The sequence below is a fragment of the Brucella sp. NBRC 12950 genome (assembly GCF_030268145.1).
Lineage (GTDB): Bacteria > Pseudomonadota > Alphaproteobacteria > Rhizobiales > Rhizobiaceae > Brucella.
In genome coordinates, this window is sequence record NZ_BSQC01000006.1 from 1 (window position 1) to 57,671 (window position 57,671).

A 57,671-nucleotide genomic window follows, 5' to 3' on the forward strand; every position below is an offset into this window, starting at 1 on the left:
ACCACCTATCAGGACGGCTCTGCTCATCGCTTTGGCGACGCATCGCCTTCAAGCTATCAGAACTAATATCGGCGCAAGCCGGTAGAATACAAAAAGGCGAAGCCCTCAGGCTCCGCCTTTTGTTGTTTTTGACACATGCTATTGGGCGTCAGATCATCCGGGTAACAATTGCCTTGATCTCGCGCTCAAAGAAATCTGAGAAAGCCGCAATACGCGGCGGCAACTTCTGGAATGGCGGATAATAAAGCGTAAGCCAAAGTTGCGGCGGCGACCATTCCGGCAGGATATGCACGAGACGCCCCGTGCGCAAATGTTCAGCCACGATGAACACAGGCAGCATGGCGACCCCTGCCCCATCCGCTGCCATATTGGCCAGAACTTCACCATTATTGGCACTGATCATACGCCCGGCAGAAACATTGACCGTCGAACTTCCATCCGACAAAGCCCAGTTTTCACGCCGACTTTCCGAGCTGTAGCCCAGACATCCATCTGATGTCAGCTCGCCCGGATGCGCGACATCTATAAATGGCGTACCGGGTGCAGCCACCAAAATGCGTTTGATTTCAATGATCTTGCGCCAGATCGTGAATTTATCCGACGGCGCACCGGAAATGCGGATCGCAAGATCGAAATCCTGCTCGACGATATCGAGCATCTGGTCGGTCAGCGATAATTCAATCTCGATCTTTGGATAAACATCCCGAAAAGCAGAGAGTATTTGCGGAAGGACCTGCTGGCCGAGCGACATCGGCGCATTGATCCGCAAACGCCCTTGATCAGCCTTATGAACATTCATGAGTTCAAGTCGCGCCGTCTCCAGCGCGTTGACTGCTGGTTCGATACGCGCTGCAAAAACAGCCCCATCAGTCGTGAGCGAAACCTGTCGGGTCGTTCGCACGAAGAGCTGAACGCCAAGCTCTTCTTCTAACGCTGCGATGGTTCGCGTTACAGAAGCGGGCGTCATGTCCAGCTCTCGCGCAACCTGCGCGAAATTGCGCTTCTCCGCTGCCAGCAGAAACGTCTTGAGGGCTTTGAGCTCGTTCATTCGTTCATTACCGTTGATGCAATATAATTACGACAATTGCATTAACAGAGATCAACAATCAACCCGCAGAAATTACTTGCTCACCGGCAAGCCATTTCCTGTCCATGCTTCCAGTCCGCCACGATACCAGAACGTCGTCCAGCCGAGTGTGGCAGAGCGCAATGCGGCATTATAGGACGAACGGTCGTTCATACCTTTGCCGAAAAATACCACGCCAACACTTCTGTCTCCGCCAGCTTTTTCGTTCAGCCATTCGTCGAGCGCTTCCTGCAGACTATCTGTAACGCTTCCATCGCGCCCGGCATCCGGCAAAGAAAAGGCATTCTGCATGGTTTCCTGCAGACCGCTGGTATCAACGAACAGGGTTTTACGGCCGTTTGCGATGATCTTGGCAACCTCAACAGTTGTGATTATCGTAGCCCTGGCATGTTTATTGGGTGTTGGCCCGGTATAAGGCGACTGAAAGAGAACCATGCTCGCCGCAACGCCGTCATCGCGCAATTCATCAACGACTGCACCTGCCGCGGCACCAGAAGCCGGCGCAGAAGCATTAGTTGGTTGCTGGCCTGCAGAATCTGCTGGAGCACTTCCCATTTCAACATCGGAAATCATGACCGCCAGATGTTCGAACAGGTCATAGCACATGGTGATCGATCCTTCTTTCGGATCATACCATGCGTTGAGCTGGTCACAGTCGCGGAACGTGACTGTTAAAGGTCGCGGCAGCACATAAGTCTGGGACAAGTTATCGAAATAGCCTGTCAAAGCGCTTGAAAGTTTACTGGCATAGAAATCACCAACTCTACGTGAGGATGGCTGAAAGACCGTTTTGATCGCTGCACCGGCCGCATTGGCAGGTTGTTCGCCTTCCGGGTGCCATTCGCCAGAACGTGTGTGAGGGGCAAGAATCTTACGCCATGCACGATTTTGCTTGTTGAATTCGTCAGAGCAGCGAAAACGAGTGCGCTCATCCAGTTTTACGCCGTCGGCAATCGAGCTGAAAACCTTCGGATTGCCGCCATACATGATGCAAAGCATATTACGAAAGCGCTTGAGATCGGCTGTATGCTCGTCCTGCCACGGAGAAGGTGAGCTGCCCTTCATCTCATTGATTTTGCCACTATAATACCACTGCAGCGCTGCATAGCTCGCGCTTCCGATAGCCATATCGTCGATTTCTTTGTCACCGGACGGATACATTGTCGGCTCGACAATCTGCAAAGCAGAATAAATATCGACAGCATCTTCTTCGGGGCCGGTCGATGGCAGCTGCAATTCTCCAATCAGCGCATGTCCGAATTCATGCGCAAAAATGCTGCGCACCAATCCGTAATAAACTGCAGCAATGCGGCCACTGTCGCCGCCAAACTCCGGCAGCGGACCTGAGGGGGCACCAGAGCCTGCTACGGGCTGAGGAGCGTTGCCGCCATTTTGGGGCGCCGTTTGCGCGCCCGTATCAGCAGTCTGCGGCGCTCCGCCGGTTTGTTGGCTTGGGGTGACCGGCTGGGTAGGCACATTCTGGCCATCGGATGTGATATTGAAATCGGTAATCGCAAATACGCCGGTGTCATAGGCCATGATGCCGATCTGCGCGCCAAGCGCTGCCGAACCCTGAACGTCGCCAATCATTCTTCCATTGAGAAGAAACCGCGTTACACCGGGCACATCGACCATTTCGATGACATCCGTGCCGTCAAGTTTGGCTGCATTCGGGATGGTAGCAATATCCTGGCGCTTGCCGTTCTCCATGCAGAAGAGCTTGGCACTCTTATCGGCAATCACTTCCATCAGGCAAATGGCGCTATTCGCAGGATTTGTCGCAATTAGCCCCAGCGAAGCACCGGGCTTGGAAGAATTGATTGCAATCCTAACGCTGGTAGCACGACCTTCGGCAGGTGCTGGCCCGGCTTGAACCACCAATGTCTGCTCGGTTCCGCCTGCCTGCTGATTGTTGAGGACAAACCAACCGTCTTGTTTGGTTCCGGTCCATCCCTGCATGATTTGTGAAGACCCTGCCGAGGCGAGTGGGCCGAGTTCCCTCTCAAATTCGGCATGGGCTGGAAGATTGGACGCGATGAAACTCGCGATAAGAACCGCACCCAACAGACGCATTCGAAAGTCCCCATTCCGCTAGAGCATAATTCCTTAAACCTGGATCAGTTTAAGGTAAAATCATGCTCTGATTTTAAAGTGTTAGAGCGACCTTTGGGCACCCATCAAGACGCCCGGTGCTCTAATATCATCATTATGGAGCGGTTCTCATTTCGGATAATAAAGCATCCGACCGTCCAAAAACTCTGATCTGCCATTCAACTTATTTATTGCAATACGATTCAACAGATTGATGTCAATCAATAATCGCTCAATAGTCAAAGCAGATAGTGGATTATTTCCCAACAAATTGGCGTTTGGTCTACAGATATGCAGATCGTGACTTGCCTAAACTACCCGCGCTGCAACTCTTTTCGTCCGCGTTGGATCATAATCCAGCCAATAACGGCCAACAGTCCCCCGCCGATCGACATTGGCAGCACCAGGATCAATAGCCAGAAGAAAAATGCCGTGGCTTCACCATTATCCTCAAGCGACCCAAAATCCGATCCCGGTACGAAGAGAGTTGCAAGCAGGCCAAGCAGGATAACAGCGCCAAGAACAAGACAACCCCATCCAATCTGCAGCTTGCGACTTGCAAGCCGCGACAACAGGATTGTGGAGATCACCACTACAACAAACTGAACGACCAGCTGGATGATAATTACACTATCGAGACCATCTGGATTGGCCGTCCGTTCCGGGGAAAGCATCATCACCAGAGGGGCCATGAGGCCAAATCCGAAACGCGCTATCAGAACACCAAATACGAAACTAATAAGCCATTTGGTCCATGTTGGATTCATCAGATATCTTTCTTAACAGCCCGTCCCGGCAACAGGTGCCTCATCTGCGCCGACACTAGACGGAAGATCGAAGCGCGGTCAATTGAGTATTGTCCACAGCGTAACACATTGACTCATCTGTGGAGGTTTGCGATGCGGTAGAGATTGACCGCATTCGGGGATCTCTCATGAAGATATGCTTTGCAATGACTTTGGCCGCACTAATACCGCTGCCAGCTGCAGCAACTGTATTCCTCCGTGGCAAACCCAATTTGCGTGCAATATTCCCGAGCGAAATGCGCGTGCAGAGTTTTGCCACCTTGCCGATCCGAAGGCCAATCCGGACAAGAAAGAGGCCTACTACACTGACGCGGCAGGCACAGAAAAAGCCGAGCTCTATTTTGAAACCGACAGTACCTGGTTTTCGACCAAAGACACCAATATCAATCATCCGACCGATCTGACCATGGCACTAGGCTATGCTCGCGGCGACTAAGACGATTCAAGCGTCATCAAGAGCGGTGAAATACGCGTCTATGCTTCGACTGATGCCTTCACCAACGAGACCAAAGACACCGAAATTGCCAAGCTTTATTGCGAGTCGTCGTCGATCCTCGCCGATAGCGACAGCATCAGACCCTAAGCATGAAAGTTCGCAAAATGAATAAAGTCCTGCGCTCACTGATCCTGACGTCATCATTTACTGCAGCCATTCTATGCAGCTCAATCGCCAGCGGAATTGCTGGTCCGGCCGCGGGTGCAGTCGAAGCCGCTCCGCAAGTGCATTCGCAGGAACAGCCGGCGCCAGAAACCGATACGTTCGGCCGCTCGCAATTTGTCCTTTCAGCTAATCCAATCATCCCGCCCCGTGATTACGGAAAAGGGCTAGCGCTGCCCAACGCTGGCGACTACAGCCCGGACGAGAGTGGGACGATCTACGATATTGCTTTCCTCGGCATTGAAAATGGCGAGATGCAGTTTGAAGTCCGCGGCTATTCAATCGCAGATTTGAACTACCCAGCCTCAGGGCAGACTTTCTCTTTTCCGAAAGATCAGACGACCGCCGAAATACGCGATATTATCATTGAAATTGAAGAAGTTACTGAAGGTAGCCTGACTTACAGGATCAACTATCGGAAGTGATCCACGATCAGGCGGTAAGCTGTGCCCATTCAGGCGCAGTTCCGTCATCTTCAAGACCGCCGTTGCGAGCAAACTGCTCAAGCGTCATGGCATCGAGAACGCCGACAATTGCTTCGCGAACAAGCAGCATTGATCGGCGAACCTGACAAGCCTTGTGATCTTCACAGTCTTCGCAAGGCTCATAGGCTGTTCGGCTGGCGCAACGAATAGGTGCGAGCGGACCATCCAGAACGCGGATCGCCTGCCCTATATTAATTTCACTGGCAGGTTTTGCGAGACTATAGCCGCCACCCGGCCCTTTCTTCGACCGCAAAATGCCGTCGTTACGCAACTCCAGCAGGATCGCGTCGAGAAACTTCTTGGAAATATTGTTTTTGGCGGCAATCTCGGCAACGAATGCGCTCTCGCCGGGAGCAAGCAAGGCAAGGTGAGCCAATGCTTTGAGGCCGTATTTCCCCTTTTTTGTGAGCATGGAACCTCCGCCGATCCGATGAATGCTGCTTTTGCACTAAATCGAGCGGATTAATAGTCTATCGTTACAGACCAATTGTCACATTGGGATGCGATGTGTTTTTCAGCTCTCATTCCCTGCCGGTCAAACCGCTGCCGCAGATGCCTTTGCATTGACCTCGTAGAGTGTCGCAATCTCAGCTGCCACAAGCTCCTGAAGCTTCCACAGATTACGATCGCGAATGCCTTTTTCTTCGAGATGTTTGACGGTCAGATAAAGATATTCCGCGCAGGAGCCAATATGCCCACACGCTCGCGCCAAAGTGCTTGCTACACATTCCAACGGCAGACCATTCAAAACGCGGTCGCCGCGTGGTCCAGCCCAGAACGTCAAAGCACGCACAGGCCCATCCGGCGTATCAACAGATACCCAGCGAATACTGGATGAATCACTTATTGAACTGATTTCACGCCGGATCATGCGCTGAATCTGGCCGAGTCGATCCTCTTCAGACAGCCGAAACGCGATGCCGTTACAACTGCCGCCGCGTCGTAGCGCAAGCATCAGGCCGGGCTGACTTTGGGTGCCCCGCCAACGGGTAAGTCGCAGGCAGAACGAACGGTGCCATCCCTTCAGGCCAGCATAACTCCAATCAACAGAATTAAAATCCGGCTTCCAGATCAGCGAACCGTAAGCAAACACCCATAGAGGCTTGTCGCCGCTTTCATGATAAAGCTTTTCAGAAAGTGCCTGCACGTCCAGGTCAGTTATCGGAATCCTGTTTGGGTCCGGCCCCCGATCCACTTCAGCCCGAATGCTCAGCGAGACTAACTCCTCGGTCAGCGTCATTCTGGATGCAAATTCAGTCACTGCGCTTCTTCCTGCTTACCAAATATCGTGCTCATCGATGGAATGTGGCAATTATGGGATGAATTGATTGTTCTGCTCAAGCCCCGAAAGATGCCTTTGCATCGTCGAGCTGGCGGATTCTCGAAAACAGGACTTCACGATCCGACAGATGACGCTCAAACAATGCGATGAAGATCGTATTATCGGCAATATGAGGCAAAGGTGCAGACTGAGCGCGGCGCAGACTTTCATTTGCAGTCTGCTTTGCTTTTTCAACGGCAGCCAACAATGACGCAATTGTTCCTCGTGCCTGCACGCATTCGCTATAGCCTGATGAAGTGTGTTGATAATCTGACTGAGTTTGCATCGTAATCACATCTCCTATCAAAGGCGTTCATGAATGATGATCTGGTTGACATTCTAGTCTCTCTCAAGCGGCAAAACCGAGGCACTGTAGGCTAATTGCTTTCAGCTATTTAAAAATTCAGCCCTTTGAAAAACTTGATCGCTGGAAAAACCACCCTCGCCTGTGTTCAAAAACAGCAGTGGCGGCTCTGGCCGCCACTACATTACTTAAAAAAATCCTGATTGAATTTTATAATGAACGCTGAAAGCGAACGACACCCTGCCAGGCATCCTGGCCTTTCAGGATCGAGTTCTTGTCGTCCCACTTGGTGTAAGAGATTTGTGGGGTGATGGTGAAACCAGGAACCAACTGATAAGCAACGTTTGCACTTGCTGCGAAAGTTTCGGCATCTTCATAGGCAAGCTGAACGTTGAAGACCGCTTTGTTGGTAGCCTTGAATTTTGCACCACCCCAAACTGCCCAATCACCGCCCCATGTGCCGTAGAAGCTGTCAATAACACGAACCCCACGATACGTGCTGCTGCCACTATCGTGAACAATGGCACCGCTTGCATCGTAATGAACGTAGTGATCGTCGTTCGACTTGTACGCACCAAGCACCCAGACCGAGAACCGGTCGGTTACGTTTACATCAAGGCGAACCTTTCCGGCCCACTCTTCGTTGACGGCATCATAAGCTGCAACACCTGCAATCGACCCCCAGCTCTGCGTATATTTCAAACCAGCAACTACGTGTGGTGTGTAGTCATCAATGACGCCATTCCAATCGACATCGACGTTGTTACCCTGTTCAAGAGAGATGATAGCTGAAAAGCCATTGCCGCCCTTGAAAGTGTAGCTGATCTGATTGGTACGATAACCACCAGCACTGATAACGTCGTCATTCAACACATCGCCGAAATATCCGGTGAATGTGTAAAATGCGGTGTCATCAAGGCCCACACGCAGACCGCCGAGCTGGATGAATGCGCGGTTGAGGGTCGTTCCTGCATCCACACCATTCCCGAAATTGAAGCGGGTTTCAGTAAAGGTCGAAAGCGTACCAAGCTCCGTTTCGGAAGCCGTCGATGTGCGTAATGTGAAACGCGTATTATTCGTCCAGGTATCATAGGACTTACCACGCGGACTCAGATTATAAGCACTTCCATCCGGAGCACGGCTAATGCCTGCACCACGATAATAGACGTTATCGCCTCCCCTCAGGTCGTAACGAACATAACCATGGATACGCAGGCAGGTTTCCGTTCCCGGAATGTAGAAATAGCCCGCTCCGTAAGCATCACAGACACGCACATATTCTACAGCCTCTGGCTCCGGCGCTACAATTGCATCGGCCGCATTTGCGTGTGTCACCCCAAGAACAGCAAATGCCGAACCAATTACAGTGTTTTTCAGAATCATAATTATCCCCACTAACAATAAACAAAATCGTTCTATTTCAGAGGGATAATTCGATTAAGGCAATTATATCTAATTATTGTAAAATATATGACAAATAATATTTTATATAAATATATTCAGAATTGATATAATTACAAAATTCAACAAAATTATATTCTATAGTTTTAACAAAAGGAAGCGATATAAATTATATAATATTGAAGACTCGCTCAATATTTTCTTTTTATTTCAATTATATCGAACCACCCCCTAATCCGCTGTGACTGGTTCTTGAAACAGTGACAAATAGCGCTCTCCGCTATCAGGCAGAACGGCAACGATGGTCTTCCCTGCATTTTCCGGGCGCTTTGCAATTTGAAGGGCAGCAGCAATCGCTGCCCCGGAAGACGTACCAACCAGAAAACCCTCTTCCCGTGCAACCGATAATGCGGCACGTCGAGCCTGCTCCGTCGTCACAGCGACAATTTCATCGGCAATAGCCTTGTCGTAGTTTTCAGGCAGAATGGTCTCATCGATATCGGTGACTTTGTGAACACCTTCAATGGTTGCGGCTTTTGGATTATCGGCAGAAGGCACAGAATCTGCCGTCGGCTCCACCAGAATGATGCGAAGGGATGGCTTCTTTTCTTTCAGATATTTTCCCGCCCCAGAAATGGTCCCGCCAGTGCCTACGGTACTGACCAGAATGTCCAGCTCGCCATCCGTGTCGCGCCAGATTTCCGGGCCGGTCGTTTCAAAATGGATTGCCGGATTGGCAGGATTGGACCGCTGACCCGTATAATAAGCGCCCGGATTTTCGCTACGAATGCGATCGAGCACCTTTTGCAGCGCTCCCGGTTCCAGCAGCTCGTCATTGTCGATCAACACGATTTCAGACCCGAACTGACGCAGGATATTGATTTTGTCTTCGCTGATCGTATCACGCAGATAAAACTTCGTCCGATAGCCCTTTGCGGCAGCAACAGCCGCAATACCGATGCCGGTATTTCCGCTCGTCAGATCCACCAGAAGATCCCCCGGCTTAATTTTATCCGCACGCTCGGCATCCTGAATAATCCCCCATGCTGTACGGTCTTTGATGCTGCCAGCGGGATTGAGATATTCGATTTTTGCGAGAAGCCGCGCAGAAACGTCATTGCTCTTCTGAATGCGTGAGAAAGCAACCAGAGGCGTATTGCCGACAAGCTCCGAAAAGCCATTGCGTATGTTACCCATGATCCACTCCCTCTTGCCAACAGGCATCAAAATTCAACGTCTAATTTTCACCAGTCGCCGAATTATATTAAGAAAATTATTCACTTAGTTCGCCAGGCACATAGATTTGCAATTCATTGCAGGAGGCCTCTTTGCATTTATATTCGCGTAGCAACGCTGCTCGGACCATCATGAATGATGCCCTCTATTCGATAGGCTGACCGGATTCGCACGAGCCTTGCTGATTGCTGTCTCAAGGATTGACGATTCTAACTTCTCATGCCCTGACCATCGAAAACGTGTCCAGCCATTCTGATCTACGAGAAAGCTCGCACCATCGGCAGTTGGTGTCAGAAGCTGCATAGCCACAGCCGCAGTCTGGTCGGAAACATCGCATTGCGCCGTGATGCCATTGCTATCGACAGCAAAGGCTTCAAGCTGTTCACCCTGAGAATGAAGCAGCCAGAAACTGTCGGATTGACGACCGACCTCATACCGTCTAGCCCCGCAATAGACCGTAATCCTCGGGCTTGCCGCCGGATAAACCGCACCATCAGGTGCAGGCATGCTGATCGTTCGGGCGGACGCAATCGCGCGAATATAATCCACAAGCGACCACGCGGTTTTCGCATCCAAAACCGTTTCAAAACCGGGCATGGATTGCCGACCGTCTTGCAACTCCTTGCCATGCATGATTGTCCAGAAGATTTCGCCGTCACTGCGATCCGCAAACAAGGGCGCTGTCAGATCGGGTGGCCATACCGGATCGCCCGTTGCCTGCTCACCGCGTCCGCGCCCGTCATTGCCATGACAGGAGGCACAATTGGCTCCGAAAGCCGCAGCACCCCGCGCAATTGCGATGGACGTATAGGATGTGGACGAGCGCAGAAAGCTTGCTTCATTAGCATCCTGAACAAACAATCCGATGCGCGGTGGCTGAAACGACGCGAACCCGATAATTGCCACGATAACAATAGCTTGCCATCGCCATTTAGGCAGAAAAAGGCACCCAATACCGATCAGAAATGCCAGCAGAAGTGCCTTGAAGCTCCGCCATGCGGCATCGACGAGAAACGCGTCACCCAGAATATTGTCGCGAAAACGATAGGCGAAAGGCCAGATGATGTCTTCATGCACGGCGGGCGGCTGTGTCGCGAGAAGTGACGCCGCGAGAAATACTGCTAGACCAATTGTTCCCTCAAGGATCAACGCATAGCCAAGTCCACGCCCGCTACTGCCATCACGGCTCAGCCAGAAACGATTGAGTGCTGCAAGTGTCAGCATGGCTGCCAGAAGCGCGATCTTCACGATCATGATCCTGCCGTAAGTGGTACCAACCAGCCCCGGCAAACCACGTGTCAAAAGCCATCCTGCAATTGCGGCACCAATAACAAGAACTACAACAAAAACAATGCCATATAGCGAAAATCTCTGTGCTGCTTGCAAACCTTCATCTCGCGAAACACGTAAGAGAAGATAGAGCGGAAGCAGCGAGCCAAACCATAGAGCGCCTGCAATCACATGCGCAGAAACGGCCAGCGGCAGCCAGATAGTATCAGCTGCTGCGGCGTGCCCCATGCGTATCTGAAGACCAAGCGCCAAAACAGCGATCAAAAACAAAAGGATACGGATGACTTGAGACTTTATCGCATACGGCAGAAGCAAGACAGCAAGCAAGATTGCCAATGCGCGTAGGAACGATGCGATGCCGAAGGCCGTACCTAACAGTCCGCTTAGGAAGAAGGCGAATGCATCAGTAAAACTATTCGCACCAGACAGCAGTGAGAACTGAAGTGGCACCCACAGAACCAGTCCAAAGGCGCTGATTGCCACGGAATAGCCACAAAGTTGACACCAGAATCTTAATCTTGCCGTCGGTTTGCCTTCGCTTTTTTCGGCTTTGATGAGAAAAATGCGAAAAAATAGTGCGCCCGCGAGCATTGCGAGACCGGCAAGATTGAGGCATCGCACAAGCGCAATGACAATATCAATTCCAGTCATTGCGCCCGACAACCTTAATTAGCAATCTTGAATTTGAACGCGCCTTCGGTGCGGTGCGTATCGACCGATGCAGCGCCCCACTCGACCGTATAAGTACCCGGCTTCAAGGCTGGCGGTGTGACCGAAAGCGTCTTGGTATTGCCGTCAATATGTTCAGGCTTACTGGTCTCGATAGTTGCCCCACTCTCATCCTTGAGGACGAGTTTGCTTAGGCCGAGTTCCAGCGCTTCGGTATATTCGATGGAAACAGTGGCAGGCGTTTTATTGAGCACTGCGTCTTCGGCTGGCTCGGATTGTGCGAGATGCGCATGCGCATAAAGTTGCGTCATCGACCCCAATAAAAGGGCCGCTGTAAGAATAGCTTTTTTGAACATTTTTCTTTCCTGATTTTACCAGTCGGCATCCAGCCCAAGATGCGCAAGCGCCTGCCTGCGCAGTTCCGCCAGTCGCGGATCGCCGCGATGGCGCGGATAGCTGAGATCCACTTTAAGTTCGGCTTCGATGCTTGCCGGACGGTTGCCAAAGATGATGACCCGTTGTGCAAGGAAAATCGCTTCCTCGACATCATGCGTGACGAGCAGTGTGGTAAAGCCGTTGCGCTGCCAGAGATCGAGAAGCTCAGCCTGCATGGCAAGCCGCGTTAGGGAATCGAGTTTCCCTAGTGGCTCATCTAGAATGAGCAATTTCGGGTCATTGACGAGCGCACGCGCTAAGGCCGCACGCTGCGCCATGCCGCCCGAAAGCTGACGCGGATAGGCATTGGCAAAAGCCGACAATCCCACCAGCTCAATTGCTTCATCGATGCGGTGTCCCTGAGTTTTCAGCACGCCACGCGCCTGAAGCCCCAAAGTAACATTGTCCCGCACCGTGCGCCACGGATAAAGTGTGGGGTCTTGGAAGACCACCACGCGCGACGGATTAGGACCGAGGATTTCCTCGCCATCGGCAAGAATCCGCCCTTCACTTGGCGGCTCCAGACCGGCAGCGAGCCGCAAAAGCGTACTCTTGCCGCAACCCGATGGACCCAGAATGGCAACAAATTCGCCCGGTTGCACATCAAGCTCAATGTGGTTGAGAACCGGCAATGACTTGCCTTCAAGACCAAAGCGATGGCTTACATTCTCAACCTGAATATGGAAGCCACGGCTTTCATCAGCGGAGGCGGCAGGCGTTTGTTTGAGGGCAGCATTCACCATTTCACATCCCCCTTCTGCCATGTCAGAACGCGATCACGCACCGTAAAGAGCAGCGTAATCAGACCGGAAAACACAATCGCCATGATGATGAGCGCGCCATAAAGATTGTTATAGGCCGCCCAGCCTTGCGCCCATTGCAGATACCAGCCGAGACCGGACTTGACGCCCATCATTTCAGCGGCGACCAGCACCGAGAAAGATGCGCCCAACCCCATGAAAAGACCGACAAAAACATGCGGCAATGCTGCGGGAATAGCGACGCGCAGGATCAGGAACAACTGACTGGCGCCCAAAGTGCGGGCAACATCGTAATAGGCTTTATCGACACTCGCCACGCCCGACCATGTCAGAACCGTAAGCGGAAACCATGTTGCTAATGCTATTAGGAAGACTGCGGCTGAAAAGCCCGATGGAAAGAAATAGAACGCCATCGGCAGCAGTGCAGTCGAAGGAATTGGCCCCAGAAACCGCAACACCGGATGAACCCAATAGCCGATTGCCTGTACCCAGCCGATGGAAACACCGGTCAGAAAGCCAGCAATCGCACCAAGCACAAAACCGGAGGCCAGAAGCTTGAACGAGTTATAGAGGCTGTCGAGCAGACGCGGCCAATCATCGAGATAGACTTCGAGCAGAGACGAAGGTGGCTGGAAAAACGGCACAGGGAGCCAGGCAAACTTGGCCGTAAGCAATTCCCAAACACCAAAAAACACCGCCAGAGCCGTCAGCCATGGCGACCAGTAAACCAGCCGTTTGCCAAATGCCGGATAGGCCGCAACCAATGCCGCACCGACTGCCAGAAGGATTGTCCAGCCGATGAACAGGCCATTGGTTTCACGAACATAAAGCGGCTCTGCAAAACCAACCACCACATTGGGAAGGAAGACGGAAATCGCACTGACGATAGCCCAGGCGATCACCGCCACAAACGGCCATAGCGAGCGACGAAGCGCGGAGGGCAGAGCCTCCCGCGCGTCGTCCTTGGACGAGATATAGACTGTGTCAGGTGATGACATTGGCGACGATCTTTTCGGCAAATGCATCCGTATTGGTATTTGGCCGGATGACATTGATGATCTTGAGCTCATCCACGAACAGAGCAACATCCTTGCGCAAGGCATCACCCGTCGAATGATGGTCATGCGTGTGACTGCGCAGGATGCGCGCCACGTCCGTTGCAGAGACATTGCCCGGAACGAAAGGCGCAAAGATTTCAGCGCTTTCATCTGGATGCGCTGCAGTCCAAGCCTGTGCTTCTACGATTGCACGCGACAAGGCGCTCGCAACTTCTGGCTCATCACGAACCAGACTTCCGCGCAGACCCAGCACACAGCAGGCAGAATTGACATACTGCCCATCAAGATTGGTCGCGACTTCCTTGAGACCATCACGCTCGCGCTGGAGGAAGGCGTGCGGATCATCGCCAGCCACAGCCTGCACTTCACCCTTCTTCAGGGCTTCCGCAAAAAGATCAGCCGGATATTGCAGCCATTCGATTTCGGTATCGGGATTGATACCCTGCTTGGCCGCCTGAATAGCGAAGAAGTTGCGGATCGGGCTTGCCTGATCGCTGACGGCAACCTTTTTGCCTTTTAGATCAGCAATCGAATTGATACCTGAATCGGGTGCTGCCAGAAGGCGCATACAGCCGCCATGCGTTCCGACCGTCAGCGATACGTCAAACCCCTGCTCCAATGGCTTAAGCCAGCGCAGCGCCATGCCGATGCCGCCATCCGCCTTGCCGGTGGCAATTGCCTGAAGCAACTGATCGGTTGGTCCAGAGAAATTGACCGGTTCGACAGTCAGGCCATATTTCTCAAACAAGCCTTTCTTGAGCGCGACCGAAATTGGCGACTGACACACAGCCGTCTGCCCCCAGGCCAGCTTGATCACTCTCGGAGAAGACGACGTGCTCTGTGCGAATGCCTTGCGCACAAAGCCATCGGAGCCACCAATGGCTGCCGCACCAAGACCAACTGCGGATGCCCCCAGAAAAGCACGCCGAGATAGATAAGATTTCTTATTTTCGGAAGTCATGCAATCACCCTGCTTATAAAGAAAGATGATTGAACTTATTTATATAATTAAAATAATGTCAGGAATTGATATTTAAAATTATATAGACAGTTGAAAATTATTTCTTTTAAATTTTGCCATAATTTCAAAAAAAGCAAATGCCGAAGAATATATTCTTCGGCTTTTTATATTATCTATTTAAACTAAATTACAGCCCAAGCAATCGATAACCGCCGCCGTGATAAAGAAGCGGCTCGCCGCCGCCGGTCACAATCTTCAGTGCCCGTCCGATAATGATAGCGTGGGTATGGCGCTCAATAACGTCCTCAACCGCACAATCGACCGAAGCCAATGCGCCATGCAACGCCAGCGCGCCGCTTTCGAGAGCGTACCAAGCAGCGCCCTCATATCGGGCAGCGCCCTTCACGCCATCTTTTCCTGCAAAACGGTCCGCAATAGCCTGCTGACCAGCAGACAGAATGTTTACGCAGAAATGGTTGTGGCGGCTGATCACCGGCCAGACCGACGAACCACGGTTGATGTTCACGATGATTGTTGGAGGATCGACAGACAGTGCCGTCGCTGACGTCACCGTTGCGCCCGTGCGTCCTTCGTCAAACCCCGCTGTAACAACGCTTACCCCACCCGCTAGCTGTCGCATAGCGGCCTTGAGTTCACCTGGAGAAACCTCGATATCTAAAGGCTCTTCAACATACTGCGGAATACTCTCGCGGAGATATGTTACCGTTGATCCCATGTCTGTTTATTACTCCAGATTTATCAATCCGCCACACGGTAGCAGCGCTCGACAGATTGGCCGAGAATGCGCTTTCTATATTCGACGGATTTTATAGAAAATTAGAACCAGCAACGGCGCAATTGCGCGCCACTGCTTATTGTTCTTGGCGGTTAAGCTGATACGCCGAGATTATCTTTCAATGTTTCTCCGGCATAATCGCTGCGGAACACGCCTTTGTCCTGAAGGATCGGTACAACCTTTTCAACGAATTCGTCGAAGCCTCCTGGCGTAAGGTGCGGCGCAAACACGAACCCATCGGCTGCATCAGCCTGAACATAGGCGTTGATTTCGTCCGCTATAGTCTGCGGCGTGCCAACAAACTGCTGACGCGCTGTAACCTTAATAATCAGGTCACGGATGCTGAGTTTGTCACGTTCAGCGAGCTCGCGCCACGCACGCGCCGTATCGATGCGGTCATCATAACGATTGGCGCGCCCGAGAGCCAATTGCTCATGGGCAACATCCGGCTCCAATTCCGGAAGCGGTCCATCCGGATCATAGTTTGAAAGATCGCGGTTCCACACCTGCTCCAAAAACGTAATGGCAGATTTCGGGCTGACCTGCTGCAGACGGATTTCGCGCAGCTTTTCTTCCGCATCTTCTTGCGTATCACCCAACACGAAATTGGCGCCCGGCAGGATTTTCAGCGAATGCGGACTGCGCCCATAATGAGCCAAACGCTGCTTCACATCGCGATAAAACTCCTGCCCCGCTTCCAGTGTGCCATGGCGGGAATAGATAACATCGGCGTGGCTTGCGGCAAGCTCGCGCCCATCCTGCGAGTCGCCAGCCTGTGCAATAACGGGCGCGCCTTGCGGTAGCGGTGCCAGATCTGAGTGACCAGCAACGTCAAAATGCTTGCCCTTGAAAGCAAAATCACCTCCAGCCCAGATTTTTTGCGCGGCATCAAGAAATTCGCGCGCACGCTCATAGCGTTCCTTGAAGGGCAGATGATCGCCTCGCCGAAAATTCGCGCCAGTAAATGCACCCGGTGATGTCACCACATTCCAGCCTGCACGCCCACCGGAGAGAATGTCAAAAGTTGCAAGCTGCCTTGCAAGCGCATAGGGTTCGTTGAATGTGGTTGTTAGCGTACCGATAAGGCCCACATTTTCGGTGATTGCAGAGAGTGCGGTGAGAATAGCCAGCGTATTGGGCCGACCAGCAACATCAAGCTCGTGAAGCTTTCCCTTTTGCTCGCGCACGCGCAAGCCTTCCGCGAGAAAGATGAAATCAAACTTGCCGCGCTCGACCGTTTCAGCAAAATGCTTGAACGAAGAAAACTCTATCTGGCTACCCGCCGCCGGATCGCTCCATACGGTGAAATTGTTGACGCCCGGAAACTGCGCTCCGAGAATAACCTGCTTCAGCTTTGTCATTTTCCCGGTTCCTTCGCTCAGGCGGCTGTTGAATAACGATTGATTGCTTCAGGCAAACCAAACCGCGCCCGCAGCGTGGTGCCCTCGCCGTTGTGAACAAGCTTGCGAGCCTGCAATGCGGGCAGCAGTTCTTTGAGAACGAAATCGCTTTGCGATTGCGGATCAGGCAAGAGCAACCTTACGCCCGAAGCACCCCATGCTTGGTTCTCGATAACTGCATCAATCGTTTCCTGAACACTTGGCTTTTCAGAAAGCGCGAGATCGGCGACGACAACCGGCGCTGCACGATCATGCACGGATGCGCCAGCAGCCCTGATAAGCTGCTCATCTGCTGTAACAAAAACCACATCCGCATTACGGGCGACATTAAGCTCATCGAGGTTTGAAAGTTTGGTGGCTACAATCGGCTGGCCTTGCGGTGGACGCGGGGTGATTGAAGGCCCAAGAATTCGGAAATTTTCGCTTTCAAAGTTGATGTAATGCAGTTTGGATGCATCAAGAAAACGTTGCGTTTTCTTATCGCGAATAACTGCATCGTCTTCCCAGCTATCCCAAAGCCTGCGGATAACTTCGATTGCGTCTTGAGTGTCCGTTTTAAGCGCCTGCTGATCAAGCGAAGGATAACCATTCAACGCACCCAGCGCTTTGCTGGCGTCCAGATTGCGCTGTTTTGTGAGATGCTGCACAAGCAGTCCAGCACGCCCTTCGCTGACATAATCAAGCGTCGCAATGGCGGTCGAAACGTGAAAAGGTTCCAGAAAATTGACTGGCGCACCAGCGATGATACCAATATTGGTGAGACGCGGTGCAAGCCAGTTTGCCAGCAAGATGGCATCCGGCCCATCGCCGCCCTTGTCTGCGAACTCGTCTTCCAGTGTCAGAAATGCAAATGCACCATCGAACGGTTTTATCAGCTCCGTCCAGAACTGCCGCGATTGCTTGAGGCTGGTTTGAGGTGCGGTTGCGGCGCTGATACCCACGCCTAAGAGCAGGGTTTTAGACTGCGTCATGATTTTATTCCGATCGTCATTGAATGGATTGGATAACTAGCCAGCGCGAACGACGCTCAGCTCTGGCTTGCTTGCGCCCGAGGCAGGAAGAAGCCGCGCAAAGTCTGTGAGAATTTGCGCATAATCCTCGGCGTGAAATTCGTAAGGCAGCTCCAGCCGAAATTCGGAGACAAGCGGGAGAACAGGATCGGCTGCTAAAGTTTCCAGAATTTGCTCTGTCGTGCCCACAATATCGGGCAGAAACAAAGTGCGGCGCGGGCCATGGGCGAAACCCGTTCGCTTGTCGCGTTCGGCGGCGAATTCCGTATAGCGACGGCGCGCATCGGGGCTTGCGCTGTCCGTGGGCAGGATCACCCGGCCAAGTGCGACACGCGGCGCACGCTCATGCACCCATTCCTGACGGAACCGTTCTATGAGTGCTTTTTGGGCTGTCAGAAAATCGTCCGTGTTCTCACCGCTGACAATGTTTCCCGTCAGAAGATTAAACCCAGCCTGCCCCGCCCAACGTGCTGAATTCTGTGATCCACCGCCATACCACAGGCGGTCGGTCAGCCCTTTGGCAAAGGGTCTTAAACGCGGGATTTGCGCGCCAGCGGCATTGCCTGCTTCGGTCTCGCCCGAAAGTGGCTCTGACCGCAGGACCTGTGCCAGTTTTTCTGCACGCGCATGACTGTAATCAGCGATGGGAGCGGCATCGATGAAATCTGCGATAAGATGCCCAAAAGGCGGCGCACCAACTGAAACGCCAACATTCAGCCTGCCGTTCGACAGCAGGTCCACAGTTGCAAGATCTTCAGCCAGCCGGAACGGGTTTTCATAGCCAAGCTGGATGACCGCAGTGCCAAGACCGATGCGCTTTGTTCGCTGCGAAGCGGCTGCGAGGAAGGTAGCGGCAGATGAAATGCCGCGCTCCAGATGGCGCTGGCGCACCCATGCGCTGTCATATCCCAGTTGCTCTCCATGTTGGAAAAGCTGAAGCGTGTCCTCTAAACCTCGTGCGGGATCATTCTCGTGATGACTGCCGGGAATGAGAAAGGCGAAATGTTCGATATGTGAAAGGGGCATGGCTTGTTTCCCTTCTCACGCAGCGGTTTCGCGATAGCTTTGAAGTCGCGCAAGAATCTTCGCTTCCTGCACCGCCTTTCGTTCCTGCACGCGCTGCGTTGCCTCTTCAAATGAGGCCGATGAGGGATAGAGCGGCGAAGAGATCTGCTGGCCTAGCTTGGAGCCAATGTGCTTTTCAAAAGGCAGCGACCGATATTGCTGAACATCTAAAGAAGTGTCGAAGAGCGGGCGATAGCCGAGCGAAATGTAAAGCGCTGTGGCCTCGGGTTGGCGAAAGCCCGTCGAGAGATAGGCCCGCGTGTAACCTAGTTCACCGGCACTTTCTTCAAGCGCCAAAACGATACGGCGCGCCAGTCCCTGCCTACGCAAATGCGATGCCGTCCAGATACGCTTGAGTTCGACGGTTTCATCGTCGTGGCTCATATAGGCACCCCCGGCAATGGTTTCCCCATCGCGCTGAAGCAGCAGGAAACCGCCGAGCGGCGCCGCAAATGCCTCTGTGGGATAGCGCAGAATTTCTGTGCGTGCGCCGCCTGGTCGGTCCAGATTCGCATAACGGCTGTCATATTCATGAACCAGACCGTCAATAAGCGGCTGTGCCGCCGGGTCCAAAAGAGAAGACTGGACAATAATATCAACCATAGAAAGCCTCCGCTGAAACAAATCCTGTCCGACTTGTGTTGAGTGGAAGCATAAAGCTGCCATCGAACAGTATCTCTCCTTAACGGTGCCTCTTTGCTCGCACGTTTGCACGGCATGAACGTTTAATGAGCGTGCAAATATTGGAAGATCGTTGCTCGATTAATATTCTACAAAAAACATAGATTGTCTCCTCATTGAAGTTGTTGGTGAGGATCAAATGCCCTACGCGCTCAGTTTTCTCGATAAAAGTCCCATTCATGACGGCGAAGCAGCCCAGGCGGCGCTGACCCGCACGATAAAGCTTGCGCAGAAAGCAGAAGCAGCAGGCTTTCATCGTTTCTGGGTGGCAGAGCACCACAACTCACCGGGGCTTGCCAGTTCGTCACCGGAGGTACTGATCGGCTTTTTGTTGGCTCATACCCATCATATCCGGATTGGTTCGGGCGGTGTGATGCTGCAGCATTACAGCGCGTATAAAGTCGCTGAGAACTTCAATCTGCTTGCATCACTTGCCCCGGGACGGGTCGATTTGGGCGTCGGAAAAGCGCCGGGTGGCTTGCCGCTGTCAACCCGCGCACTGCAAGGGGCTTATGACCCGGACCGAAAACCATCCTTTAAACAGCAACTTGCAGAGCTTGATGGCTTTCTCGATCATGGTTCAGAGAAATCAGATGATGAAAACGGCATTGCCGCCTATCCGGTTCCGCCGCAAAAACCTGAACGTTTCCTGCTGGGTGCGAGCGTCGAAAGCGCTGAACTTGCGGCGCGGCTCGATTGGAACTTCGTCTATGCCGGGCATATTCAAGGCGACCCGGCAGCCATCAAAGAAGCAGTTGAAGCCTATCGGACAATTGCGAACCGCCCTGCCATTTTAGCGGTCAGCGTTATTGTTGCTGAGAGCGAAACCGAGGCGGAAAAACTGGCTGGTGATATTCGCCGCTTCCGTGTTGCGGTCGAAGGCCTGCAGCCAGTCAATGTCGGCAGTCACGAACAGGCGCTTGAATATGTGCGACAGGCGGGTGCCACACAATACAGCATTGAAGAGCGCACGCCTCGCGTGATCCGTGGCACAGCCTTGCATGTTCACAGTGAACTTCAACGCCTGCATCGGGAGTTGGGCATCGCCGAGTTCGTTGTCGACTGTCCTGTTTCAGAAGGCAGCCATCGCCTAAAAACCATTGAGCTGCTCGCCAATAATCGCCCGGCAATCGCGGCATAAACTCTCCCAATTTCCCGACACTGGATATTTAACGTGGTAACAAGACGAGCTTTCCTGGCTGGCGCCAGCGCCCTTACTCTGATCATTGCTGCTGGAGCCGAAATCACTTCAGCCAAAGCGAATGCTGAACCCGTCAGCGGTGGTTCTCTCACATGGGGCGTGGAGACAGAACCAAGCACACTTAACCCCCATTTGAACGGTCAGGCCAAAGCCAAGCTCATTTTGCGCAACACCTATGAATCCCTTTTGGCCCGCACACCGGAAGGTGGTTATGTGCCGTGGCTCGCCAAGAGCTATGAAGTTTCTGAAGACGGCAAAACCTACACGTTTAAACTACGCGACGGCGTGAAGTTTTCGGATGGTGAAAAATTCGATGCGGCGGCTGTTGCTCTCAACTTTAGCAAACTCAAAGAACCCACTTATTCTGGAAGCATCAGTGCGGGCCATGTCGCGCGTGTCAGCGAAGTCACGGCCGTTGATCCACTGACTGTCGTTATAAAACTCGACCGCGTTTACGCACCATTTCTGGATGGTGCGGCTGGCATTGAACTGATCTCGCCCAAAGCATTCGAGTCTACACAGCTGAAGGCTGGTGGAACAGAAGTCGCAGGAACCGGCCCCTTTGTTATCGACCGTTATATCAAGGGTCAGGAAATCCGTTTCGTTAAAAACCCGGATTATAATTGGGCGCCCCAAAATGCCGCGCATCAAGGGCCGGCTTACCTCGATGATGTGACCTATCGTTTCCTGCCTGAATCCTCAGTGCGTATCGGCGCACTTACTTCCGGGCAGATTGATGCCGCAGAAGGCATCTCCGGCAACGATGCGCAACTTTTCAAAGATAACCCGGAATTTAGCTACCAAACTTCAATCAACACAGGAACGCCTTATACGCTCTATCTCAATATCACCCGCGAACCCACTTCCGAGGTCAATGTCCGTAAAGCAGTGTTGGCTGCCGTCGATGTCGAACGCATTATTCAGTCGGTTTATCGCGGTGAACGCGAACGTGCTTGGGGCATTCTTACGCCCGCTGACACTGACTTTTATGACAAGTCGATTGAAGGCACTTACGGGTTTAATCCAGAACTTGCCAATAAGCTTCTCGATGACGCGGGTTGGACGGAACGCGATGCCGACGGCTTCCGCACCAAAGACGGCAAACGTCTGACAATCGAGGTTGTGCAGTCACAATCCACCGTGCGCGACCAGCGAGATATTCTGTTACAGGCGGTACAGGCCCAGGCCCGACAGAATGCGGGCATCGATATTGCGCTGCAATATGTCGATGCGGGCACCTATTCCAGCCGTCAGAAAGACGGTGAATACGGCATCATTCCAAACTCGACTACGACGCAAGAAAATGGCGTCACCATCTATTTCCATTATCTGCCACGCGATAAGGGCGGCTCGATCAACTATAGCCGAACAGAAGACCCCAAAGTCTCCCAATGGCTGGACCAAGGCGCTTCCACGCTCGATCCCAAAAAGCGCTTTGAGACTTACGCAGAATTGCAACGTTTTGCGCTGCTCGAACAGGCCTATGGCCTGCCGCTCTACGTGCCAGCCGATCAAATCGTCGCATCAACCCGCGTTCAAGGCATTGGTTTCCGCCCTTTCAAGCGACTTCCGGAAAGCGCCTACGACATCTGGCTTCAAGATTAATTTCATCCTTCTTACGAGAGACCGATACATGCTTAATCGCCGATATTTCCTGACACTCGGAACCGCAGTTTTCGCAGCGGTCGCACTGCCAAAAATGGCCTTCGCGGAAGACGCCAAACCCGTTGAAGGTGGCAAGCTGGTCTGGGGCGTTGAAACCCAGCCTGCAACGCTCAATCCGCAACTCAATGGTCAGGACAAAACCAAACTTCTGCTGCGCAATGCTTATGAATCGCTGCTCGCACGCACCGCTGACGGCGGTTATGTATCTTGGCTTGCGAAAGATCATAAGATTTCGGACGACGGTAAAACCTACACATTCACGCTACGCGATGATGTGAAGTTTACGGACGGCGAAGAATTCAATGCGGAAGCGGTCGTTGCCAACATTACAGCGCTCAAAGACCCGGCCTATTCCGGCAGCACAAGCACCGGGCCAGTGTCGCGCATTGCAGAAGCGAAAGCGCTTGACGAAAACACCGTCAGTTTCACGCTCAAAGGCATTTACGCGCCATTTCTCGATTATATTGCCAGCCTGGAAATTCTCTCGCCTGCTGCATTCAAATCTGAAGAAATCAAATCCGGCGGACCTCAGATTGCAGGAACCGGTCCTTTCATTTTGAAGCGCTATGCCAAAGGACAGGAACTAAACTTCGCAAAAAACCCGGATTACAACTGGGCACCGGCAAATGCTGCTCATCAGGGTCCAGCCTATCTGGATGAAGTGACCTACCGTTTCCTGGGCGAGTCCTCGGTCAGAACCGGCGCTCTTACGTCTGGTCAGGTTGATGTCATTGAAGGTGTTTCCGGCAATGATGCGGCCTTGTTCAAGGACAATCCTGATTTCACCTATCAGACGGCCTTGAATACCGGCACACCTTATTCGCTTTTTCTCAATGTCGAATGGGGGCCGACGCAGGAGCTTAATGTTCGCAAAGCGCTGGTTGCAGCCATTGATGTCGATGCCGTTCTCAAGTCTGTCTATCGCGGGGAACGCACCCGCGCATGGGGCATCACCTCGCCTATTGATCCGCAGTTCTACGATAAAAGTATCGAAGGAAAATACGGTGCAAATCCAGAGCTTGCCAACAAGCTTCTTGATGAAGCGGGCTGGACGGAACGCAATGCGGAAGGCTTCCGCACCAAGGATGGCAAGCCGCTGACCATCGAAGTTATTCAGGCACAGGCAACAGTGCGTGACCAGCGCGACGTTCTCTTGCAGGCTTTGCAGGCGCAGGCGCGCCAGAGTGCGGGCATTGATCTCAAGATCGTTTATGTGGATGCCGGAACCTACACAGATCGCCGAAAGACTGGCGAATTTGGCTCGATTGCCAATTCCAACACGCCAACCGACGCTATCGATATCGAGCTGCATTACCTGCCACTCGATAAGGGCGGTTACATCAATTACAGCCGCGCTTCAGCACCTGAATTAGCGCAATGGCTGAATGAAGCCGCCTCAACGCTCGATCAGACCAAACGGTTTGAGCTTTACAGCAAGCTGCAAAACTTCGCCATTTTGGATCAGGCCTATGCCTTGCCGCTGTACGAGCCTGAAGATCAGGTTGCGGCTGCAAGCTATGTCAAAGGCATCAGCTTCCGCCCATTCAAGCAACTTCCTGAAAGCGCTTACGACATCTGGCGCAGCGAATAAACACGCCGTCCTGCGGACTTCGGCACAGAGGAGCTACAGATCATGGATGCTGAAAATACCACGACCATCGGTCGCGCACCCGCAAGCTGGTTGCCCCGGCGTTTCGGAGTTCCGCGGAACAGCCTTACGGGACAAATCACCCTGCGCATAAGCTCAGGCCTGCTGGTTCTTTGGGCGGCAATCACCCTGAGCTTCATCAGCGTCCATTTGGCACCCGGCGACATCGTCAGCATACTGATTGGCGAGCAGTTACGCACGCCTGAAGTCGAAGCTGCCATTCGCGCTGAATGGGGGCTGGATGATCCAATCTTCATGCAATACCTGTCCTATCTCGGACGTATTCTGCATGGCGATTTTGGCCGTTCCTATTATCTGCAGACAGACGTTTCACAGCTGTTGTTTTCGCAGATGTGGCCGACGCTAAAGCTCGCGGGTGCCGCGCTCTTTGTGGCAATCGTCTTTGCTGTGGGCAGCGCTGTTTTGACAGCCGGTAAAAAGCTGCCGCGCTCAATCGCGGCCGGCACAGAACTTGTGCTGATTTCAACGCCATCCTTCTGGCTTGGCATCGTTTTGCTCTTCGTCTTCTCCTTCACTCTCAAGCTGTTTCCGGTGTCGGGGGACAGGAATTTCGCAGCACTCGTTCTTCCAGCTCTATCGCTTGGTTTGTCTTTAGGCGCGGTCATTGGACAGGTTTTGCGCGAAGGTCTGGAACGCGCGCTGGAAGAACCCTTTGCGCTCACAGTGCGCAGTTGGGGGACCAGCAATCTTGTGCTGCGTTTGAGACATGGTTTGCGCCACGCATCGCTGCCCGCAGTGACACTGACCGGCTGGCTGATTGGTGGACTCCTTTCAGGCGCTGTTATTACCGAAGCCGTCTTCGGGCGTCCCGGTCTTGGCCGCATCACGGTTGATGCAGTGCTTTATCACGACCTGCCGGTGGTGCTGGCTGTCGCTATTTTCTCGGCGTTTATATATGTGGTGATGAGCACCATCGTTGATGTGCTCTATCTGCTGATTGATCCGCGCCTGAGAACCGAAGGCCGGAGATAGATCATGAGTGTCACCCCCGCACTTGAAACACACTCGACGGCAAAACCGGCTGGCACAAGCTTACGTGATCTGACCCGATTGGTTGCTTCACGCCCCGCACTTGCATTGCCATCACTCTTTCTAACACTAATTGCCGTTGCAACGCTCTGGCCGGGTTTACTCACAACAGCTGATCCATTGCTGGCAGATCCGCTACAGGCACAATTGCCGCCTTCTGCAGAACATTGGTTTGGCACCGATCATTTGGGCCGCGACGTGTTTTCACGCGTGGTTCACGGTGCGCGCTATTCCGTTCTGATCGGCTTTAGCGCTGTGGCTATCGGTGCTATCGCTGGCTCGATTTTGGGGCTGTTGGCTGGACTATCGCGCGGCCTGATTGATGAAGCAATTTCCCGCTTTCTCGATGTGGTGTCTTCGTTTCCCGATCTTCTGCTGGCTCTTGTTTTCATCTCGTTCACAGGACCGGGCACCGTCAATCTGATCTTTGCGCTTGGGGTTGCCATCATTCCGCGTTTCGCCCGCGTCGTGCGCGCGCAGACCTTCGTTATTGCGCAAAGCGGTTATGTCGAACAGGCGAAAACATTTGGGCTGAAACGTCACATCCTCGTGCTGCGACACATATTGCCCCACGCCATTGCACAGGTTCCGATTTTGGCAACCATCGGGCTTGGCACAGCGATCATCAGTGCTGCGGGCTTGAGCTTTCTTGGCATGGGACCGCAACCACCAGCACCCGAATGGGGCGCGATGCTGTCAGAAGCGCGCAATTATCTGCGTGTTGCTTGGTGGATTGGTGTCTGGCCCGGCCTTGCGATCACGCTCACCGTTATATCGATCAGCATTCTCGGACGCCGCTGGCAGCTTGCCTTTGAAGGCCGGAGGCAGTCATGACAACGCCGCTTGTTGAAATCCGCAATCTGTCCATCAGCTTTCAGCGCGATGATCAATTGGTGAAAGTTGTCGAAGGCATTGATCTGACCATTCATCCCGGCGAGACAGTGGCGCTGGTCGGGGAATCCGGTTCCGGCAAGTCAGTGACCGCACGAGCACTGATCGGACTTTCAGGCCCGAGCGCTATCGTCAAGGCTGACCTTTTCGAGATCGATGGTCTGAGTGTCCTTGATTACCGCGATAAGGAATGGCGGGGTTTGCGCGGCAACAAAATCGGTTTTGTCCTGCAGGACGCGCTGGTATCGCTCGATCCGCTACGTCGTATCTCGCAACAGCTTTCCGATGCCTTCGGCGTCAAGGGCTTCTTCCGAAGGCCGGATGTCACGGATCGCAGCAAGGCATTGCTGCGCTCGGTCGGCATTCCCGACCCTGATCGCAGATTGCTGCAATATCCACATCAGCTTTCCGGCGGTTTGCGGCAACGCGCACTGATCGCAACAGCGGTTGCACGCTCGCCGTCACTGCTCATTGCCGACGAACCGACCACAGCGCTTGACGCGACGGTTCAGAAGCAGATCCTCGATCTTTTTGCGGAGCGACGCCAAGCGGGACACACACTTCTGCTGATTAGCCATGACCTTGCTGTTGTCTCAAGGCTGGCCGATCGCGTTCTTGTCATGCACAATGGCCGCATCGTTGAGGAAGGCCCGACTAACCAGATCCTCAATGCGCCGAAGGAAGCCTATACGCGACATTTGCTCGAAGCCGTGCCATCGGCAGGTTCGCGCGGCTACCGGCTATCGCCAGCACAGCCGCACCAACCGCAAGTCAGGGTGGCCCTACCAGCAAAGCGCATCGATGAGAGCACTAATGTTCTGGAAGCCAAAGGGTTGTTCAAACATTATGGCAAAGCAAACACGCCTTTGGCCGTCAATGATGTCTCATTCTCGTTGAAAGCTGGCGAAGCGCTCGGCATTGTTGGGGAATCCGGCTCTGGCAAAACCACCGTCGCGAAGATCGTTCTGGGGTTAACTGAACCCGACCAGGGTACGGTACATATTGATGGCAGACTCTGGAGCAATCTGCGCGAGGAGCAACGCCGCGCACAGCGTGCGCATATGCAACTGATTGCGCAGGATGCGCTCAGTTCGTTCGATCCGCGTTACACGGTTGAAAAGATCGTCGGTGAAAGCCTTGATTCCGTTCATATCTATGGTGATGAACGCCGCAAGCGCGTGGTGGAAGTGCTGGATGCGGTGCGTCTGGGGGCGCAGTTTCTCAAGCGCTATCCCCGTGAATTGTCGGGCGGTCAGCGCCAGCGCGTCGCCATCGCGCGTGCCTTTGCACCGCGCCCGAAATTGCTAGTCGCCGATGAGCCTGTAAGCGCGCTTGATGTATCGGTGCAGGCACAGGTCCTCGACCTTCTGGCTGAGCTACAAGCAGCTTCAGGCACATCGCTTCTGTTCATTTCGCACGACCTTGGCGTCGTCCATCATCTGACAGACCGCGTTCTGGTGATGAAGGACGGTCGCATCGTTGAAAGCGGCGCTGTTGAACGCGTCTTTTCCCAACCACAGCACAATTACACACGCGCCCTGCTGGATGCCGTTCCAACGATAAGCGCGGCCTGAATTACTATTTAACGCGCATCTTGTCCGAAAACCGTTTCACACGTTTCGGCATGCGCTTCTTGAGGAGATCACTATGACAAGAACACGCACCCGCCGCTTGAAAACCCTGTTTGGTGCCAGCAACGTTGTTTCCGCGGACAATGACCAGGACAAGACCTTTGGGTTCAAACGCGCAATAGAGTTGGCAAAGAAGGCTGAAGCCGAGAAAATCACCGGTCTTTTTACTGCCGACCTTCTGCAACTTGATCCGGCGGGTCTAGCGGGCACGACCGGCACGCAAGACCCGGTTATCGCGCTCGCAGCGCTGGCACATGCCACATCGCATATCGGGCTTATTGCGACCGTCTCAACGACATTTCTGCATCCTTACAATCTCGCACGCCAGATCGGCACGCTAGATCATTTGAGCGGTGGCAGAACGGGCTGGAATGCCGTGACCTCTTCGGTCGGCGAAGAGAATTTCGGCGGCGATCTGCCAAGTCCGGAAGAGCGCTATGAACGGGCTGCGGAATTCATCGAGATCGTGAACGCGCTCTATGATGCAAATGAACGTGATGCGATCACCCGCAAAGCGTCGGGTAATATCTCTGTCCACCCGGAAAAATTTCACCCCATCAACTATCGTGGCAAGCATTTCAGCGTAGAAGGGCCACTGAATGTGCCACCTCTGCCGCAGGGTCGTCCGGTTCAGTTTCAGGCCGGCCAATCCGACGCCGGTGTCACCGTTGGCGCCCGCTATGCTGAAGTCGTCTATACATCGCAGCCGAAGCTCGAAGATGCTGTGGCCTTTGCCACCGAGCTGCGCCGCAGAGCGGCACAGTTTGGCCGTGGCAACAATCTGCCATTCATCATGAACTCGCTTCATTCGCTGATTGGCTCATCGGAAGCCGATGTTGCTCGCCGTCTGAAAGACAAGCATGAGGCAATCGATTATGATCAGGGACGTGTCAAACTTGCAGATATGCTCGGCGGCCATATTGATCTGAGCGATCTGCCGCTCGACAAGTCTCTACCGGAAAACCTGCTGCCGGAAATCACCAGCATTAACCGCCGCCGGGGCCGTGTCGAAGTCTTCCGCCGCTATGCGCGTGAAGGTCTGACCCTGCGTCAGTTGATTATTGAGGCACAGGAAACCGGCCATTGGTCGATTGCAGGTACGCCGAAGCAACTTGTTGATGCGATTGAAGAACGCTTCAATAAGGGTGCTGTTGACGTTCTCACACTGCACGGCATTGGTAATCCCGATCAGGAAGATTTACTTTTAAATGGTCTGATCCCGGAGCTTCGACGCCGGTCGTTGATTGATACGGATTATATCGGTTCTGACTTCCGCGCCAATCTGGAACTGCCAGCCTTATCCGTTGCAACACCATCTCAGGCCCGGAGCGCCTGAAATGGCAAAGCGTGAGGGTTTTCTGCGTTTTGGCTTGTTCGTCTATCCGGTCGGCCACCATATTGCGGCATGGCGGCACCCGGATGCTGTTGCAAATGCTGGCATCAATTTCGACTATTACCGCAACGTTGCCTCGCTGGCAGAAGCAGCCAAATTCGATCTGCTGTTTCTTGCCGATGGTGCAGGAACCCGCGGCGACAATCTCGAAATTCTGAGCCGCACAGCGCACAGCTATGTAGCACAGTTTGAGCCACTCACGCTTTTGTCAGCGCTCTCGGCTGTCACCAGCCATATCGGTCTTGTTGCAACGGCCTCATCAAGCTTCAATGAGCCTTTTCACATCGCACGAAAATTTGCCTCACTTGACCATTTAAGCGGTGGTCGCGCAGGCTATAACCTTGTGACTTCGGCCAGCGACTTTGAGGCGCGCAATTTCAATCTCGACCACCATTATGAACATGCCGACCGTTATGAACGGGCGGAAGAATTTGCCGATGTCGTCACGGGACTATGGAACAGCTGGGAAGATAATGCCTTTCTTTATGACAAGGAGCAGGCACGGTTTTTCGACCCTAACAAGCGGCATGTACTTGATCACAAGGGCAAGCACTTTTCCGTTCAGGGACCGTTGAATGTGCCGCGTTCCCCGCAAGGGCATCCGGTGACCGTGCAGGCTGGTTCATCGGCAGCAGGAAAGGAACTGGCAGCAAAAAGTGCAGATGTTGTTTTCACGGCACAGCAGACTATTGCGGAAGCTTCCGCTTTCTACAAAGATGTCAAACTGCGTGCAGCGCACTATGGCCGTGATGCCGACGATATCAAAATCATGCCGGGCATTTTTCCGGTTGTTGGTCGCACGAGGCAGGAGGCTCGGGATAAGTTCGATCAGCTCCAGAACCTCATTCACCCGTCTGTGGGGCTCAATATTCTGTCTTCTGGCTGGTCCGGCCCCGACCTTTCGCAGTTCGATCTCGACGGTCCCGTGCCGGAGTTGCCGGAAACTCAAGGCAGCAAAAGCAGACAAGAGCTTCTGTTTGAATTGGCGCGGCGCGAAAATCTAACCATTCGCGAACTTTATCTCCGGGTTGCGGGCGCGCGTGGTCATCTACAAATCGTTGGCACGGCGACGGACGTGGCTGATGCGCTCGAAGAGCGTTTTGAAACCTATGGCGCGGATGGCTTCAATGTGATGCCGCCTATCTTCCCGGCAGGTCTGGAAGACTTTGCCGAACTGGTGTTGCCGGAGCTTCGTCGCCGCGGGCTTGCCCGCAGCGATTATGATGGTCCGACATTGCGGGACAATCTCGGTTTGAAAATACCGATCCATCCAGCGACATCGGTTCAGAGTTCAGACAGCTTAGCTGCCATCAAAAAAGCGGTTTGAAGGGCGTGGGAGGCCGAGGTGTTCACGCAGTGTGCTGCCCTCGTAATCGGTGCGGAAGATACCACGGCGCTGTAGCTCAGGCACCAGTCTTTCCGCCACATCATCAAGGCCTTGCGGAAGGAAGGGGAATACAACTGTGAAGCCGTCACTGGCATCCTCTTCCAGCCATTTCTGCATTTCATCGGCAACGCTTTCGACAGTTCCGACGAAAGCAAGACCCGAATAGCCGCCGTAACGCTGGGCGAGCTGACGGACAGTCAGCTTTTCCTCTTCAGCCAATTTAAGCACCTGCGCCCTGCCCGACTTGCTTGCATTGGTTTCGGGAATTTGAGGCAAATAGTCGTCTGGATCAAAGCCTGATACATCGTGGCCCAGAGCAATCGATAGCGATGCGATACCGCTATCATAATGAACAAGACTATCGAGCTTCGCACGCTTCTGCTTGGCTTCCTCAAGGCTATCGCCAAGGACAATGAAGGCTGCAGGCAATATCTTCAACGACGATGGCGCGCGACCGGCAGCTGCCAAGCGCGACTTCAAATCAGCATAAAGCTTTTTTGATTCAACAATGTCTCGCGGCGCACAAAACACCACTTCTGCGGTTTCAGCCGCCAGCTGGCGGCCCGGTTCTGATTGACCAGCCTGAACAATTACCGGCCATCCTTGTACTGGACGCGCAATATTGAGTGGTCCACGCACATTAAAATCATCGCCATGATGATCCAGAACATGCATCTTGGATGGATCAAAGAAGATGCCGCTTTCCTGATCCCGGATGAATGCATCATCCGCAAAGCTGTCCCAAAGTCCGGTTACAACATCATAGAACTCGCGCGCACGCTTGTAGCGTTCGCCATGCTCGACATGCTCGTCCTTGCCGAAATTAAGCGCTGAATCGGGATTGGATGTCGTGACGATGTTCCACGCTGCGCGCCCCTGGCTAATATGGTCAAGCGAGGCAAAACGTCTGGCAATATGGTACGGCTCGTCAAATGTGGTGGAAGCAGTCGCCGCCAGTCCGATCTTGTCAGTCACCGCAGCCAGAGCTGACAGCAGCGTGAATGGTTCAAACGACGTAACCGTATGACTGCGCTTCAGTGCCTCGACCGGCATGTTGAGGACCGCAAGATGATCCGCCATGAAGAATGCGTCGAATTTCGCCGCTTCAAGTTTCTGGGCGAAAGCCTTCAGATGATTGAAATTGAAGTTTGCGTCGGCATAGGCACCGGGATATCGCCAAGCGCCAGTATGCAGACTTACAGGGCGCATAAACGCCGTAAGATGAAGAGACTTGTTCAATTGATTGTTCCTGAGGCTATTGCGAAATGAGGTGGGCGCTTCTCGATGAGCGTTTTTCAGATCGGTGATTTTACGACTACGCACTCATTGAGCTAAGGAATATGATTGTGCAGCCTGCGCCACTCAAGGAATTTGCGCTTCATATTTCCGTGATTCATGGAACATAGTGCTAAGCGCCCGTCACAGAGCAATGTTAGACTCCATCCCAATATCTTGCGTTGGCATTATTGGGTTTTATCGAAAAACCCAACATGGCATATTTCCAAAGTGGAACCGGCTTCAGCATTTTAACGTTGAAGATATCGACCCGATCGGCCTTGGGATAATCAGATTATCCCTTTTGGCGCGGAGGAAAATAACCAAGGGAGGTCAGAAAGATGAAAGCACGCACGGCAAGTGTTGGTGATCTGGAAAGCGTTTTTCACGACCTTTCAGAGCGAATGGCAGCAGAATATATCGCGGCTGGGAAAGACGTGAGATCGGCCTATGATAACCTTACCATGAACTTGCGCGAAGGACGCGCACATGCACTGATTGAAGACGACAAGGTCGTGGCGATCATTGCCTGGCAAGAGGCGGATGATGGAACAGATACGCTGTTTGCAGCGAAGGAAGATTTCTTCAATGCGCGATCCGTCCGCTTTTGCCGGAAGCACATAAAGCAAATTCAGGCGCTTTCTGGCGACCGTCCGATACATTCCAGAAGTTGGCTCGATCGTCCTGATGTCGTTAAATGGTTTCGGATCATTGGTTATCGGGAGATCGATGGCGAGCAAGGTTCCAAGCTTTTTGAGCTTGGTGCCCCAGCTGGAAACAGCCTCTCCAGCCAGTAAAATTAAGCGGCGCCGCGCCTATCAAGCGCGGCGCGAGCTACCGCAAGCCTTCAGCAATTATATCAATCGTTGCTCTCACGCGTGACGCAAGAACACGCCCGCCCGGCCATATGACATGGATCGGCAACGAAGGCGTTCTGATATCCGGCAAAACCTGAACCAACGCGCCGGACAAGAGCTTGTCTTCGACCAGCCAACGGGGTACCTGAACAAGCCCCAAGCCAGCAATACCCGCATCAACGATCATATCAAAAGCAGCAAAGCTATGGTTCGCGCGGATATCGCATCGAACCTTTTCCCCATGCTCGTTTAAAACGACCCATGGTTCATTCCGCCCACCACGAAACTGCATGACGCAGAAATGCTCTTGAACGTCACTCAGTTTCAAAGGCTTACCGTAGGCCGATATATAAGAGGGCGATGCACAAATGATGACGTCCTGCTGACCCACGCGTTTAGAAATCAGATCCATACTATCGGGCAGATCACCGATCCGCACCGCAAGGTCGTACCCCTCTTCAATGAGGTTCACGACGCGGTTTTCAAATGACACTTCAAAATGCAGCTGTGGATGGGCCTGGGCGAGTTGCATCAACAAAGGTGCAACGCATTTCCGGCCAAACAAATCCGGCAGATTAATCCGCACCCGTCCTGCCGGAACAGCTATGCGGGAAGAAAGTGCAGTTTCTGCATTCGCAAGCTCTTCAAGCGCCCGACGGCAACTTTCAAGATAAACGCGCCCCTCGTCGGTCAGGCTTAGACTGCGGGTCGTGCGATGAAACAACCGCACACCGAGACGATCTTCAAGCCGAGCAACAGATTTGCTCACCGCAGATTGCGACAGGCCCAACACGGTTGATGCAGCCGCGAAGCTGCCCGATTGCTCAGCCTGAACAAATGCTCTGATACCATTTAACCGTTCGTTTGAAATCATCTGTCGATAATATTTGTCGTGATTGAATATAAATAATGCCAGAAGTGCGAAATTTTCTCCATGATAAATTGCCTTTCACACAATTTCAGCGCTGTGAAGGGTGAGCAATGTCAGAAGCACTGCGAGATAAGACAATCGTCGTGATTGGTGGAAGTACCGGGATAGGGTTTGCCGTTGCAAAGAAGGCGGTAGAAGCCGGCGGCAAGGTCGTTATAGGCGCACGCGATCCTGCAAGACTTGAACAGGCTGCTATAACTCTGGGAGAGAGATCAACCGCACTGGAAGTCGATACCTCCGACATTCAATCTCTCGCGACATTTTTCAGAGCAATCGGCGCTTTCGATCATCTGTTCGTCCCGGCGGCCACCTACACTGTGGTCGGCCTCGACAGCGACGACATAGAGGCAATTGAAAGCCCGTTTCGTTCAAAGTTCTGGGGCCAATACTGGGCTGTGAAACAAGCTGTTCCGCACCTCGACAAGGCTGGTTCGATCACCTTGATGGCCGGTGCAGCCAGCGCAAGGCCAATCAAGGGTGGCGCAGTTTATGCAGCTTGCAACAGTGCAATCGAAGGGCTCGGTCGCGGGTTGGCGATTGATCTGGCACCCATCCGGGTGAACACGATTTCACCCGGTACGATCGACGGCCATCTTTGGCAAAATCGTCCGCAGCAAATACGCGAAATAGCCTATGAACACTATCGTCAAAATTCGCTTGTTGGCAGACCAGGCACTGAATCCGAGATTGCCGATACCGTACTTTACCTCATGGGAAACAGGTTTGTGACCGGTTCTAACCTTTATCCTGATGGTGGATACGCGCTTCGCTGACACCCGATATAACGACTGGCTGCATTATCTGAAGTTTCTAATGCAGCCATCTGATTTTAATAGGCTTCTCCGCGCAGATGACTCGCCAGAAAGCCGAGATTATCTTGTCCCCAATAAGTCTCAGTATCGTAAATATAGGTCGGAAAACCAAACACACCCTTGTCGACGGCACGTTCGCGATCCGATTTCCATTTGGCCTGAACGTCGTGATCATTCTCACGCCCAACCAGATACTGACCGTTGAAACCGGCTTCATCGGCGACCGCACTGCGGACTTCCGGCTTGCCAATATCCTTGGCCTCAGACCAAAACGCATGTTGAAGCACGCGTGTCAGCTGCAGCCAGTTTTGACCTTCAAGGTAAGCCGCAATCACACTGAATGAAGCAGGTGTGGGATCACTCAGAGCCGGGCGATCATCAATGAAAAGCGGTTTGCCGCGAAACTTGGCCCAACGCTTGAGATCCTGCGTGCCATAAGCGCGACGGGCTTCCGGACGATTGCGCGAAAAGATGCCGCCATTCTCCTCGATGACGGTCGCAAGATATGGCTTGATCTCGACCACATGCCGCTCTGCCAGTTCCTCGAGCGTATCAAGCCCGAGATATGACCAGGGCGAGCCGATGGAAAAGAAATAATCAATCGATTTTGGCACGTTTTATCCTTTTATATGTGAGTGCATTCCGACAAGTGTGAACTTGTTTTCGGATAAGATGCGCGTAGAAATGTTATTTGAACTTCGGCAATCCGGGCGGATTGGTCTCCGATTGTTTGAGGGCTTCTTCCTCCAGATGCCAGCGATCGAGAATGCGGGCATAGTATCCGCTCGCAATCAGGCTGTTGGTGGCAATGGTCAATGCATCGGCAAGTCCGCTGCCTTTACGCGTTGTAATCGCCACATCCGAGCGATCCGGCCAGCCCGCACTCAGCGTGCCGACGCGTTTGATATTCTTGTCGCGAGAGGCGATGAACACGAGCTGCGCGTGGGGCTGCACGATAACATCGGCCCGGCCCGATTGCAGAGCCAAAAGGCTGGCAGCTTCATCATCGTAATATTGCAATTCCAGCGGTTTCAGACCCGCCTTCTCATTCTCTTCGCTCCACTTGACCAGAATGCGCTCCTGATTGGTGCCCGCACCCACGATGATGCGGAGGCCTGCAGCATCCTTTGGTTCCTTGATGGAGGTAACACCACTATCGGCCTTTACGAAAAAGCCATGCAGGCCTTGCCGATAGGTCGAAAAGTCGAACTTTTCCTTGCGCTCTTCCGTTACGCCAACATTGGATATCACGGCATCATATTTGGCTGATGCGAGACCCAGCGGCCAATCGATCCATGCAACAGGAACGCTTTCAAGTTCAAGCCCCAGGCTTTCGGCAATCGCCGACGCATAGTCTGCATCCGCACCCACAACAGTCTTGGCATCTGTGGCATAGGCCGCCAGCGGCGGACCACCCGGCGCAACGGCCACAGTCAACTTGCCCGGCGTGACGAATTTGAAATCTGCGGGGATGGCGCCAATTGCCTTGGCATCTCTCTGCACATGAATGCGACCAGCTTGCTCGGGTGATAAATCAAAATCATCCTCCGAAAAGGCCGACAGGGAAGATGCGCCTACCAACGCCGATACAGCAACTAACAGAGCGACTGCTCTCATGAACCGTTCTCCATTTGTGTAAACTAGAGCGGGCTGGCATATGCGTCCCCTCATGTGCCAGCCCAGCCCCTCACGAACCGCTTTTCGGCAGGCCCTGTGGATTTGTCTTGGCTTCGGTGATGGCTTCCGGTCCAAGGTTCCAGGTCTCAAGAACTTTGGTATAGGCACCGCTTGCAATCAGATCGTTGAGAACATTGGTCAGTGGAGCTGCAAGCCCACTGCCCTTGCGCGTTGTGACCGCAATCTCGGCGGTGATCGGCCAGCCGCCACTCACCGTACCAACCAGCTTGGTCTTGCCATTGATGCCAGCGGAATAGGCCTGCGTCGCGTTCACGCTGAACACCGCATCGGCACGGCCACTTTGAATGGCGAGATCCTTGACCGCGTCATCGTCGTAATATTGCACCTCAATCGGTTTCAGACCGGCTGCAACATTCTGACGATCCCACTCCAGCAGCACCTTTTCCTGATTGGTGCCTGCATCGGTGATGATCTTGAGGCCTTCAATATCCTTGGGCTGTTTCAGCTCCTTGATCGCGCTGTCAGCCTTGACGTAAAAGCCAAGCTCATCCTTGCGATAGGTGGAGAAATCAAACTTTTCTTTCCGCTCTTCCGTCACTGTGACATTGGAAATCACGGCATCGAATTTGCCAGAAGCAAGCCCAAGAGGCCAATCGGCCCAGGCAACCGAAACCAGTTCGAGATCGCGGCCGAGACTATCGGCAATGATCTGTGCCAGATCGACATCGTAGCCGATGACAGTCTTGGAATCTGACGCATAGTCGTGCAGCGGCAGATGCCCGCTGGTGCTGATGCCAATGGTCAGAACACCGTCTTTGACGAATTCGAAGTCCTTGACCTCATCGATACGCTTATCGATTTTTTCAACCCGCAAACGGTTTGGCTGTTCTGGACTGAGATCAAATCTGCCCTCACTCCATGCAGCATTGGTCATCAGCAAAGCCCCTGAAATCAGGCCCGCAGTGAAGTATCCCGCTTTTCTGATATAAGCCATATTCCCATCTCCTTGAGTGTAAAACTCTGTGTAATGACCTGATTTCTTTAGATTTTACCCCGTTACGAGCGGATCTCACGACCCGCTTTTCGGCAATCCGGCAGGGTTGGTTTTGGCCTCATCAACGGCTTCTGAACTCAGGCTCCAACGCTCAAGCACCTGATGATATTTGCCGTTCTTGATGAGTTCATTGAGCGAGAGCGTTAGCGTATCGGCCAGACCGCTGCCTTTGCGTGTGGTGATTGCCACCTCGGCCGTCTGCGGCCAGCCGCCGCTTACCGTTCCCACAAGCTTGGTTTTGCCGTGCTGCGATGCAGCATAGGCCTGCACTGCATTGACGCTGAAAACCGCATCCGCACGACCGGAATCAATCGCTAGGCTCTTGACGGCATCATCGTCGTAATACTGAATTTCTACAGGCTTCAGGCCCGCTTCGACGTTCTGCTTGTCCCATTGCACAAGGATGTTTTCCTGATTGGTGCCTGGATCGGTGATGATTTTGAGCCCCGCAATGTCCTTCGGCTCTTTCAGCGACGTGATCGGACTGTCGGCCTTCACATAAAAGCCAAGCTCATCCTTGCGATACGTTGAAAAGTCGAACTTTTCCTTGCGCTCTTCAGTTACGGTCACATTTGAAATAACCGCATCGAACTTGCCAGATTGAAGCGAAAGCGGCCAATCCGCCCAGGCGATTGGCACCAGCACAAGCTCGCGACCCAATGTATCGGAAACCAGCTGAATAAGATCGGGATCGAAAGCCACGACAGTCTTTGCATCCGTTGCATAAGTGCTGATCGGAGGCACCCAGGGATTAATGCCGACGACGAACTTGCCGTCCTGCACAAACTTGAAATCCTTGGGAACGGCATTGACGACGGCTTCGCTCTTTTCCGTGCGCAAACGGTTTGGCTGCTCCGGGCTAAAATCAAGCTCTGCGGAAAAGCCTGGCGCGCTGAACAGCGTTGCTGCTGCCAGAAAGCTGCCCAATACTGCGCTCTTGTAGTTGACTGATTTCATTGAATGACTCCTGAGAATAATCTGAATTTTGGACAAACAATCCCCGTCGACTGCCCCGTCAGGGCAATCGTAAGTGTCGGGAGTTGTGGTTTGGATCCTGAGCGCATCCCGAAAAGTGGGAACCCGTTTTCGGGATGCGCTTAAAAACAACGGGCGTTCTGGCGTCAGAGGACTTTTGCAAGAAACTCCCGGGTTCGGGGATGCGTTGCCGCATTGAAAAGCTGCTCTGGCCTGCCGGTTTCGAGGATACGGCCCTCTTCCATGAACACCACCGTATCCGCCACTTCACGGGCAAAGCCGATCTCATGGGTTACGATGACAAGCGTGGTGCCAGAGCGTGCAAGCTCCTTGATGACATCCAGCACTTCACCAACCAGTTCCGGGTCGAGCGCCGAGGTTGGCTCGTCGAACAGGATGACTTTTGGATTGAGTGCCAATGTGCGGGCGATGGCGACACGCTGTTGCTGACCGCCGGAAAGCTGGCGCGGATAGGCATTGATTTTTTCGCTGAGACCAACGCGGGCAAGCAGGCGTTTTGCAATCACGGTCGCAGTATCGCGGCTCAGTCCACGGACAATCATCGGTGCTTCAATGATGTTTTCCAGCACCGTCAGATGCGGGAAGAGATTGAAGTTCTGAAACACCATGCCGACATCGACGCGCTTTTTCAGAATGTCTTTTTCTTTTAACTCGTAGAGCGTGTTGCCGCTCTGGCGATAGCCCAACAGTTCGTCATCAATCGAGATAAAGCCATCATCCACGCGCTCCAGATGATTGATGGATCGCAGCAATGTCGACTTGCCCGAACCCGATGGACCTAGGATTGCAGTCACACTACCGGGCTTGATGTGCAGACTGACATTGTCGAGAACGAGATTGTTGCCAAAGCTCTTCGATACCCCATGAATATCCACCGCACCGCGTCGCGTGCCGGTGAACCCGCTGACAGCAAGTGTTTCGGTAATCCGGGCATCCTGTTCGTTCGATGCAACATTCTCCGCTTTGCTCGATACGGGACTCTTTGCTGGAACGAAACGAGCGAAAAGTCGTGTCAGAATAGCTGGCGGCGGATTGCGTAATGCACCGCGCGAGAAATGGCGTTCGATGTAATATTGCGCGATCGACAGCACCGTCATGATGATCAGATACCAGACGGTTGCGACCATCAGCAGGGGAATGACTTCGAGGTTGCGGCGATAGATGACCTGCACAGTGTAGAAGAGTTCCGGCAGCGCAAGCACGTAGACCATCGATGTGCCTTTAGCGAGACCAATGATCTCGTTGAAGCCCGTTGGAAGGATCGTACGCATGGCTTGCGGAAGCACGATGCGGAAGGCTTGTCTGCGTCGTGGCAAGCCGAGAGCGGCGGCAGCTTCTAGCTGACCCTGATCGACAGACAGAATGCCGCCACGGATGATTTCGGAAGAGAACGCAGCCTGATTGAGACTCAGGCCCAAAAGGGCAGCAGCGAACGGACTCAGGATCTGGACGGTTGGATATTCGGCAAAAGTTAGATCAGTGTAAGGGACACCAAGTCTAACAGTTTCATATAGATATCCGAGATTGTTCAGAACCAGAAGCAGGACGATCAATGGAATGGATCGCAGCAGCCAGATATAGGCCCAGGAAAGACCGGACAGCAGCGGCGAGCGTGAAACGCGAGCAAGCGCGAGTGCGGTTCCCAATGCGAATCCCAGCACGGTTGCAAGCGCTGTCAGCCACAGCGTTCGCATCAAACCGACAAGAACAGGCTCTGATAAGAACCATTCTGCAAAGACCGGCCAACCCCATTTGGGGTTGGTCAGAACCGATTGCATCACGGCGACAATCAAGCCTGCGGCCAGGATCGTGCCAACGACGCGGGCCGGATAACGTGCCGGAACGATGCGATAATGTTTGAAATCGCCGGGACTTACGCGAGAACCTGCCTCCCTGTCCGTACCCGCAAAATCTGTAGCAATAGCCATGATCAACGCTGCTCCGAATTGCCATTTAACTTATGACTCACTGCAGACGTATCCGTCATGGAAGTCACTCGACCTGATTTTCGGAGATGAGGCGTCCAGTTTCAAAACAAATAAGTCTATTTAAACAGGCTACAGTGGATGTTTTTTCCATAACCCCCACCCTGACACCCAAGCATTTACTTAACCAAATGCCGCCTGCTTTGCAGTCGCATCGGAAGGATTAAAATCAACTTGTCTGATGTTTTCGATATTTTTCTCGAAAGGCAAAGTCCCGTAAACCTCCGGGTCGGCCGCGACATCAAAAAGTGCTGTGTATCCGTTTCTTAAGTACAGTTCTTTAGCTTCTGGCTGCCGAAAACCAGTGGTCAGATAAACGCGCTTGTAACCCTGACGGTGTGCCTGCGCTTCCAGCTCTTCAAGCACCTTTTTAGCAAGACCTTGCCTGCGCAGATCGCTATGCGTCCAGATGCGCTTGAATTCGGCCGTCACATCGTCATAGCGCATGAATGCACCACCACCGACTGTCTGGCCATCACGGAGCAACAGCAGGAAATTGCCGTGCGGAGGCGCAAAGGCTTCCGGCGGGTATTTGTTCATTTCGGCTGCTGCACCCTCTTCATTGAAATAGGTGCCGTAACGCGTGTCATACTCGATTGTCAGCGCCTCGATCAGCGGCACTGCACGAATATCGGTCGTTGAAGTATAGAGAAATTCATCCGCCATGATGGCCATCCATATTGAAGAAATCGTGCAATCTCAGATCAGCGAGGCTTCGGTCAACCGAACCCAAAACAGCGCGGCCGGAAGCAGGATTTCATCGTTGAAATTATAATTTGGGTTATGCAGGCCCGCGCTGTCGCCATTGCCGACAAAGAAATACGTTCCCGGCTTCTGTTCGAGCATGAAGGCAAAATCCTCGCTTGCCGTGCGCGGACGGAAATCTTCGATAACTGTGCCAGTGGGGAATGTGCCAAGCGCGACCTGTCGCGCAAATTCCGTCTCGGCTTTTGCGTTGATCAGGGCAGGAAATCCCCACTGATAATTGACATCAGCAACAGCACCAAAGCTTTCTGCCTGTGAACGCGCGACAGCTTCAATCCGCCGCCGCAACTCTTCACGCACAGTTTGCGAAAACGAGCGGATGGTAATGCCAAGGTCGACATGCGCCGGAATGACATTCAACGCATCGCCGCCATGAATGGAGGCCACCGTCACTACACCCATGTCAAGCGGATCAAGATTGCGCGCGACCACCGTTTGCAGGGCCAAGACAATGGATGAGGCAACCACAACCGGATCAACCGATTTGTGCGGTTCAGCACCATGACCGCCACGCCCATTCACGCGAATTCTTGCCCGGTCCACCGATGCCATTGCCGGGCCCGAGACAAAGCCGAACTTTCCTGCGGGGACACCAGGCCAGTTATGCAGCCCGTAAACGGCGTCGCACGGAAAGCGCTCAAAGAGGCCGTCTTCGATCATGCGTCGAGCGCCTGCGCCGATCTCCTCAGCTGGCTGGAAAATGAGATGCACCGTGCCGGAAAAGCGACCGGATTGGGCGAGATAGCGAGCCGCTGCCAGCAAAACGGTCGTATGTCCGTCATGACCACAGGCGTGCATCACACCGGAATTGCTGCTTGCGTAATCAAGGCCAGTCGCTTCAATTATCGGCAGGGCGTCCATGTCCGCCCTGATGCCAATGGTCTTGTTCGAGTTGCCACGCTTCAATGTGCCAACCACGCCAGAGCCACCAACGCTGATTGTAACGTCATAGCCCCATTGGTTGAGATAATCTGCCACCAGAGCAGACGTCCGGGTTTCCTTGAACGCAAGTTCCGGATGGGTATGAATGTCGCGACGCAAAGCGATAAACTCGTCGATAAACGAGGCAAGACCTGCCTCGATTTCAAGTTTTCGGTTTACGTCTGGCGACCGCTGACTATTCACGCCGCACCCCTTCGGCGACTTCCCGTATCATTGTTTTCAACTGGCTTCGCATAACGGCTCTTCGGATGGTCCAACCCCAAATTTCCGCGCAGCGTATCGTGTTTCAGGCTGCCTTCATGATATCCTCGCTCTTCCAGAATTGGCAGAACATGGGCAATGAAATCATCCAGCCCTTCGGCAATCACCGGGAAGCCAAGGATGAAACCGTCAGCAGCTTTCTGCTCTTTCCAGAGAACGATTTCGTCGGCAATCTTCTCTGCCGTGCCAATGAAGGACGTGCGTGGTGTCGCCACATTCAAAGCCACTTCACGCAGACTGAGCTTGTTTGCAGTCGCGTCGCGCTTGATGCGGTCGGTTGTCGAACGGAAGCTGTTCTTGCCGACGTCACCAAGATCAGGGAAAGGCGCATCGAGATCATAGGCGGTGAAATCATGATGGTCGAAGAAACGTCCAAGATAGGACAGCGCTTCGTTGATGCTTACGAGATTGCGGATCGCCTGATATTTCTCTTCGGCTTCAGCTTCGGTTCGTCCAACGATGGGGCCGATCCCCGGATAAATGCCGACATCGTCGTGCGAACGCCCATGGGCAACCGCACTAGCTTTGATCTGCGCATAGAATGTCTGGCTGTCCTTGATGGTGCCCGCATTGGTGAAGACGGCGTCGGCATGTTTGCCCGCAAGTCCGACACCCGCTTCGGAAGCACCGGCCTGAAAGATAACAGGCTGGCCCTGAGGTGAGCGCTGGATATTGAGCGGCCCTTCAACCGAGAAGAAGCGCCCCTTGTGATCGAGCCTATGGAAACCTTCGGGTTTGTAAAACTGTCCGCTTTCACGATCGCGAACGAAGGCGTCTTCATCCCATGAATCCCAAAGACCTTTGGTCACGTCAAGATATTCATCGGCGATTTCATAACGCAGAGCGTGCTCGGGATGTGGCTTACCATAGTTACGGCCTGACCCTTCGAGCGGCGATGTCACCACGTTCCAGCCCGCACGCCCGCCTGAGATGAGATCAAGCGATGCGAACTGTCGTGCGACTGTAAACGGATCGCTATAGGACGTCGAAACCGTGCCTGCGAGGCCAATGCGCTTCGTGTTCGCTGCGAGCGCCGAAAGGACGGTCAAAGGCTCAAAGCGATTGAGAAAATGCGGAATGGAAATTTCGTTGATGTAGAGCCCGTCTGCGATGAAGGCGAAGCTGATGCCAGCTTCTTCGGACTTGCGTGCTGTATTAATGAAAAACTGAAGGTTCACGCTGGCATCTGCCGGCCCGGACGGATGTTTCCAGGCATTCATGTGTCCGCCTGCACCCTGCAGCATCACACCGAATCTAATCTGCTTGGAACTCATTTGATGTACTCCCTATAGCCAATGGCTTTGGATCAGGCGGCAATAGCCAGACGTTCGCCTGCGAGGCTTTCGATGGCAGCTAATCTTTGCTCATGTGAAACGGCCGGGAACTCGAGCACAAACTCCGTCACCCCATATTGCTCGTGCAGCTCATCGAGCTTTTGCTTCACCTGCTTTGCTGAGCCCGCGAGCACATTTGGGTGCTTTTCTTCAACCCGGTAATCAGTCTCTCCAGCCTGCCGCGCAAATTCGGCGGCTGCCTCCTGTGTACCAACTGAAACTGATTGTCCGGAGGCGAGATGTACCTTGAAGATTTTAATTTTCGAGACCGCAGCATCAACCGCGTCTTGGCTTTCGGCAACGACCGCACCAAGCGCCAGCACAGGCACTTTTCCAGTCACATTGCGATAGGCGTCGAACGTCTTCTGCAGATTGGCAGTATCGCCATTCAAATGACCGGCATAGACAAAGTCCCAGCCGGAATGTGCGGCGAGCAACGCGCTCTCTGGGCTTGCGCCAAGCACAAATTTTTCCGCAGATACCTGTGGTTTGGGAGTTGCGGCCAGTCCTTCAAACCGACCCGATGCGATTTTGTCACCGCCGAGAAATGCGCTGAGCAGTTCAAGCTTGCTGTTGAAATCGAGCCGCTTTTCGCTGCCTGTTTCCTGCTGCAAGGCCTTGGTTGATAATGGAAGCCCGCCCGGAGCCTTGCCCACACCGAGATCAACGCGCCCGCGCCCAAGTGCCGCCAGAAGGTTGAAGTTTTCGGCAACTTTGTAAGGGCTGTAATGCTGCAGCATCACTCCGCCAGAACCAATTCTGATCCGCTTTGTCGATGCCAGAAGATAAGAAACAAGCACCTCGGGCGAAGGTCCAGCCAGTTCATCTGCATGATGATGCTCTGCGACCCAGAACCGCTTGTAGCCCGCCTGTTCGGCAGCCTGAGCATAAGAAACGGTATTTGCAAGAGCGGTTTCCGCACTACCAGCCTGTGCTACCGGGCTCTTGTCGAGAAGGCTTAACTGATAGGGCATCGGCACATCCACTTTCGCTGAGCATCGCATTGGGGCGGCCCTTCCGCGCAACGCGCACGAATATGGACCGGCCCCGAATAGTTTCTCGGCTTCGGGACGAAATCTCAAAGATCAGGTAACTGAAATCTGCCGCATTGAGGCAAATTTATTCTGTGGTGGTGGAGTATGTTGAAACGGTCTGCTTCAAGTCTGCCCAACCCGTTAGATGCTATGAAAATGGTTTTGGAGCATTCGCAGCGGCTAAAATACATTGCCGCTGCAATCAGAGTTCAAAAGAATTTTAGATGTAACGACGTGGATTGGCTGCGAGATAGAACGTGTTGATCAGCGTGTTGATATCAAACACTGGCAAACCGGATTCCGCTGCAACATAAGATGAAAACGGGCACATATTGGTGCATTCAAACAGAATAGCGCCCGGATTTTCACAGCTCGCCATGAATTCCCGGGTCATCTCCAGCATCTCTTCCTTCAGCACTTCCGTGTCTAGATAATCGCGACCTTCAATATAGGTCTGCGGAAACTCGGCATTCTGCTTCATTCCCTGCACCTGCACGGGGATCACATCGGAAGACCAGCCAACGCCTTTGAAATGTGCATCATTCATGTGATGCGCTCGCTCAGTGAAGACACCTATGACTTTGCCAGGTGGCAGCATGGCGTGAATAATCGGCGCCTGCATCAGTGATGACGTGAACACCGGAATGTTGACCTCTGCGGCAATATCTTTCTGGAACGGCCCCAAAAAACCACAGCTTGTGGTAATGGCGCGTACGCCCTCCGCTTCAAGTTCGCGTGCCGCATCGATGAATGGTTCAATCAGTTTTGGATCAGGATTGTTGCCCATGATGCGTGTGGCATGCGCACCTTTTACTGTCTTGTAACGCACAGGAAAATCATAGGACAGCGCATTGCCGATATCCCCAGCAGGACGAGGGAAAATCGTGTCCAGCATCAGCACACCTATCTGCTGGCCATAATTGGTGTAGCCACCTTTGAGCATCATAGTTTCATTCCTTCAAGTTCGGGATAATTAACAGCCGAAGCGCGCGGGCGAGAAGGCGCGAACACTGTCTGACGGGGTTACGTTGTTGATTGCGTCGAGAACGATCTCGGCGGTTTTGGGGGCTGCAGCGATCCCTATATGACCGTGACCGAAGGCGGCAACGACTCCCCGATGCTGCGTGAGTTTCCCTATCACGGGAACGCCATCTGCGGGCGATGGGCGATGCCCCATCCAAAGCTTGAGATTCTGCAGATCCTGTTTTGCCAGATTGGGATAACTCGCCAATGCGTGTTTGAGCAGCACCTCCGAGCGTCGCCAGTCGGGCGCTTTCTCCACCGTTGCCAGCTCCACCTGACCGGATAGACGCAAACCCATATTGGTCGGTGTATTTCCCATACGCCCGGTACTCGGCATGATCGGGATGTCAAAGGGAAGTTCGGCCATCGGCAAGGTTACATGATAACCGCGCTCGCTTTGCATCGGCACATACAAGCCGAGATCACGCATGATGCGCCCGGAATGAATGCCTGCCGCAAGCACGATATGATCGGCGGCAATACTCTCATTGTTCTCGAAGACGACACGCGGCGAAACACCGGTAAGCACCCTGACGACATTCTTGCGGATCCGACGAACGCCCATTTTTTCCGCCTGTGTGGCGATACCCGCAACATAGGTTCCAGTGTCCAGACAATGGGCGCCTTCGCGCACATGAATGGCAAAGCGAAAATTGCCTCCAAGCGCCGGAATACGTTCACGCAGTTCTGCTTCCTGCCATTCGTCGAACTGAACGCCGTTATCACGGCGCAGCTGCCAGCTAAGCGCTTCAGCTTCAAAGGCTGCACGATCAGGGTAGACGTAAAGTAAGCCCTTCTGCACGATGAGGTGTTCCTGCCCAGTCTTGCTGGCCAGCTCGAGATGGCGTTTCGGTCCATCATTAAGCAGCCAGTTGAGCTTGGTCGCAATTTTTGTCACCCGCGATTTTGTGGCCCCTGCGAGCAGGAAACGCGTGAGCCATGGTGTCAGCCTTGGAACCGATTTCCAGTCAAGGGTAAGTGGCCCGTTGCGATCAAGCAGAAATCCAGGGACCTGTCGCCACAGGCCGGGCATGCTCATGGGAATGATCGAGGCGGGACTGATCCAACCACCGTTTCCGTAGCTTGCACTTTGCTCGCCGCCCGGTTCTGAGCCGTCGCACAGTGTTACTTTCAAACCGGCTTCAGCGAGCCGCAAAGCGGTGGTGGAGCCGATAATGCCAGCCCCGACGACAATAACTTTGCCTGTCATGACATTTATCCGTTCTGCGCTTGCATTTATGAGAGACCGCCGTGGAAATGGCTCAAAAACTCTCGGGTTGCGGCTTCATGCGGCTCATTGATCACCTGACGCGCATCGCCGGTTTCAACGACGTAACCGTCCTGCATGAAGATGACCTTATCAGCGACATCACGAGCAAAAGCCATTTCATGGGTCACCAGGATCATCGTCATGCCCTGCTCGGCCAGTTGTCGGATGACCGCGAGAACTTCACCGACCAGCGCCGGATCGAGAGCCGATGTTGCCTCATCAAACAGCATCACATCGGGGCGCATGGCGAGCGCCCTTGCAATCGCCACACGCTGTTTCTGACCGCCTGAGAGCTGTTCTGGTCTGGCGTCCGCACGGGCGGCAAGGCCGACCTTTTCCAAGAGTTCCATGGCCAGTTCGCGAGCAGCCTTTTTGTCTTGTTTGAGAACAGTGACTGGCCCGATCATGACGTTATCGAGAACGCTCATATGCGGAAACAGATTGAAGTTCTGGAACACCATCCCGGTATTGGCACGGAATGCCGCGAGGTATTTGTCTTTGAGTGACACGTTCCCAGATGAGAAATCAATCTTCTGCTCACCAATTGCGATGTAACCCGCATCTGGCAGCGAAAGCAGATTGAGACTGCGCAGCAATGTCGATTTGCCGGACCCGCTCGGTCCGATGAGCGCAACCACCTGCCCGCGTTTGACCGTGAGGCTGATATTGCGCAGCACCTCGATGTCGCCGAAAGACTTTTTCAGCCCACGCACTTCGATCATCGGTTCAGCATTCATGGCTTATCTCCACAAGGCTTGCTTGCTTCACTCGGCTCATCATTTCAGCCTGCCTTCCAGCCCATGGGCGAGCCGTGTCAGAGGGAAGAGAACTGCGAGATAAAGCACTGCAATCAGGGTGTAGGTTTCAAGCGGCCGATAGGTAGCCGAAGTAACAAGCTGGCCCTGATAAAGAAGATCAGGCACAGCAAGCACCGACAAAAGCGATGTGTTCTTCAGCTGAAGCACGGACTGGTTGACCAGCGGCGGTACCATGCGGCGAAGTGCTTGCGGCAAGATGATCTTGCCCATGAGCTGGCCGCGGCGCATACCGATTGCACGCCCTGCATCCCATTGGCCCGCATCAATGGAAACAATGCCACCACGAATAATTTCCGCATAAAATGCAGCACCATAAAAGGTAAGCGTGATGAAAGCCGCCATGGCAGGCGAAATTTCAAAACCAATCAACATTGGAAGGGCGTAGTAGCACCAGACCAACTGCACAAGCACCGGCGTACAGCGAAATACCTCAACAACCGTCATAATGGGTACAGTGATGATTTTGTTGCCGGAAAGCCTGCCAAGAGCAAAGACTGTTCCAACGAATATGCCCGAGAGGACGGTTATAATTGTAAAGCCGACTGTATAGGTCAGGCCCTGGAGGAATAATCCCCGATACTGCCAAAGCCCGGAAAAGTCCCATTGATAGTCCATTAATTCACTCTTTCTGACATCCCAGCGAACGCACGGGAAGACGTTGAGCTGAACAGCCAATGCCCCAGCGACAGGACATCGAACACCGGTAAGCCACATGCTTTTGCGACTGATTGTGCAAATGGCGGCATGTTTGTGCACTCGAGAACAACGGCACCAAGATCAGGTTCGCGCAACTTCAGCTCTTGTGCGGCCTTTGTGATTTCAGTTTCGAGAGCCGAGCGATCATAAGTTCCGCTACCTTCAATCAACTCGCGAAAAGCACCACCGCCTGGCATGCCAATTCTTGGCGTGCCGATGCTGGCACCACAAGCGGCGAAGATTGCATCGTCAAGGCTCGCTTCATCATAGGTGATTACTCCCACCGTGCGCCGCGGGCCAACCAATGTGCTGACCATCGGCAACTGAAGCAGGCTGGAGGTCGCAATTGGCACCGACAGTTTTTCGCTTAAAGTGCTCTGGTGACGTGCCATGAAGCCGCAAGAGGTAACGAGCGCCTTGCATCCTTCAGCAACCAGAGCCTCTCCAGCAATGACAAAATCTTCGATCAACCCCGCACCACCCTGACGAATGATCTTGTCGGGCGATGCTCCGCTTACCTTCTTGTACCTTACCGGCATCTCCCATGAAGCCGGGTTGCCGACATCTCCGGGCGGACGCGGAAAGCCGGTGTCAAGCATGATGACACCGAGTGATCCTTGCTGATGCTGCATGATGGTTGGCGCGTCAGAACTTCAAAGTAGGCGGCAAGTCTGATGGCTGCACGCCGACTAGCGAAAGGCTGCTGACGATCCATTCATTGACCTTGCCGTCTTCACGACGCTTTTTAAGCCAGACATCGACGTAGTCGCGGAATTCGCCATTTGCATCCTTGCGCACGCCGATTGTGGTGGGCTGGCTATCTTGCGGCTCAGGAACGAAGACCTTGTATTTGCTGCCAAGCTTGTGCGTGGTAACAACCGACATAAGCGCAACCTGCACGATTGCGTCAGCTCGGCCCGACTGCAGCGCTATGATCGTTTCATCTGCACCTTTGAGCGCAACGAGTGTGCAATTCGGTAATGTCTTGCGCGCGAAGAGATCCTGTGTTGATCCAAGATCAACCGTTACACGGATTTCCGGTTTGTTCAGCTCTTCCCAGTTCTTGATCTCACGATCCTTGCTCGTGATGATGGTGAAGACGTTATCCATCATCGCTTCGGTGAAATCGACAGCCTTGGCACGCTCAGGATTGTTGCTCAATGCGAACATGATGTCGATCTTGCCGCCCTGAAGGTCCATGACGGAATTACCCCAGGTGGTTTCGACCATTTCCAGCGGCACGCCGATATATTCCGCAAGGTCTTTACCCATGGAAACGCAAAAGCCTGCCCATTCTCCCGTCGCAAGGTCCTTTTGATAATATGGAGCGGTGCCATTAAACACGCCGATGCGCAACGCACCACGATCCTTGATGGCTTTCAGCGTAGCACCGCCGTCAACAGCCCAGGAAAGTCCAGGCGCAAGCATGACCGCTGTGCCACCCAAAAGCGTTGTCTGGATAAACTCGCTCTTTTTGAACCGAGCATTACTGCGCGCTGGAATGCGCCAGGCTGCTTTCTCTATTGAATTTATTGGAAAGTACCACCGAGTAGCTGACGTTTTCGATCCCTTCGATCTGCGCCAGCTCTTCAATCAAAGCCTCCAGATCCTCAAGAAAACCGACATGAACCCGGCATAATATGTTCGCGGGTCCGCTGATGGCATCAGCAGTCAAGATTTCCGGATAAGCGCGCAATGTTGCAAACAGACGCTGAACAATGCGCTGCGAGGCGGTGATGAACAGATAGGCGGAAATGCTGTTGTCGTTCTTTGTACGACGGACGATGGCGCGATAGCCCAATATAACGCCGCGTCGCTCAAGGCGACCGATGCGTTCCTGAACGCTCGACCGGGCAAGGCCTACCCGCCGTGCCAGCTCGCTTGCTGGCAGGCGCGCGTTTTCTTCCAGGATACTGACCAGATTTCGGTCGATACTATCACCGTAGTCCATCGTGTTCCCTTATGTTTATTTTTCAATGAGAATGCGGCGCTTTCTCATCAAATAAAAGCATTGAAAATTGGATTATGCATGACTTAAAATCATGATTAAATCTGAAGGAAACCCGATGCGCCGCTTTCTTCCCTCGCTTTCAGCACTCCATGCGTTTGATGCTTCCGTGCGTTATCTGAGCTTCACACGTGCATCCGAAAATCTCGGCATGACGCAAAGCGGTGTTAGCCGCCAGATTCAGAATCTTGAATCTTTTCTTGGGCTTAAACTGTTTGAGCGTGCGGGTCCGCGTCTGGTTCTGACAGAAGAAGGGCAGAGCTATTACGATGAAGTCTCGCGCATTCTTGCAAAGCTCGAAGAAGTGTCGATGGATGCGGTACGCGGCTATAAAACGCAAAGCCTGCTCAAGATCGGGCTGCCGCCAACACTGATGCGGAAATGGGCGCCGGGCATAATCAGCACCGTCGCCAGAACACATCCGCAAATATGGTTTGAAGTGTTTCCCTGCTCCCATGATCTTGACTGGAGCAAGTCTGATCTCGATCTGGCAGTACTGCGTGGCATCGGCAATTGGGCCAATGTCCGAAGCCATCTGCTTTTCCCGGAAGAACTTGTGGTGATAGGTTCACCGGATGTTGTACCCGAAAAAGGCCTGGCCGGAGATGTCGAGTTGCTCGATTTTCCGCTGATTCAGAATTCGAACAGGCCAAGCCTTTGGCTGCACTGGCTGCGCGGTGCGGGTATCCATTACAACAAGCGTATTTTTGGTCCGCGTCTACCGACGCATGACGTTATTATCGAGTGTGCCGTGGCAGGTATGGGGCTCGCCATCGCGCCCAGAATTTTCGTACTGGAGGAGTTGCGCTCCGGAAAACTCAAGCTTGCACTTGATCGCGTGCAAACATCGGGAGAAAGCTATTTTCTCTGTGCAGCGCAGGCGCGTCAGGGATCGAAAAATGTGCGCCTGTTCCGCGATGGGTTTATTGCAGAAGCAAAACGCCACAGACATTCTCTGTCTGCGGCGTCGCAGGTTCAGGCGTAAGAACGCTCAACAGGCTTGAGATTGAGCGGGTCTTCGCCGCGTTTTAAAAGCCACGAATAGACCGGCGGCACACGGTCGGCAATCGATTCAACATGGACATCGATAAAGCAGGGCCCGTCTTTCCAAGCAAACGCTTCCGCCATCGCAGCGTCGAGCTGATGAGCCGTCTTGGCAGTCCAGGCTTTCAGTCCATAAGCTTCAGCAATTGCCTGTCCTTTTGGCGCAAGAAAATCCACGCCGAAACATTGATTGTGCCCTTTGAGACGGTGCAGACCTTTGATCCAGCCGAAAGTCCCATTGTTGAAAAGAACAAGAATTGCAGGAACTTGCAGTCGGACCAATGTTTCAAGCTCTCCAACTGTCATGCCGAATGAACCATCTCCGAACAATCCAATCGGTCGCTTGTTGGGGTCGGCGCGCCACGCACCGACGGTCGCAGGTAGAGCTGAACCCAAGCCCCCGAAAGCGCGGGGAATGGCGAAGCGGGTTTCGCTATCGTTGATCTTGAGAAAACGGGTCATATAGGGTGTCGGCGTACCAGCATCTGAATAAATCAGTGCCGGTTTTCCCGACTGACGCAGTGCTTCGTTAAACGAACGCACGGCACGTTCCGGGCGCAAGGGAACACGCTCATCGCTGAGAGCTTCTTCGGCATGTTCCCAGAATTCGCGGCGATGCGCATTCAACTCCTCAATCCAGCCTTCACGTTTCTCAGGCTCAATTGCCAGCTCGATCTGCAACAATTCATCCAGAACCAGCAACGCATCGCCTTGAATGGAGAGCAGGTTTTCATAGTTATTGGCCATGATTTCGGGCGAGATATCAATCTGCGCGAGGCGTCTGTTGAGTGTGATCTTCGGGAAGGTCCAGCCGATTGTAACCACAGAACCGATGCGGGAGCCGACAAACAATGTGAAATCAGAATGTTCCAGCGCCCAATTTGCATGAGGATGATAACCGTTGTCCCCGATCACACCAATGGCCAGACGATGATCGTCATCTATCGCGCCCTGCCCTGTCATCGTCGTGCACATGGGAATGCCGTAACGTTCGGCAAGCTGGGTGATGAGTCCACCGGCATGGGCGCGGTTGACGCCACCGCCTGCTACAATCAATGGACGCTCGGCCTTGGCAATCAGCTCCAGCAACTCATGAAGTTTTTGCCTGGGCGGAAGCGTTGGGAAAGCCGGGAAGGTTTTGCACTCTTCTTCGACATGCAGCGATGTCCGTGACGGATCGACTTCGGCAAGCAACATATCCTCGGGTATCTGGAGATGCACCGCACCCGGTTTGCCAGAGCAGGCAACGCGAAACGCGCGACGAATGATTTCGGGCAGCTTGTCGGCTGATTTTACCTGTACGGAAAGTTTCGTCACTGGCTCAAAGAGTTTGGCACAATCAAGCTCGGTCAAAACACCTCGCCCTTCGCCCGGCAGCGGAATGTCGATAGTCAGCAGGATGACAGGGATGGACGAGCCGTTTGATTCAGCAACGGGTGGCAGCGAATACATGGCGCCTGCGCCCGACGGACATTCAAAAATCCCCGGCTTATTGGAAAAGCGACCATAAGCATCGGCCATATACCCAGCCGAGCGTTCGTCTCGGGCCATGACATGGCGGATTTCACCTTCTCGCTGCTGCAGTGCTTCATAGAGTGGCACATTGGTATCGCCCGGCACCCCGAAAATCGTCTCAACGCCGTAGCCAATCAGCATTTGTACCAAAATATCCGCGCCGCGCATTCTCTACTCCTTCAGAATCTGATGCGAGCAGAATAGGGGTGATCTGTTTCGGTCTGGACCGGCGGATCGGCGGGCAGACTGTATCAACACCGACGAAATGCAGGTGTAAAGCGGCGTAGTCACATTAAAAAAACCAGCTCCAATGGGAGCTGGCTAAGCTTGTAGGTTAAATTCCAGCACCGCGTAAAAGATGTAGACGCGACTTACGCTTCTTCGGCTGCTCCGGCTCCTGGAACCGCAACGAACGGGCCAATGCGCTCAGCAAATCCGTCTGTGAAATAAGTCCCTGGACAACATTATCCTGATCGGTGACGATGACAGCATGGGAACGGCCATCTGTCAGCAACGGCACCAGCTTTACGACCGGCTCGTCCTTTTGTGCCGTTATCGCTTCAATCATCAGCTCGCCGACCTCGGCAGCCAAGTTGTTCAGCTCCCGAAGCCCGACAGTGCCGAGCAGCGTTCCTTGTTCACCAATGACGGGCAGAGTGCGGATATTGTGCTCCAGCAGCAAGTGCCGTGCCTCATCCGGGCTATCATGTTCTTTAATGCTGATAACATCGCGCGACATGATATCTTTCGCAACCACTATCCCGTGCGTGCGAATGAGTGCCTGTAGCTCCACCTGCCTAAGCAATCGATCAAGATCCCCCGGATCGATATCAAAAGTCTCATCCACTTCTTTCAACGCCGTGGCGATGTCGTCAGACGTAAAGCCGACCCGCAACGGAGCAGGAAGGTCACTGGTCTTATGTATATTGGCAGGCGCTGCCGCTGGCACATGCGGGTATTTTCGCCCAGCCAATTTATGGAAAGCAATGCCAAGAGCAACCAGCAATACGGAATTCAAACCGACCGGTATAAAAGCAAAGTGATAACCGATATCGGTAACGCTTGATCCGCCAATAATAGCTGTCAGGGCTGCCGCACCGCCGGGCGGGTGCAGGCAACGCGAAACCGACATGGCTGCAATAGCAAGAGCAACGCCGAGACCAATGGCAATCAACGGATTGCCGACGAAGCGCGCGACCGTTATCCCAACAAGAGCAGAGATCACGTTGCCACCGATGATCGACCATGGTTGCGCCAAGGGGCTTGCAGGGACAGCAAATATCAGCACGGCCGACGCGCCAATCGGTGCAACGATCAGCGGAAGCTCGATGCTCCTGCCCATTACGAGTCCGGTTATCAGCCCTGTCAGGCATATACCGATTAATGCGCCCAGACTGCCGATAAGGCGATCTCGAAGATTGGCACCCGCCAATATGGGCACAAAAAGCCGAAAACCGTTGAACATCATCGGTTCCTGTTTCTAACTGCAAGCTGTAGGATCAGTTTCACCAATATCACCAAAAAGGCTCTGGCAAAGATTGAGTTGTCTTAATCGCTCTGACTTTGGTTGTTTCGCATTCCGGGACGTAAACGGCAGTTCACGCTTTCGCTCGAAATGCTTAGCTGAAGTTGGGTGTGGTGTCGCGTAGGCTTATATCAACTTGTCTTTGATTACGAGGACGCATTTTCGTGATCAGCACAAACCTTGGGTCAATCATCCTGAGTAACAGGAGAACGGCATATCCTGCTCCGTGGTTTGTCTATGACTCCAGGCGTTAAATTGCAGGAAAACAAAGAGATAGCTTCAGTTCCTCCTCTTCGCTAAAAGCAGGCTTGCTCACTTGTAAGTATCAAGGACGACTCGCATGAAATCCAGCATCATCACCTCTCAAGGCCGAGTAGCAGATCGCACATCCGGCGCCATTCCCGGCGCTTTAGCGGTCGCGAATGCTTTGGCAGCGCGCTACCACCTTTCCGTCAAAACCGTGGGCACGCCTGAAGCTGCTGTTTCTGATGACTGGAGTGAAGCATTGCCGCAGGCTCATGACACACTCAAAGGCCTTGCTGCTGCGGTTGCTGATGAACTGAAGGCGGGTCGGCGACCGCTTTTGGCTACTAATACCTGCTCGGCAAGCCTTGCAACCATTCCGCAAGCAGCCAGCCTGATTGATGGACTGACCGTTCTTTGGGTCGATGCCCATGGCGATTTCAACACGCCCGACACAACAGGCTCAGGTTATATGGGCGGCATGGCGCTAGCTGGTATCTGCGGCCTTTGGGATAGCGGACATGGCGGCAATGTCGCCCCTGAAAATGTCGTCATTTTCGGCGCCCGCGACATTGACCCAGAAGAAATGGAAACGCTCGAACGCCAGGGCGTTACGATTATCAAGCCAGAAGCTGCCAATGCAAAAACGCTGCTGGCAGCCATCGGCACCGGCCCTGTCTGGGTGCATATCGATTGGGACGTGATGGAACCGGGCTTAATTCCAGCCGCCTATGCAATCGAATCCGGATTGCTTGCGCCACAATTGCGCGATGCACTGGCCGCAATTCCTGGGTCGCAAATCGCCGCTATCGAGCTTGCAGAATTTGAGCTGCCTGAAGACAAGCAGGCTAGGGAGCGTGCTCTTGAATTGATCCTCGACATCACTACACCGCTTTATAAAAGTATTGGCGCTTGATGTAGATATCTAGTGGATTTTTCGAATTTGACGTTTGAAACAGCATAAGTGTCAGCCGGGGTTCAAACGTCAAATTCAATCCACTAGAGCGTGTCGCACATTTTTACGCTTGTCGTTATCGGAAAACCGACATCCACTTTTCCGCGACGTGCTTTAAGCCAGAGCTGATCTCAAAGCGGCTCCGGTTAAAAATGAATCGTTGGAACCACTATAACTGTTTGCTTTTACGCACTATCCGACGCATCACATCAGAAGAAGAAATCACTCCAGCGAGCTGATTTCCCTGCGGGGGCGCTTCGCACTTTTGCTGGGAATGCTATAATTCAGCTTTGGTCTCTCTAGGCGAGATCAAAAAATCGATGCAACACGTGCCGGCTTTGATGATGACGACATGCTCGTCACGACGATCATCCTGTTTACTTCACCGCGTTTGAATGCACGCAGGAAGCGGGCATAATCCTTAAACACCACACAACCGTTTGAATCCCCTGCCCGGCGCAGCATGTATGTGTGCGCCAACAGCCCGTCGCGGTTGTACGGATTGCGACCATCGGCTGGGAGCAGACGCACTGCTTCGACCCCGTGGAATAAGCTTTCACGCATCTGAAGCTTATAAGTGCTCGGTGGTGTAGCGCCGCGCATCTTCTGGTCAACATAACGCGGATTGTCGCGCATGTGGCCCATGCCCGAATGCGCTTCCAGTTTTTCGCCACTTGGCAGATAAACCGTAGCAGCAGAGATATCATAGATTGCTGTCTTGTTGTGTGCGGCCTGACCAAACAGTCGCCCAAAAAGGCCTCGCTGAATGTTCTCTGTTTGCCCATTTGGAGGCGCATAAGCGAGTTGCGTCTTTTCCTGCTTTTGTGGCTTCGTAACAGTTGGCCTGTCGATTACAGGCTTCTGGCCGGGAAACGGCACATCATCAGGCAGAAAGCTATCTGTATCATCTTCAATGGGCGCATGCGCGATCTGAGCATCGGGTGCCACCATCGGAACAGGGATAGTGTCACCGGATGGCAAAGCTGCTATTGCGCTCGTGCTAAAGTCTTGAGCTGCAGTTTGCGCAGCACTTGTCGCTGAGGCGACAACTGCTGACGACACCACATCCTGAGCGGGCGCAGGGGGTGCAACGCGCTCCGCACGCGGCTCAATTACGGCAGCCATTGCCACAGGCTCATCTTCAATAACGGCTTCCGGGCCCACATCGGCAATGATGGGAGCATCTTCAGCAACCTTGTTGCGCCGCCAATCAAGATTGGAATATGGCGCATCAGCGGTATAGGCTTGAATAAACCGTTGGCGGATGACATGCCCCATGCCGATTTTTTGATCGACAACAGCCAATTGATGTGGGGTTGCGGCGGGAAGACGTCGCATTGCGGGTGCCAAAGGCACAAAAGCAGGCAGAACAGCTTCCACAGTGCTCAGGGTCGTCAACAGGCAACTTCCGGCCAGAAGACCTGCGCCCAGCAGAGCTGCGACACGTAAAATTCCTTTAAAGACAAAAGGGTTGGGAATATTAATTCCGCGTGGCAATGCAAAATCATACGTGTCTGTGACGAACGCCATACTACTCGTCCTGAATAATAACTGGTTTTCTCGCTGTCGCTTTGCATGAAAGTTCGGCAGAAAAGCGAAGCAAACATGGCGAAAGTGCTAACTTGAAAGTCGCACTAAGCATGAAGAATTATGGTAACTAAATTCTTTACGATCACCCGTCTTCAGAAAAGAAAGTATGGCTGTGGCAGCTGAAAGGCTCACTATGCCGTGAGCAGATAGTCGAAATCGCCTGCAGATTTGAACTCGACACCTTCCGCCGCAACACGATTACGACCGCGCCGTTTTACCCTTAGAAGAGCAAGATCTGCGCGCGCTGCGGCATCCCAGACCGTTTCGTGATCCCTTATGATCGCAAGACCAAAACTGCTGGTTACGCTTCGTCCGTTCGGCAGCATCGAAAAACCATAACGAGCGACGTGGCTGCACAGGCGATTGGCGAATATCACGCATTGCTCGGCACCACCCTTCACAATCAAAACAAATTCCTCACCTCCAACACGACCGACAATGGCTCCTTTTTCCGATGCCGAACGCAGGAGCGATGAAAATTCAACAAGCACTTGGTCACCGATGGAATGACCAAATTCATCATTGATCGCTTTGAAATGATCAATATCAGCAATGATAACGGCAAGCCTGTGCTTCTCAGCGGCCATAAGGCTTCGCTTCGCAGCTCGCTCCAGACCTCGACGATTAAGAGCCCCGGTGAGAGGGTCTGAATCCCGCTCGGCTTGCAGTTCGTTAATCACATCCGCAGTTGCAACTACCAAAATAGCCAGACCCAGCAA

General features: G+C 53.3%; 54 protein-coding genes (1 of these 54 running past the window's edge). 14 read left to right on the forward strand and 40 right to left on the reverse strand.

Features of this window, described 5'->3' with window-relative positions; genetic code table 11:
- Positions 1-148: 148 nt before the first annotated feature.
- From QSJ70_RS11275 to QSJ70_RS11285, 3 genes are all read right to left on the reverse strand, one after another.
- Positions 149-1,048 (reverse strand): LysR family transcriptional regulator, encoded by a 900-nt coding sequence (locus tag QSJ70_RS11275; RefSeq protein ID WP_007879049.1) that lies wholly within the window; start codon positions 1,046-1,048, stop codon positions 149-151.
- Between the two features lie 72 nt (positions 1,049-1,120).
- On the reverse strand, positions 1,121-3,160 hold the full coding sequence (locus QSJ70_RS11280; RefSeq protein ID WP_285536464.1) for a DUF4344 domain-containing metallopeptidase: 2,040 nt from the start codon (positions 3,158-3,160) through the stop codon (positions 1,121-1,123).
- A 332-nt stretch (positions 3,161-3,492) separates the two neighbouring features.
- Entirely contained in the window at positions 3,493-3,945 is a 453-nt protein-coding gene (locus QSJ70_RS11285; protein WP_215778797.1) for a hypothetical protein, read from the reverse strand.
- A gap of 175 nt (positions 3,946-4,120) precedes the next feature.
- Between QSJ70_RS11285 and QSJ70_RS11290 the strand changes: the two genes are divergently transcribed.
- A complete protein-coding gene (locus tag QSJ70_RS11290) occupies positions 4,121-4,420 on the forward strand; it encodes a hypothetical protein (protein WP_215778796.1) in 300 nt (99 codons plus the stop codon).
- A 164-nt stretch (positions 4,421-4,584) separates the two neighbouring features.
- Complete coding sequence (locus tag QSJ70_RS11295) at positions 4,585-5,067, forward strand: hypothetical protein (protein WP_215778794.1); 483 nt, start codon at positions 4,585-4,587, stop codon at positions 5,065-5,067.
- A 7-nt stretch (positions 5,068-5,074) separates the two neighbouring features.
- Here the strand turns inward: QSJ70_RS11295 and QSJ70_RS11300 are convergent, their stop codons facing one another.
- The 15 genes from QSJ70_RS11300 to QSJ70_RS11370 all read right to left on the reverse strand — a co-directional run bounded on the left by QSJ70_RS11300 (position 5,075) and on the right by QSJ70_RS11370 (position 19,437).
- Positions 5,075-5,539: an RrF2 family transcriptional regulator gene (locus QSJ70_RS11300; RefSeq protein ID WP_007879036.1), complete on the reverse strand. Its 465-nt coding sequence runs from the start codon at positions 5,537-5,539 to the stop codon at positions 5,075-5,077.
- Positions 5,540-5,662: 123 nt separating this feature from the next.
- Positions 5,663-6,367 carry a gamma-glutamylcyclotransferase gene (locus QSJ70_RS11305; protein ID WP_285536836.1) on the reverse strand — a complete coding sequence of 235 codons (705 nt, stop codon included), beginning with the start codon at positions 6,365-6,367 and terminating at the stop codon, positions 5,663-5,665.
- A 97-nt stretch (positions 6,368-6,464) separates the two neighbouring features.
- Positions 6,465-6,734, reverse strand: a complete 270-nt coding sequence (locus QSJ70_RS11310; RefSeq protein ID WP_215778792.1) for a hypothetical protein — start codon at positions 6,732-6,734, stop codon at positions 6,465-6,467.
- A 228-nt stretch (positions 6,735-6,962) separates the two neighbouring features.
- Entirely contained in the window at positions 6,963-8,135 is a 1,173-nt protein-coding gene (locus QSJ70_RS11315; protein ID WP_285536469.1) for a porin, read from the reverse strand.
- Positions 8,136-8,384: 249 nt separating this feature from the next.
- Complete coding sequence (locus QSJ70_RS11320) at positions 8,385-9,350, reverse strand: PLP-dependent cysteine synthase family protein (protein ID WP_215778789.1); 966 nt, start codon at positions 9,348-9,350, stop codon at positions 8,385-8,387.
- Between the two features lie 168 nt (positions 9,351-9,518).
- Positions 9,519-11,330: a CopD family protein gene (locus QSJ70_RS11325; RefSeq protein WP_285536471.1), complete on the reverse strand. Its 1,812-nt coding sequence runs from the start codon at positions 11,328-11,330 to the stop codon at positions 9,519-9,521.
- Positions 11,331-11,344: 14 nt separating this feature from the next.
- Positions 11,345-11,704, reverse strand: coding sequence for a copper resistance CopC family protein (locus tag QSJ70_RS11330; protein ID WP_079213870.1), 360 nt, complete (start codon positions 11,702-11,704; stop codon positions 11,345-11,347).
- Positions 11,705-11,719: 15 nt separating this feature from the next.
- A complete protein-coding gene (locus tag QSJ70_RS11335; protein ID WP_285536474.1) occupies positions 11,720-12,526 on the reverse strand; it encodes an ABC transporter ATP-binding protein in 807 nt (268 codons plus the stop codon).
- Entirely contained in the window at positions 12,520-13,542 is a 1,023-nt protein-coding gene (locus QSJ70_RS11340) for an ABC transporter permease (RefSeq protein ID WP_215778785.1), read from the reverse strand. The genes QSJ70_RS11335 and QSJ70_RS11340 overlap by 7 nt, the downstream gene beginning before the upstream one ends.
- A complete protein-coding gene (locus QSJ70_RS11345) occupies positions 13,529-14,563 on the reverse strand; it encodes an ABC transporter substrate-binding protein (protein WP_024900072.1) in 1,035 nt (344 codons plus the stop codon). Before QSJ70_RS11345 ends, QSJ70_RS11340 begins: the two co-directional genes overlap by 14 nt.
- A gap of 187 nt (positions 14,564-14,750) precedes the next feature.
- Positions 14,751-15,299: a flavin reductase family protein gene (locus QSJ70_RS11350; protein ID WP_215778782.1), complete on the reverse strand. Its 549-nt coding sequence runs from the start codon at positions 15,297-15,299 to the stop codon at positions 14,751-14,753.
- Between the two features lie 152 nt (positions 15,300-15,451).
- Positions 15,452-16,720: an LLM class flavin-dependent oxidoreductase gene (locus QSJ70_RS11355; protein WP_285536480.1), complete on the reverse strand. Its 1,269-nt coding sequence runs from the start codon at positions 16,718-16,720 to the stop codon at positions 15,452-15,454.
- A 17-nt stretch (positions 16,721-16,737) separates the two neighbouring features.
- Positions 16,738-17,730: an LLM class flavin-dependent oxidoreductase gene (locus tag QSJ70_RS11360; RefSeq protein WP_285536482.1), complete on the reverse strand. Its 993-nt coding sequence runs from the start codon at positions 17,728-17,730 to the stop codon at positions 16,738-16,740.
- Positions 17,731-17,766: 36 nt separating this feature from the next.
- The gene (locus QSJ70_RS11365; RefSeq protein ID WP_285536484.1) at positions 17,767-18,795 is read right to left on the reverse strand and encodes an LLM class flavin-dependent oxidoreductase; all 1,029 of its coding nucleotides are present in this window, start codon (positions 18,793-18,795) and stop codon (positions 17,767-17,769) included.
- Between the two features lie 15 nt (positions 18,796-18,810).
- Positions 18,811-19,437: a GNAT family N-acetyltransferase gene (locus QSJ70_RS11370; RefSeq protein ID WP_215778775.1), complete on the reverse strand. Its 627-nt coding sequence runs from the start codon at positions 19,435-19,437 to the stop codon at positions 18,811-18,813.
- Between the two features lie 217 nt (positions 19,438-19,654).
- Between QSJ70_RS11370 and QSJ70_RS11375 the strand changes: the two genes are divergently transcribed.
- The 8 genes from QSJ70_RS11375 (at position 19,655) to QSJ70_RS11410 (ending at position 30,321) form a co-directional block, all read left to right on the forward strand.
- Complete coding sequence (locus QSJ70_RS11375) at positions 19,655-20,656, forward strand: LLM class flavin-dependent oxidoreductase (protein ID WP_285536486.1); 1,002 nt, start codon at positions 19,655-19,657, stop codon at positions 20,654-20,656.
- Positions 20,657-20,689: 33 nt separating this feature from the next.
- Positions 20,690-22,321, forward strand: a complete 1,632-nt coding sequence (locus QSJ70_RS11380; protein ID WP_285536489.1) for an ABC transporter substrate-binding protein — start codon at positions 20,690-20,692, stop codon at positions 22,319-22,321.
- Positions 22,322-22,349: 28 nt separating this feature from the next.
- Positions 22,350-23,972, forward strand: coding sequence for an ABC transporter substrate-binding protein (locus tag QSJ70_RS11385; RefSeq protein WP_285536491.1), 1,623 nt, complete (start codon positions 22,350-22,352; stop codon positions 23,970-23,972).
- Between the two features lie 42 nt (positions 23,973-24,014).
- Positions 24,015-25,022: an ABC transporter permease gene (locus tag QSJ70_RS11390; RefSeq protein WP_007878999.1), complete on the forward strand. Its 1,008-nt coding sequence runs from the start codon at positions 24,015-24,017 to the stop codon at positions 25,020-25,022.
- 3 nt (positions 25,023-25,025) lie between these two features.
- On the forward strand, positions 25,026-25,913 hold the full coding sequence (locus tag QSJ70_RS11395; protein WP_285536494.1) for an ABC transporter permease: 888 nt from the start codon (positions 25,026-25,028) through the stop codon (positions 25,911-25,913).
- The gene (locus tag QSJ70_RS11400; RefSeq protein WP_215778767.1) at positions 25,910-27,544 is read left to right on the forward strand and encodes a dipeptide ABC transporter ATP-binding protein; all 1,635 of its coding nucleotides are present in this window, start codon (positions 25,910-25,912) and stop codon (positions 27,542-27,544) included. Before QSJ70_RS11395 ends, QSJ70_RS11400 begins: the two co-directional genes overlap by 4 nt.
- Positions 27,545-27,617: 73 nt before the next feature.
- The gene (locus tag QSJ70_RS11405) at positions 27,618-28,937 is read left to right on the forward strand and encodes an NtaA/DmoA family FMN-dependent monooxygenase (RefSeq protein WP_215778765.1); all 1,320 of its coding nucleotides are present in this window, start codon (positions 27,618-27,620) and stop codon (positions 28,935-28,937) included.
- Between the two features lies 1 nt (position 28,938).
- Complete coding sequence (locus QSJ70_RS11410; RefSeq protein ID WP_285536495.1) at positions 28,939-30,321, forward strand: LLM class flavin-dependent oxidoreductase; 1,383 nt, start codon at positions 28,939-28,941, stop codon at positions 30,319-30,321.
- On the opposite strand, the gene QSJ70_RS11415 is transcribed toward QSJ70_RS11410, so the two are convergent.
- Complete coding sequence (locus QSJ70_RS11415) at positions 30,295-31,590, reverse strand: LLM class flavin-dependent oxidoreductase (protein ID WP_285536837.1); 1,296 nt, start codon at positions 31,588-31,590, stop codon at positions 30,295-30,297. The genes QSJ70_RS11410 and QSJ70_RS11415 overlap by 27 nt on opposite strands.
- A 407-nt stretch (positions 31,591-31,997) precedes the next feature.
- Between QSJ70_RS11415 and QSJ70_RS11420 the strand changes: the two genes are divergently transcribed.
- The gene (locus QSJ70_RS11420) at positions 31,998-32,453 is read left to right on the forward strand and encodes a hypothetical protein (protein WP_007878990.1); all 456 of its coding nucleotides are present in this window, start codon (positions 31,998-32,000) and stop codon (positions 32,451-32,453) included.
- A gap of 37 nt (positions 32,454-32,490) precedes the next feature.
- On the opposite strand, the gene QSJ70_RS11425 is transcribed toward QSJ70_RS11420, so the two are convergent.
- Positions 32,491-33,387 (reverse strand): LysR family transcriptional regulator, encoded by an 897-nt coding sequence (locus QSJ70_RS11425; protein ID WP_285536496.1) that lies wholly within the window; start codon positions 33,385-33,387, stop codon positions 32,491-32,493.
- A 107-nt stretch (positions 33,388-33,494) separates the two neighbouring features.
- Between QSJ70_RS11425 and QSJ70_RS11430 the strand changes: the two genes are divergently transcribed.
- Positions 33,495-34,217: an SDR family oxidoreductase gene (locus QSJ70_RS11430; RefSeq protein ID WP_215778760.1), complete on the forward strand. Its 723-nt coding sequence runs from the start codon at positions 33,495-33,497 to the stop codon at positions 34,215-34,217.
- Between the two features lie 56 nt (positions 34,218-34,273).
- Here QSJ70_RS11430 and QSJ70_RS11435 read toward each other — a convergent pair whose 3' ends face one another.
- The 16 genes from QSJ70_RS11435 to QSJ70_RS11510 all read right to left on the reverse strand — a co-directional run bounded on the left by QSJ70_RS11435 (position 34,274) and on the right by QSJ70_RS11510 (position 50,023).
- A complete protein-coding gene (locus QSJ70_RS11435) occupies positions 34,274-34,870 on the reverse strand; it encodes a 2-hydroxychromene-2-carboxylate isomerase (RefSeq protein WP_215778758.1) in 597 nt (198 codons plus the stop codon).
- 73 nt (positions 34,871-34,943) lie between these two features.
- Positions 34,944-35,873: an ABC transporter substrate-binding protein gene (locus tag QSJ70_RS11440; protein WP_215778756.1), complete on the reverse strand. Its 930-nt coding sequence runs from the start codon at positions 35,871-35,873 to the stop codon at positions 34,944-34,946.
- 70 nt (positions 35,874-35,943) lie between these two features.
- On the reverse strand, positions 35,944-36,828 hold the full coding sequence (locus QSJ70_RS11445; protein ID WP_502871680.1) for an ABC transporter substrate-binding protein: 885 nt from the start codon (positions 36,826-36,828) through the stop codon (positions 35,944-35,946).
- A gap of 135 nt (positions 36,829-36,963) precedes the next feature.
- On the reverse strand, positions 36,964-37,905 hold the full coding sequence (locus tag QSJ70_RS11450) for an ABC transporter substrate-binding protein (protein ID WP_285536505.1): 942 nt from the start codon (positions 37,903-37,905) through the stop codon (positions 36,964-36,966).
- Between the two features lie 164 nt (positions 37,906-38,069).
- Positions 38,070-39,872 (reverse strand): amino acid ABC transporter permease/ATP-binding protein, encoded by a 1,803-nt coding sequence (locus QSJ70_RS11455; RefSeq protein WP_285536507.1) that lies wholly within the window; start codon positions 39,870-39,872, stop codon positions 38,070-38,072.
- A 180-nt stretch (positions 39,873-40,052) separates the two neighbouring features.
- Positions 40,053-40,604, reverse strand: coding sequence for a GNAT family N-acetyltransferase (locus tag QSJ70_RS11460; protein ID WP_285536509.1), 552 nt, complete (start codon positions 40,602-40,604; stop codon positions 40,053-40,055).
- A 24-nt stretch (positions 40,605-40,628) separates the two neighbouring features.
- Positions 40,629-41,819, reverse strand: a complete 1,191-nt coding sequence (locus QSJ70_RS11465; RefSeq protein ID WP_285536510.1) for a M20 aminoacylase family protein — start codon at positions 41,817-41,819, stop codon at positions 40,629-40,631.
- Positions 41,816-43,171, reverse strand: coding sequence for an LLM class flavin-dependent oxidoreductase (locus tag QSJ70_RS11470; RefSeq protein ID WP_285536511.1), 1,356 nt, complete (start codon positions 43,169-43,171; stop codon positions 41,816-41,818). Before QSJ70_RS11470 ends, QSJ70_RS11465 begins: the two co-directional genes overlap by 4 nt.
- A 32-nt stretch (positions 43,172-43,203) precedes the next feature.
- Positions 43,204-44,205 (reverse strand): MsnO8 family LLM class oxidoreductase, encoded by a 1,002-nt coding sequence (locus QSJ70_RS11475; protein ID WP_285536513.1) that lies wholly within the window; start codon positions 44,203-44,205, stop codon positions 43,204-43,206.
- Between the two features lie 280 nt (positions 44,206-44,485).
- The gene (locus tag QSJ70_RS11480; RefSeq protein WP_215778742.1) at positions 44,486-45,211 is read right to left on the reverse strand and encodes an aspartate/glutamate racemase family protein; all 726 of its coding nucleotides are present in this window, start codon (positions 45,209-45,211) and stop codon (positions 44,486-44,488) included.
- Positions 45,212-45,238: 27 nt separating this feature from the next.
- On the reverse strand, positions 45,239-46,498 hold the full coding sequence (locus tag QSJ70_RS11485) for an NAD(P)/FAD-dependent oxidoreductase (protein WP_285536516.1): 1,260 nt from the start codon (positions 46,496-46,498) through the stop codon (positions 45,239-45,241).
- A gap of 26 nt (positions 46,499-46,524) precedes the next feature.
- Entirely contained in the window at positions 46,525-47,295 is a 771-nt protein-coding gene (locus tag QSJ70_RS11490) for an amino acid ABC transporter ATP-binding protein (protein ID WP_285536518.1), read from the reverse strand.
- A 39-nt stretch (positions 47,296-47,334) separates the two neighbouring features.
- A complete protein-coding gene (locus QSJ70_RS11495) occupies positions 47,335-47,991 on the reverse strand; it encodes an amino acid ABC transporter permease (protein ID WP_285536520.1) in 657 nt (218 codons plus the stop codon).
- Complete coding sequence (locus QSJ70_RS11500; protein WP_285536522.1) at positions 47,991-48,704, reverse strand: aspartate/glutamate racemase family protein; 714 nt, start codon at positions 48,702-48,704, stop codon at positions 47,991-47,993. The genes QSJ70_RS11495 and QSJ70_RS11500 overlap by 1 nt, the downstream gene beginning before the upstream one ends.
- A gap of 13 nt (positions 48,705-48,717) precedes the next feature.
- The gene (locus tag QSJ70_RS11505) at positions 48,718-49,500 is read right to left on the reverse strand and encodes a transporter substrate-binding domain-containing protein (RefSeq protein WP_285536524.1); all 783 of its coding nucleotides are present in this window, start codon (positions 49,498-49,500) and stop codon (positions 48,718-48,720) included.
- Between the two features lie 58 nt (positions 49,501-49,558).
- Positions 49,559-50,023: an Lrp/AsnC family transcriptional regulator gene (locus tag QSJ70_RS11510; protein ID WP_215778735.1), complete on the reverse strand. Its 465-nt coding sequence runs from the start codon at positions 50,021-50,023 to the stop codon at positions 49,559-49,561.
- Between the two features lie 115 nt (positions 50,024-50,138).
- Between QSJ70_RS11510 and QSJ70_RS11515 the strand changes: the two genes are divergently transcribed.
- Positions 50,139-51,065 carry a LysR substrate-binding domain-containing protein gene (locus QSJ70_RS11515; RefSeq protein WP_215778733.1) on the forward strand — a complete coding sequence of 309 codons (927 nt, stop codon included), beginning with the start codon at positions 50,139-50,141 and terminating at the stop codon, positions 51,063-51,065.
- Here the strand turns inward: QSJ70_RS11515 and QSJ70_RS11520 are convergent.
- Together QSJ70_RS11520 and QSJ70_RS11525 are read right to left on the reverse strand one after the other, a co-directional pair.
- On the reverse strand, positions 51,056-52,807 hold the full coding sequence (locus QSJ70_RS11520) for a thiamine pyrophosphate-binding protein (RefSeq protein WP_285536527.1): 1,752 nt from the start codon (positions 52,805-52,807) through the stop codon (positions 51,056-51,058). The two genes, QSJ70_RS11515 and QSJ70_RS11520, sit on opposite strands and share 10 nt — an antisense overlap.
- 166 nt (positions 52,808-52,973) lie before the next feature.
- Positions 52,974-54,107: an HPP family protein gene (locus tag QSJ70_RS11525; RefSeq protein WP_215778729.1), complete on the reverse strand. Its 1,134-nt coding sequence runs from the start codon at positions 54,105-54,107 to the stop codon at positions 52,974-52,976.
- Positions 54,108-54,504: 397 nt separating this feature from the next.
- Between QSJ70_RS11525 and QSJ70_RS11530 the strand changes: the two genes are divergently transcribed.
- On the forward strand, positions 54,505-55,323 hold the full coding sequence (locus QSJ70_RS11530; RefSeq protein WP_285536531.1) for an arginase family protein: 819 nt from the start codon (positions 54,505-54,507) through the stop codon (positions 55,321-55,323).
- Between the two features lie 348 nt (positions 55,324-55,671).
- Here QSJ70_RS11530 and QSJ70_RS11535 read toward each other — a convergent pair whose 3' ends face one another.
- Positions 55,672-56,892, reverse strand: coding sequence for a DUF2778 domain-containing protein (locus QSJ70_RS11535; RefSeq protein ID WP_285536533.1), 1,221 nt, complete (start codon positions 56,890-56,892; stop codon positions 55,672-55,674).
- A 191-nt stretch (positions 56,893-57,083) separates the two neighbouring features.
- Positions 57,084-57,671, reverse strand: partial view of a GGDEF domain-containing protein gene (locus QSJ70_RS11540; RefSeq protein ID WP_285536535.1) — the 3' portion only. Its footprint extends 582 nt past the window's final position; only the last 588 of its 1,170 coding nucleotides appear in the window; its start codon lies off the right edge, out of view — the gene reads right to left on this strand; the stop codon is at positions 57,084-57,086.

Excerpts from the sequence above, each read along its gene's own strand:
- QSJ70_RS11390 (WP_007878999.1), top strand. The coding sequence starts at position 24,015 with ATGGATGCTGAAAATACCACGACCATCGGTCGCGCACCCGCAAGCTGG.
- QSJ70_RS11525 (WP_215778729.1), bottom strand. The coding sequence starts at position 54,107 with ATGATGTTCAACGGTTTTCGGCTTTTTGTGCCCATATTGGCGGGTGCC.
- QSJ70_RS11315 (WP_285536469.1), bottom strand. The coding sequence starts at position 8,135 with ATGATTCTGAAAAACACTGTAATTGGTTCGGCATTTGCTGTTCTTGGG.
- QSJ70_RS11410 (WP_285536495.1), top strand. The coding sequence starts at position 28,939 with ATGGCAAAGCGTGAGGGTTTTCTGCGTTTTGGCTTGTTCGTCTATCCG.
- QSJ70_RS11450 (WP_285536505.1), bottom strand. The coding sequence starts at position 37,905 with ATGAAATCAGTCAACTACAAGAGCGCAGTATTGGGCAGCTTTCTGGCA.
- QSJ70_RS11385 (WP_285536491.1), top strand. The coding sequence starts at position 22,350 with ATGCTTAATCGCCGATATTTCCTGACACTCGGAACCGCAGTTTTCGCA.
- QSJ70_RS11425 (WP_285536496.1), bottom strand. The coding sequence starts at position 33,387 with ATGATTTCAAACGAACGGTTAAATGGTATCAGAGCATTTGTTCAGGCT.
- QSJ70_RS11300 (WP_007879036.1), bottom strand. The coding sequence starts at position 5,539 with ATGCTCACAAAAAAGGGGAAATACGGCCTCAAAGCATTGGCTCACCTT.
- QSJ70_RS11455 (WP_285536507.1), bottom strand. The coding sequence starts at position 39,872 with ATGGCTATTGCTACAGATTTTGCGGGTACGGACAGGGAGGCAGGTTCT.
- QSJ70_RS11400 (WP_215778767.1), top strand. The coding sequence starts at position 25,910 with ATGACAACGCCGCTTGTTGAAATCCGCAATCTGTCCATCAGCTTTCAG.
- QSJ70_RS11275 (WP_007879049.1), bottom strand. The coding sequence starts at position 1,048 with ATGAACGAGCTCAAAGCCCTCAAGACGTTTCTGCTGGCAGCGGAGAAG.
- QSJ70_RS11375 (WP_285536486.1), top strand. The coding sequence starts at position 19,655 with ATGCCCTACGCGCTCAGTTTTCTCGATAAAAGTCCCATTCATGACGGC.
- QSJ70_RS11285 (WP_215778797.1), bottom strand. The coding sequence starts at position 3,945 with ATGAATCCAACATGGACCAAATGGCTTATTAGTTTCGTATTTGGTGTT.
- QSJ70_RS11335 (WP_285536474.1), bottom strand. The coding sequence starts at position 12,526 with ATGGTGAATGCTGCCCTCAAACAAACGCCTGCCGCCTCCGCTGATGAA.
- QSJ70_RS11415 (WP_285536837.1), bottom strand. The coding sequence starts at position 31,590 with ATGCGCCCTGTAAGTCTGCATACTGGCGCTTGGCGATATCCCGGTGCC.
- QSJ70_RS11445 (WP_502871680.1), bottom strand. The coding sequence starts at position 36,828 with ATGACCAATGCTGCATGGAGTGAGGGCAGATTTGATCTCAGTCCAGAA.
- QSJ70_RS11365 (WP_285536484.1), bottom strand. The coding sequence starts at position 18,795 with ATGCCCCTTTCACATATCGAACATTTCGCCTTTCTCATTCCCGGCAGT.
- QSJ70_RS11305 (WP_285536836.1), bottom strand. The coding sequence starts at position 6,367 with ATGACGCTGACCGAGGAGTTAGTCTCGCTGAGCATTCGGGCTGAAGTG.
- QSJ70_RS11360 (WP_285536482.1), bottom strand. The coding sequence starts at position 17,730 with ATGACGCAGTCTAAAACCCTGCTCTTAGGCGTGGGTATCAGCGCCGCA.
- QSJ70_RS11470 (WP_285536511.1), bottom strand. The coding sequence starts at position 43,171 with ATGAGTTCCAAGCAGATTAGATTCGGTGTGATGCTGCAGGGTGCAGGC.
- QSJ70_RS11490 (WP_285536518.1), bottom strand. The coding sequence starts at position 47,295 with ATGAATGCTGAACCGATGATCGAAGTGCGTGGGCTGAAAAAGTCTTTC.
- QSJ70_RS11310 (WP_215778792.1), bottom strand. The coding sequence starts at position 6,734 with ATGCAAACTCAGTCAGATTATCAACACACTTCATCAGGCTATAGCGAA.
- QSJ70_RS11530 (WP_285536531.1), top strand. The coding sequence starts at position 54,505 with ATGAAATCCAGCATCATCACCTCTCAAGGCCGAGTAGCAGATCGCACA.
- QSJ70_RS11515 (WP_215778733.1), top strand. The coding sequence starts at position 50,139 with ATGCGCCGCTTTCTTCCCTCGCTTTCAGCACTCCATGCGTTTGATGCT.
- QSJ70_RS11320 (WP_215778789.1), bottom strand. The coding sequence starts at position 9,350 with ATGGGTAACATACGCAATGGCTTTTCGGAGCTTGTCGGCAATACGCCT.
- QSJ70_RS11485 (WP_285536516.1), bottom strand. The coding sequence starts at position 46,498 with ATGACAGGCAAAGTTATTGTCGTCGGGGCTGGCATTATCGGCTCCACC.
- QSJ70_RS11350 (WP_215778782.1), bottom strand. The coding sequence starts at position 15,299 with ATGGGATCAACGGTAACATATCTCCGCGAGAGTATTCCGCAGTATGTT.
- QSJ70_RS11440 (WP_215778756.1), bottom strand. The coding sequence starts at position 35,873 with ATGAGAGCAGTCGCTCTGTTAGTTGCTGTATCGGCGTTGGTAGGCGCA.
- QSJ70_RS11340 (WP_215778785.1), bottom strand. The coding sequence starts at position 13,542 with ATGTCATCACCTGACACAGTCTATATCTCGTCCAAGGACGACGCGCGG.
- QSJ70_RS11480 (WP_215778742.1), bottom strand. The coding sequence starts at position 45,211 with ATGATGCTCAAAGGTGGCTACACCAATTATGGCCAGCAGATAGGTGTG.
- QSJ70_RS11405 (WP_215778765.1), top strand. The coding sequence starts at position 27,618 with ATGACAAGAACACGCACCCGCCGCTTGAAAACCCTGTTTGGTGCCAGC.
- QSJ70_RS11280 (WP_285536464.1), bottom strand. The coding sequence starts at position 3,160 with ATGCGTCTGTTGGGTGCGGTTCTTATCGCGAGTTTCATCGCGTCCAAT.
- QSJ70_RS11475 (WP_285536513.1), bottom strand. The coding sequence starts at position 44,205 with ATGCCCTATCAGTTAAGCCTTCTCGACAAGAGCCCGGTAGCACAGGCT.
- QSJ70_RS11510 (WP_215778735.1), bottom strand. The coding sequence starts at position 50,023 with ATGGACTACGGTGATAGTATCGACCGAAATCTGGTCAGTATCCTGGAA.
- QSJ70_RS11420 (WP_007878990.1), top strand. The coding sequence starts at position 31,998 with ATGAAAGCACGCACGGCAAGTGTTGGTGATCTGGAAAGCGTTTTTCAC.
- QSJ70_RS11535 (WP_285536533.1), bottom strand. The coding sequence starts at position 56,892 with ATGGCGTTCGTCACAGACACGTATGATTTTGCATTGCCACGCGGAATT.
- QSJ70_RS11295 (WP_215778794.1), top strand. The coding sequence starts at position 4,585 with ATGAATAAAGTCCTGCGCTCACTGATCCTGACGTCATCATTTACTGCA.
- QSJ70_RS11395 (WP_285536494.1), top strand. The coding sequence starts at position 25,026 with ATGAGTGTCACCCCCGCACTTGAAACACACTCGACGGCAAAACCGGCT.
- QSJ70_RS11500 (WP_285536522.1), bottom strand. The coding sequence starts at position 48,704 with ATGCAGCATCAGCAAGGATCACTCGGTGTCATCATGCTTGACACCGGC.
- QSJ70_RS11370 (WP_215778775.1), bottom strand. The coding sequence starts at position 19,437 with ATGGTTGATATTATTGTCCAGTCTTCTCTTTTGGACCCGGCGGCACAG.
- QSJ70_RS11430 (WP_215778760.1), top strand. The coding sequence starts at position 33,495 with ATGTCAGAAGCACTGCGAGATAAGACAATCGTCGTGATTGGTGGAAGT.
- QSJ70_RS11355 (WP_285536480.1), bottom strand. The coding sequence starts at position 16,720 with ATGACAAAGCTGAAGCAGGTTATTCTCGGAGCGCAGTTTCCGGGCGTC.
- QSJ70_RS11460 (WP_285536509.1), bottom strand. The coding sequence starts at position 40,604 with ATGGCCATCATGGCGGATGAATTTCTCTATACTTCAACGACCGATATT.
- QSJ70_RS11330 (WP_079213870.1), bottom strand. The coding sequence starts at position 11,704 with ATGTTCAAAAAAGCTATTCTTACAGCGGCCCTTTTATTGGGGTCGATG.
- QSJ70_RS11325 (WP_285536471.1), bottom strand. The coding sequence starts at position 11,330 with ATGACTGGAATTGATATTGTCATTGCGCTTGTGCGATGCCTCAATCTT.
- QSJ70_RS11495 (WP_285536520.1), bottom strand. The coding sequence starts at position 47,991 with ATGGACTATCAATGGGACTTTTCCGGGCTTTGGCAGTATCGGGGATTA.
- QSJ70_RS11505 (WP_285536524.1), bottom strand. The coding sequence starts at position 49,500 with ATGCTTGCGCCTGGACTTTCCTGGGCTGTTGACGGCGGTGCTACGCTG.
- QSJ70_RS11290 (WP_215778796.1), top strand. The coding sequence starts at position 4,121 with ATGCTTTGCAATGACTTTGGCCGCACTAATACCGCTGCCAGCTGCAGC.
- QSJ70_RS11345 (WP_024900072.1), bottom strand. The coding sequence starts at position 14,563 with ATGACTTCCGAAAATAAGAAATCTTATCTATCTCGGCGTGCTTTTCTG.
- QSJ70_RS11520 (WP_285536527.1), bottom strand. The coding sequence starts at position 52,807 with ATGCGCGGCGCGGATATTTTGGTACAAATGCTGATTGGCTACGGCGTT.